At 38.1% G+C, this 57671-nt stretch carries 62 protein-coding genes (1 of these 62 running past the window's edge); 16 read left to right on the top strand and 46 right to left on the bottom strand.

The window, feature by feature from the left end:
- The 15 genes from murD to ACVWXS_RS14235 all read right to left on the bottom strand — a co-directional run.
- Positions 1–960: the 5' portion of a UDP-N-acetylmuramoyl-L-alanine--D-glutamate ligase gene (murD, locus tag ACVWXS_RS14305; RefSeq protein WP_402984096.1), read on the bottom strand. It extends 390 nt beyond the left edge of the window; 960 of the gene's 1350 nt are visible here — the first part of the coding sequence; the start codon lies at positions 958–960; its stop codon lies beyond the left edge, outside the window.
- Complete coding sequence (gene mraY, locus ACVWXS_RS14300; protein ID WP_368635544.1) at positions 960–1931, bottom strand: phospho-N-acetylmuramoyl-pentapeptide-transferase; 972 nt, start codon at positions 1929–1931, stop codon at positions 960–962. Before mraY ends, murD begins: the two co-directional genes overlap by 1 nt.
- Positions 1932–2056: 125 nt before the next feature.
- Positions 2057–3973 carry a stage V sporulation protein D gene (locus ACVWXS_RS14295; RefSeq protein WP_456958700.1) on the bottom strand — a complete coding sequence of 639 codons (1917 nt, stop codon included), beginning with the start codon at positions 3971–3973 and terminating at the stop codon, positions 2057–2059.
- Positions 3974–4031: 58 nt separating this feature from the next.
- A complete protein-coding gene (locus ACVWXS_RS14290; RefSeq protein WP_456958698.1) occupies positions 4032–6251 on the bottom strand; it encodes a penicillin-binding protein in 2220 nt (739 codons plus the stop codon).
- The gene (ftsL, locus tag ACVWXS_RS14285) at positions 6248–6613 is read right to left on the bottom strand and encodes a cell division protein FtsL (protein ID WP_368635547.1); all 366 of its coding nucleotides are present in this window, start codon (positions 6611–6613) and stop codon (positions 6248–6250) included. Before ftsL ends, ACVWXS_RS14290 begins: the two co-directional genes overlap by 4 nt.
- Positions 6614–7564, bottom strand: a complete 951-nt coding sequence (rsmH, locus tag ACVWXS_RS14280; protein ID WP_368635548.1) for a 16S rRNA (cytosine(1402)-N(4))-methyltransferase RsmH — start codon at positions 7562–7564, stop codon at positions 6614–6616.
- Positions 7565–7625: 61 nt separating this feature from the next.
- Positions 7626–8057: a division/cell wall cluster transcriptional repressor MraZ gene (mraZ, locus tag ACVWXS_RS14275; RefSeq protein WP_402984085.1), complete on the bottom strand. Its 432-nt coding sequence runs from the start codon at positions 8055–8057 to the stop codon at positions 7626–7628.
- Between the two features lie 255 nt (positions 8058–8312).
- On the bottom strand, positions 8313–9929 hold the full coding sequence (bshC, locus tag ACVWXS_RS14270) for a bacillithiol biosynthesis cysteine-adding enzyme BshC (protein WP_456958696.1): 1617 nt from the start codon (positions 9927–9929) through the stop codon (positions 8313–8315).
- Between the two features lie 125 nt (positions 9930–10054).
- A complete protein-coding gene (locus tag ACVWXS_RS14265) occupies positions 10055–10201 on the bottom strand; it encodes a hypothetical protein (protein ID WP_456958694.1) in 147 nt (48 codons plus the stop codon).
- A 211-nt stretch (positions 10202–10412) separates the two neighbouring features.
- Complete coding sequence (locus tag ACVWXS_RS14260) at positions 10413–10808, bottom strand: DUF3397 domain-containing protein (RefSeq protein WP_368635551.1); 396 nt, start codon at positions 10806–10808, stop codon at positions 10413–10415.
- Positions 10805–11707 carry a ketopantoate reductase family protein gene (locus tag ACVWXS_RS14255; protein ID WP_456958692.1) on the bottom strand — a complete coding sequence of 301 codons (903 nt, stop codon included), beginning with the start codon at positions 11705–11707 and terminating at the stop codon, positions 10805–10807. The genes ACVWXS_RS14260 and ACVWXS_RS14255 overlap by 4 nt, the downstream gene beginning before the upstream one ends.
- Before the next feature lie 315 nt (positions 11708–12022).
- A complete protein-coding gene (locus tag ACVWXS_RS14250) occupies positions 12023–12400 on the bottom strand; it encodes a transcriptional regulator (RefSeq protein ID WP_368635553.1) in 378 nt (125 codons plus the stop codon).
- A gap of 128 nt (positions 12401–12528) precedes the next feature.
- Positions 12529–13296 carry an enoyl-CoA hydratase/isomerase family protein gene (locus tag ACVWXS_RS14245; RefSeq protein ID WP_402984075.1) on the bottom strand — a complete coding sequence of 256 codons (768 nt, stop codon included), beginning with the start codon at positions 13294–13296 and terminating at the stop codon, positions 12529–12531.
- Positions 13297–13459: 163 nt separating this feature from the next.
- Positions 13460–13633, bottom strand: coding sequence for a 50S ribosomal protein L32 (gene rpmF, locus ACVWXS_RS14240; protein ID WP_010858320.1), 174 nt, complete (start codon positions 13631–13633; stop codon positions 13460–13462).
- A gap of 24 nt (positions 13634–13657) precedes the next feature.
- Positions 13658–14191, bottom strand: a complete 534-nt coding sequence (locus ACVWXS_RS14235; RefSeq protein ID WP_456958690.1) for a YceD family protein — start codon at positions 14189–14191, stop codon at positions 13658–13660.
- Between the two features lie 204 nt (positions 14192–14395).
- Between ACVWXS_RS14235 and ACVWXS_RS14230 the strand changes: the two genes are divergently transcribed.
- Both ACVWXS_RS14230 and ACVWXS_RS14225 read left to right on the top strand, forming a co-directional pair.
- Positions 14396–15607 carry a nucleotidyltransferase gene (locus ACVWXS_RS14230; protein ID WP_456958689.1) on the top strand — a complete coding sequence of 404 codons (1212 nt, stop codon included), beginning with the start codon at positions 14396–14398 and terminating at the stop codon, positions 15605–15607.
- Between the two features lie 326 nt (positions 15608–15933).
- Complete coding sequence (locus tag ACVWXS_RS14225) at positions 15934–16065, top strand: hypothetical protein (RefSeq protein ID WP_456958688.1); 132 nt, start codon at positions 15934–15936, stop codon at positions 16063–16065.
- Here ACVWXS_RS14225 and ACVWXS_RS14220 read toward each other — a convergent pair.
- Positions 16051–17097: a SepM family pheromone-processing serine protease gene (locus tag ACVWXS_RS14220; protein WP_456958686.1), complete on the bottom strand. Its 1047-nt coding sequence runs from the start codon at positions 17095–17097 to the stop codon at positions 16051–16053. The genes ACVWXS_RS14225 and ACVWXS_RS14220 overlap by 15 nt on opposite strands.
- A gap of 120 nt (positions 17098–17217) precedes the next feature.
- Between ACVWXS_RS14220 and ACVWXS_RS14215 the strand changes: the two genes are divergently transcribed.
- Positions 17218–18117, top strand: coding sequence for a hypothetical protein (locus ACVWXS_RS14215; protein ID WP_368635560.1), 900 nt, complete (start codon positions 17218–17220; stop codon positions 18115–18117).
- Positions 18118–18386: 269 nt separating this feature from the next.
- Here the strand turns inward: ACVWXS_RS14215 and coaD are convergent, their stop codons facing one another.
- The 3 genes from coaD to ACVWXS_RS14200 all read right to left on the bottom strand — a co-directional run bounded on the left by coaD (position 18387) and on the right by ACVWXS_RS14200 (position 21138).
- Positions 18387–18911, bottom strand: coding sequence for a pantetheine-phosphate adenylyltransferase (gene coaD, locus ACVWXS_RS14210; RefSeq protein ID WP_402984062.1), 525 nt, complete (start codon positions 18909–18911; stop codon positions 18387–18389).
- A gap of 61 nt (positions 18912–18972) precedes the next feature.
- The gene (gene rsmD / locus ACVWXS_RS14205) at positions 18973–19548 is read right to left on the bottom strand and encodes a 16S rRNA (guanine(966)-N(2))-methyltransferase RsmD (RefSeq protein ID WP_368635562.1); all 576 of its coding nucleotides are present in this window, start codon (positions 19546–19548) and stop codon (positions 18973–18975) included.
- Positions 19549–19713: 165 nt separating this feature from the next.
- Complete coding sequence (locus ACVWXS_RS14200) at positions 19714–21138, bottom strand: RNA polymerase II (protein ID WP_456958685.1); 1425 nt, start codon at positions 21136–21138, stop codon at positions 19714–19716.
- A 56-nt stretch (positions 21139–21194) separates the two neighbouring features.
- Here ACVWXS_RS14200 and ACVWXS_RS14195 point away from each other — a divergent pair, with 56 nt between their 5' ends.
- Positions 21195–21584 (top strand): DUF7147 family protein, encoded by a 390-nt coding sequence (locus ACVWXS_RS14195; protein ID WP_368635564.1) that lies wholly within the window; start codon positions 21195–21197, stop codon positions 21582–21584.
- Between the two features lie 2 nt (positions 21585–21586).
- Here ACVWXS_RS14195 and ACVWXS_RS14190 read toward each other — a convergent pair whose 3' ends face one another.
- A complete protein-coding gene (locus ACVWXS_RS14190; protein WP_068983270.1) occupies positions 21587–21859 on the bottom strand; it encodes a YlbG family protein in 273 nt (90 codons plus the stop codon).
- 255 nt (positions 21860–22114) lie between these two features.
- Here ACVWXS_RS14190 and ACVWXS_RS14185 point away from each other — a divergent pair, with 255 nt between their 5' ends.
- Positions 22115–23023, top strand: coding sequence for a glycerophosphodiester phosphodiesterase (locus tag ACVWXS_RS14185; protein WP_368635565.1), 909 nt, complete (start codon positions 22115–22117; stop codon positions 23021–23023).
- 195 nt (positions 23024–23218) lie between these two features.
- On the opposite strand, the gene ACVWXS_RS14180 is transcribed toward ACVWXS_RS14185, so the two are convergent.
- Positions 23219–24271, bottom strand: coding sequence for a tartrate dehydrogenase (locus ACVWXS_RS14180; RefSeq protein ID WP_368635566.1), 1053 nt, complete (start codon positions 24269–24271; stop codon positions 23219–23221).
- 165 nt (positions 24272–24436) lie between these two features.
- Complete coding sequence (locus ACVWXS_RS14175) at positions 24437–24883, bottom strand: YlbF family regulator (RefSeq protein ID WP_368635567.1); 447 nt, start codon at positions 24881–24883, stop codon at positions 24437–24439.
- An 87-nt stretch (positions 24884–24970) separates the two neighbouring features.
- Here ACVWXS_RS14175 and ACVWXS_RS14170 point away from each other — a divergent pair, with 87 nt between their 5' ends.
- On the top strand, positions 24971–25471 hold the full coding sequence (locus tag ACVWXS_RS14170) for a PaaI family thioesterase (protein WP_402984051.1): 501 nt from the start codon (positions 24971–24973) through the stop codon (positions 25469–25471).
- Here the strand turns inward: ACVWXS_RS14170 and ACVWXS_RS14165 are convergent.
- Together ACVWXS_RS14165 and ACVWXS_RS14160 are read right to left on the bottom strand one after the other, a co-directional pair.
- Positions 25452–26927 carry a UDP-N-acetylmuramoyl-L-alanyl-D-glutamate--2,6-diaminopimelate ligase gene (locus ACVWXS_RS14165; RefSeq protein WP_427418545.1) on the bottom strand — a complete coding sequence of 492 codons (1476 nt, stop codon included), beginning with the start codon at positions 26925–26927 and terminating at the stop codon, positions 25452–25454. The genes ACVWXS_RS14170 and ACVWXS_RS14165 overlap by 20 nt on opposite strands.
- Positions 26928–27282: 355 nt before the next feature.
- Positions 27283–28404 (bottom strand): CAP domain-containing protein, encoded by a 1122-nt coding sequence (locus ACVWXS_RS14160; RefSeq protein WP_456958682.1) that lies wholly within the window; start codon positions 28402–28404, stop codon positions 27283–27285.
- Between the two features lie 149 nt (positions 28405–28553).
- Between ACVWXS_RS14160 and ACVWXS_RS14155 the strand changes: the two genes are divergently transcribed.
- Positions 28554–28919: a YugN family protein gene (locus tag ACVWXS_RS14155; protein ID WP_285396036.1), complete on the top strand. Its 366-nt coding sequence runs from the start codon at positions 28554–28556 to the stop codon at positions 28917–28919.
- Between the two features lie 213 nt (positions 28920–29132).
- A complete protein-coding gene (ytvI, locus tag ACVWXS_RS14150) occupies positions 29133–30197 on the top strand; it encodes a sporulation integral membrane protein YtvI (protein WP_456958680.1) in 1065 nt (354 codons plus the stop codon).
- Positions 30198–30273: 76 nt separating this feature from the next.
- Here the strand turns inward: ytvI and ACVWXS_RS14145 are convergent, their stop codons facing one another.
- From ACVWXS_RS14145 to ACVWXS_RS14135, 3 genes are all read right to left on the bottom strand, one after another.
- Positions 30274–30735, bottom strand: a complete 462-nt coding sequence (locus ACVWXS_RS14145; RefSeq protein ID WP_068983278.1) for a DUF420 domain-containing protein — start codon at positions 30733–30735, stop codon at positions 30274–30276.
- Between the two features lie 34 nt (positions 30736–30769).
- Positions 30770–31699 (bottom strand): cytochrome c oxidase assembly factor CtaG, encoded by a 930-nt coding sequence (gene ctaG, locus ACVWXS_RS14140; protein WP_456958678.1) that lies wholly within the window; start codon positions 31697–31699, stop codon positions 30770–30772.
- Between the two features lie 156 nt (positions 31700–31855).
- Positions 31856–32053, bottom strand: a complete 198-nt coding sequence (locus tag ACVWXS_RS14135; protein WP_456958677.1) for a hypothetical protein — start codon at positions 32051–32053, stop codon at positions 31856–31858.
- 316 nt (positions 32054–32369) lie between these two features.
- On the opposite strand from ACVWXS_RS14135, the gene ACVWXS_RS14130 reads away from it, so the two are divergent.
- Complete coding sequence (locus ACVWXS_RS14130; protein ID WP_456958675.1) at positions 32370–32612, top strand: hypothetical protein; 243 nt, start codon at positions 32370–32372, stop codon at positions 32610–32612.
- Positions 32613–32672: 60 nt separating this feature from the next.
- Here the strand turns inward: ACVWXS_RS14130 and ACVWXS_RS14125 are convergent, their stop codons facing one another.
- From ACVWXS_RS14125 to cyoE, 5 genes are all read right to left on the bottom strand, one after another.
- Positions 32673–33017 (bottom strand): cytochrome C oxidase subunit IV family protein, encoded by a 345-nt coding sequence (locus ACVWXS_RS14125; RefSeq protein WP_368636850.1) that lies wholly within the window; start codon positions 33015–33017, stop codon positions 32673–32675.
- Position 33018: 1 nt separating this feature from the next.
- On the bottom strand, positions 33019–33645 hold the full coding sequence (locus ACVWXS_RS14120) for a cytochrome c oxidase subunit 3 (RefSeq protein WP_068983281.1): 627 nt from the start codon (positions 33643–33645) through the stop codon (positions 33019–33021).
- Positions 33645–35528, bottom strand: coding sequence for a cytochrome c oxidase subunit I (gene ctaD / locus ACVWXS_RS14115; protein WP_068983282.1), 1884 nt, complete (start codon positions 35526–35528; stop codon positions 33645–33647). Before ctaD ends, ACVWXS_RS14120 begins: the two co-directional genes overlap by 1 nt.
- Positions 35529–35568: 40 nt before the next feature.
- Positions 35569–36657 (bottom strand): cytochrome c oxidase subunit II, encoded by a 1089-nt coding sequence (gene coxB / locus ACVWXS_RS14110; protein ID WP_368636852.1) that lies wholly within the window; start codon positions 36655–36657, stop codon positions 35569–35571.
- Between the two features lie 100 nt (positions 36658–36757).
- Positions 36758–37675 (bottom strand): heme o synthase, encoded by a 918-nt coding sequence (gene cyoE / locus ACVWXS_RS14105; RefSeq protein WP_456958673.1) that lies wholly within the window; start codon positions 37673–37675, stop codon positions 36758–36760.
- 336 nt (positions 37676–38011) lie between these two features.
- On the opposite strand from cyoE, the gene ACVWXS_RS14100 reads away from it, so the two are divergent.
- Both ACVWXS_RS14100 and ACVWXS_RS14095 read left to right on the top strand, forming a co-directional pair.
- Complete coding sequence (locus ACVWXS_RS14100; protein ID WP_423474829.1) at positions 38012–38938, top strand: COX15/CtaA family protein; 927 nt, start codon at positions 38012–38014, stop codon at positions 38936–38938.
- A gap of 187 nt (positions 38939–39125) precedes the next feature.
- On the top strand, positions 39126–39305 hold the full coding sequence (locus ACVWXS_RS14095; protein WP_456958672.1) for a hypothetical protein: 180 nt from the start codon (positions 39126–39128) through the stop codon (positions 39303–39305).
- A 61-nt stretch (positions 39306–39366) separates the two neighbouring features.
- Here the strand turns inward: ACVWXS_RS14095 and pyc are convergent, their stop codons facing one another.
- Genes pyc through ACVWXS_RS14080 form a run of 3 tightly spaced genes read right to left on the bottom strand, consistent with a single transcriptional unit; the run spans position 39367 to position 44337 of the window.
- Entirely contained in the window at positions 39367–42801 is a 3435-nt protein-coding gene (gene pyc, locus ACVWXS_RS14090; protein ID WP_456958671.1) for a pyruvate carboxylase, read from the bottom strand.
- Between the two features lie 12 nt (positions 42802–42813).
- On the bottom strand, positions 42814–43995 hold the full coding sequence (locus tag ACVWXS_RS14085; protein ID WP_068983287.1) for an FtsW/RodA/SpoVE family cell cycle protein: 1182 nt from the start codon (positions 43993–43995) through the stop codon (positions 42814–42816).
- Between the two features lie 60 nt (positions 43996–44055).
- Positions 44056–44337: a YlaN family protein gene (locus ACVWXS_RS14080; RefSeq protein ID WP_004224778.1), complete on the bottom strand. Its 282-nt coding sequence runs from the start codon at positions 44335–44337 to the stop codon at positions 44056–44058.
- Positions 44338–44519: 182 nt separating this feature from the next.
- Between ACVWXS_RS14080 and ACVWXS_RS14075 the strand changes: the two genes are divergently transcribed.
- The gene (locus ACVWXS_RS14075) at positions 44520–45020 is read left to right on the top strand and encodes a peptidyl-prolyl cis-trans isomerase (protein WP_368636856.1); all 501 of its coding nucleotides are present in this window, start codon (positions 44520–44522) and stop codon (positions 45018–45020) included.
- Positions 45021–45031: 11 nt separating this feature from the next.
- A complete protein-coding gene (locus tag ACVWXS_RS14070; RefSeq protein ID WP_368636857.1) occupies positions 45032–45235 on the top strand; it encodes a YlaI family protein in 204 nt (67 codons plus the stop codon).
- A 295-nt stretch (positions 45236–45530) separates the two neighbouring features.
- Here the strand turns inward: ACVWXS_RS14070 and ACVWXS_RS14065 are convergent, their stop codons facing one another.
- The 5 genes from ACVWXS_RS14065 to typA form a co-directional block, all read right to left on the bottom strand.
- Positions 45531–46319, bottom strand: a complete 789-nt coding sequence (locus tag ACVWXS_RS14065; RefSeq protein WP_456958669.1) for an ABC transporter permease — start codon at positions 46317–46319, stop codon at positions 45531–45533.
- Positions 46312–47079 (bottom strand): ABC transporter ATP-binding protein, encoded by a 768-nt coding sequence (locus ACVWXS_RS14060; protein ID WP_423474837.1) that lies wholly within the window; start codon positions 47077–47079, stop codon positions 46312–46314. Before ACVWXS_RS14060 ends, ACVWXS_RS14065 begins: the two co-directional genes overlap by 8 nt.
- A gap of 1 nt (position 47080) precedes the next feature.
- On the bottom strand, positions 47081–48073 hold the full coding sequence (locus ACVWXS_RS14055) for an ABC transporter substrate-binding protein (RefSeq protein ID WP_368636860.1): 993 nt from the start codon (positions 48071–48073) through the stop codon (positions 47081–47083).
- 261 nt (positions 48074–48334) lie between these two features.
- The gene (locus ACVWXS_RS14050) at positions 48335–48733 is read right to left on the bottom strand and encodes a YlaH-like family protein (RefSeq protein ID WP_368636861.1); all 399 of its coding nucleotides are present in this window, start codon (positions 48731–48733) and stop codon (positions 48335–48337) included.
- Between the two features lie 30 nt (positions 48734–48763).
- On the bottom strand, positions 48764–50608 hold the full coding sequence (gene typA / locus ACVWXS_RS14045; protein ID WP_402984013.1) for a translational GTPase TypA: 1845 nt from the start codon (positions 50606–50608) through the stop codon (positions 48764–48766).
- Between the two features lie 139 nt (positions 50609–50747).
- Here typA and ACVWXS_RS14040 point away from each other — a divergent pair, with 139 nt between their 5' ends.
- The gene (locus ACVWXS_RS14040) at positions 50748–50933 is read left to right on the top strand and encodes a DUF5325 family protein (RefSeq protein WP_368636863.1); all 186 of its coding nucleotides are present in this window, start codon (positions 50748–50750) and stop codon (positions 50931–50933) included.
- Between the two features lie 40 nt (positions 50934–50973).
- On the opposite strand, the gene ACVWXS_RS14035 is transcribed toward ACVWXS_RS14040, so the two are convergent.
- Complete coding sequence (locus ACVWXS_RS14035) at positions 50974–51768, bottom strand: inositol monophosphatase family protein (RefSeq protein WP_068983296.1); 795 nt, start codon at positions 51766–51768, stop codon at positions 50974–50976.
- A gap of 236 nt (positions 51769–52004) precedes the next feature.
- The gene (locus ACVWXS_RS14030; RefSeq protein WP_368636864.1) at positions 52005–52202 is read right to left on the bottom strand and encodes a hypothetical protein; all 198 of its coding nucleotides are present in this window, start codon (positions 52200–52202) and stop codon (positions 52005–52007) included.
- A 128-nt stretch (positions 52203–52330) separates the two neighbouring features.
- Here ACVWXS_RS14030 and ACVWXS_RS14025 point away from each other — a divergent pair, with 128 nt between their 5' ends.
- Positions 52331–52957 (top strand): YktB family protein, encoded by a 627-nt coding sequence (locus ACVWXS_RS14025; RefSeq protein WP_423474840.1) that lies wholly within the window; start codon positions 52331–52333, stop codon positions 52955–52957.
- Between the two features lie 122 nt (positions 52958–53079).
- Here the strand turns inward: ACVWXS_RS14025 and ACVWXS_RS14020 are convergent, their stop codons facing one another.
- Both ACVWXS_RS14020 and ACVWXS_RS14015 read right to left on the bottom strand, forming a co-directional pair.
- Positions 53080–53367 carry a UPF0223 family protein gene (locus tag ACVWXS_RS14020; RefSeq protein WP_368636866.1) on the bottom strand — a complete coding sequence of 96 codons (288 nt, stop codon included), beginning with the start codon at positions 53365–53367 and terminating at the stop codon, positions 53080–53082.
- Between the two features lie 20 nt (positions 53368–53387).
- On the bottom strand, positions 53388–54347 hold the full coding sequence (locus ACVWXS_RS14015; protein WP_456958666.1) for an NAD(P)H-dependent flavin oxidoreductase: 960 nt from the start codon (positions 54345–54347) through the stop codon (positions 53388–53390).
- 145 nt (positions 54348–54492) lie between these two features.
- Here ACVWXS_RS14015 and ACVWXS_RS14010 point away from each other — a divergent pair, with 145 nt between their 5' ends.
- Entirely contained in the window at positions 54493–55962 is a 1470-nt protein-coding gene (locus ACVWXS_RS14010; protein ID WP_456958664.1) for an aminotransferase class I/II-fold pyridoxal phosphate-dependent enzyme, read from the top strand.
- A gap of 275 nt (positions 55963–56237) precedes the next feature.
- Here the strand turns inward: ACVWXS_RS14010 and ACVWXS_RS14005 are convergent, their stop codons facing one another.
- Positions 56238–56906 carry an LrgB family protein gene (locus ACVWXS_RS14005; protein WP_456958711.1) on the bottom strand — a complete coding sequence of 223 codons (669 nt, stop codon included), beginning with the start codon at positions 56904–56906 and terminating at the stop codon, positions 56238–56240.
- 1 nt (position 56907) lies between these two features.
- Positions 56908–57351 (bottom strand): CidA/LrgA family protein, encoded by a 444-nt coding sequence (locus ACVWXS_RS14000; RefSeq protein ID WP_423474846.1) that lies wholly within the window; start codon positions 57349–57351, stop codon positions 56908–56910.
- Between the last annotated feature and the right edge of the window lie 320 nt (positions 57352–57671).

Raw genomic sequence — 57671 nt, 5'->3', positions numbered from 1 at the left:
TTCGCGCACAAACTGAGTACGGTGACGAACTCCTCCAAACTTAGCTAAAACTTCTTCCATTTTAGCTTTGTCACAGCCGACTAAAATACAAGCGGCTACAGCTGCTAAAATATTTTCTAAGTTATGCTTACCAGGCAAAGCGATATTTGCTCGATCTAGATATGGTTCACCTTGCCAGTAAATTGTTGTTTCATCTGCACTAATACCCTCTTCTGTACGCCCATTAGAACTAAATGGTACCTTTTTAGCATTGGATTTTGTTGCATAACCAACAACAATTGGCTGATCGGCATTGTAGATAAAATAATCGCTTTCATCTTGATTACGTGTGACACCAAATTTTGCTTCTGCATAGTTGTCAAATGTCCCATGATAATCAAGATGAGCATCATAAAGATTAGTTAAAATAGCGATTTTCGGCTTGAACGTCTCTATCCCCATTAATTGGAAAGAAGATAACTCCGTAACAATCACATGATCCTTCTGTGCTTCTCTTGCAACACCACATGCTACTGTCCCAATATTCCCTGCAATTAGCGGTGTTGGACCACCATTATTCAGCATATCAAAAATTAATGTTGTCGTTGTTGTTTTACCATTAGACCCTGTAATACCAATAAATGGCGCTTCACTAATTAAATAAGCAAGCTCAATTTCTGTCCATACGGGAATTTCACGGCTAATAGCATCTGCTACTATCTTGTTGCTATAAGGAATCCCTGGATTTTTCACAACTAATTCAAAGCCTTCATCCAGTAAATCCTCTGGGTGACGCCCACAAATAACTGTAATCCCCTTTTGCAATAAGCCTTGTGCATCTGGGCTTTCGTCAAATGGTTTTGAATCATTGACCGTCACAAAAGCGCCAAGCTCATGTAAAATCTCAGCTGCAGCCACACCACTTTTAGCTAGACCTAAAACAAGGACTTTTTTATGTTGTAAATCTGTATAGTTTCTCATTAGAACGCCTCCGATAAGACTGCAATCAATGCTACTGCTAATGCAGTTGACCAAAATACAAGTACTACCTTCCATTCTGACCAACCTGATAATTCAAAATGATGATGAATAGGACTCATTTTAAAGATTCGTTTTTTACGAAGTTTGAAGCTACCTACCTGTAAAATTACAGATAATGTTTCAATAACAAACACCAATCCAATTAGTAACAGTAAGAATTCTTCTTTTACTAAAACAGATACCATTGCTAAAGCTCCACCTAATGCCAACGAACCTGTATCTCCCATAAATACCTTTGCTGGATTCGCATTAAAAAGTAAAAATCCTAATAATGCACCTGTCACCGCAAATGCAAATAAGGCGATATCAGCTTGATCTTGGAATAGAGCAATAACTCCAAATGCCGCAAAGGCAATGGATGCAGTACCTGCCACAAGTCCATCTAATCCATCTGTTAAATTCACTGCATTCGAGAAGCCAACTAACCAGAAAATTAAAAAGGCTACATAGAAATTACCAAGATCAACCGTCCACTCAGTAAATGGTATAGCAAGTGTTGTATCAAACGATCCTACATGTAGTAAAAAATATGCTAGGACCGCAATGACAATTTGACCAACCAGCTTTTGAAGTGATGTTAGTCCTAAATTACGTTTAAAAACAACCTTTAAGCTATCATCTAACAAGCCGATTAATCCAAACCCTGCTAATACTAATAACAATACGACGGTTTGTGTTGTAAATAAATCTAAAAAGCTTCCTACACCAACAGTAGTAAGGATAATGGCAAGTAAGAAAATAATGCCGCCCATTGTTGGTGTACCAGCTTTTTTCATATGTGATTTTGGTCCTTCTTCACGAATGCTTTGACCGAACTTTAATCGGCGAAGAAGTGGAATACTAATTGGTGCCAGGATAACTGTTACTATAAAAGCAAGAGCTAAAATGGTAAGCGTTGTTGCGAGTTTCATTGATAAATCTCCTTTAAATCTTGTTTCACTTTCTTCTTCAAGAAAAAAGCACAAACTTTCATTTATTTATTACTACCCTTCATAATAATAGTGGTTCTTTCCCATTTTTTAAAGGTAAAGTTATATTAGTTCTCTAAATATAGATGAATGGTGCCATCTTGTTTAATAACACTATCCACTTCAGGCAGTTGATTGCCAATTTTAGTCCCTTCTCCATGCCATTCAATACGGAATGGATAATGTTGCTTGGCAATATCATCCTTCGTTTGACCAATAAAACTTGGTACCTTCACAGTGATTGGGTCACCCCAACGATAATCCTTTTCAAGCTGTTCCTTCGATTTTTCAATGCCAACAAAAGGTGCAACATCTTCAATAATTTGACCAACGATTGGAGCAGCTACAACACCACCAAACTGCGTTGTCTTTTTCGGGTTATCTACTGCTACATAAACGACGATTTGCGGATTATCCGCAGGAGCGAAGCCAATAAACGATACGATATATTCGCCATTTATATAACGGCTGTTCTCTACCTTTTGCGCTGTACCCGTTTTGCCGCCAATACGTAAACCGTCTCGATAGGCTTGACGTCCCGAGCCCTTTGCTACAACGGATTCCAAAGCACCTCGAACCTTCGCAGACGTCTCCTCTCGAATAACCTGTTTTTTAACTACCGGCTCAGTCTCTTGTATAACTTCTCCAGTATTCGGGTTAAAAACCTTCTTCACAACATATGGCGTATAAAGCTTACCCCCATTTACTGCTGCGGCTACGGCTTGCACTTGTTGTATGGGGGTAACAGCTACCCCTTGACCGAATGAAGTGGTTGCCTGCTCAACTGGTCCAAAGGCTTCTTTTGAAAATAAAATCCCAGAAGCTTCGCCTGCAATATTAGATCCAGTTTTTTGACCAAAACCAAAATCTTTAATATATTGCAGTAGTCTTTCATTACCAATTCGCTGCCCTAATTCAACGAAACCTGGGTTACAAGAGTTTTCTACAACTTCTAGGAAAGTTTCATGTCCATGACCACTACGCTTCCAGCAACGTAGTTTAGCTCCAGCAACCATTGTATAGCCCGGATCATAAAAAGTATCCTTCTCTAAATCTACTAAATTTTCTTCTAGTGCTGCACTGAGCGTTATAATTTTGAACGTCGATCCCGGCTCATATGTCATCCAAACTGGTAAATTCCGATTGTAGATAGCAGGCTCCACCAGTTGATATTCTGCCGGATGGAAGGTAGGATATGAGGCTAATGCTAAAATCTCGCCATTGTTTGGATTCATAGCAATCGCCAATGCTTGATCAGCTTCATAACGCTCCATCGCCTGTGACAATTCACGCTCGACAACCTGTTGTACATCTACATCTATCGTAAGCTCGATTGTCGCGCCATCTTCACCAGCTTTCCAAGCGCTTGCTACGTTCTGTAAATTATTCCCTTTCGCATCTGTAAAGAGCCGTATTGCCGAAGAATTAGCCTGTAACAGCTTATTGTATTCATATTCAATTCCTGCTAAACCTTGTGCATCATAGCCTGTGAAACCTAAAAAACGGGATAGTAAGGTACCATATGGATAATCCCTTGAATAATCAACACCACTATATAATCCGTCAATCTGCATCCCTTGTAACTGCACTGCTTTCTCATAGGAAATGTTTTTCCCTTCAGGTGCCAGCTTTACTAAGTATTCTTTTTTCTTCATTTTTGCCAATAACTTTTGTTCATCTACCCCTAAAACTTGTGCAATTTTTGCTGCTGCCCCTTCAATATCCTTACTTTGAGAAGGCATAAAATATAAAGTTGGCGCAAGCTTATTGGTAACAATATTTTTCCCATCACGGTCTGTAATATGCCCTCGCTCATTGGCAAATGGAATTTCTCGGTCCCAGTTCTCTTCAGCTTTCTTGGTCAGTTCTTTTTGATCTAATACTTGCAAGAATAAAAGCCTAATGACAATCGCAGCTGCTACAAACATAAACAATACGTATAAAATACGCAATCGCTTTTTGGAATGGATAGAAATCCACTTCATTCGACATCACACCTTGTTTTTTACAACGTATGAAATAAAGTGGACTTCTATTCAGTATCTATTCATCATCTATTTGTTCAATATCGCCCTCAGATGGGGTCTCTACATCTTTTTTAAAGCTTTCGGCTGGTGTTTTCAGCTTCACGACAATCGGTGATTTATCTGAAATTACGGTACCTGCCGATACGCTCTGACTAGCTACAAAGCCCTCTCCAACGACTTCAATTTCTAAATTTGCCATTGATTTAAAGACAAGTACATTTCGCAATGACCAATCGGTGAAGTCTGGCAGTGTCACATCACCTTCTGTCTTTAAAAACACAAGGTTCCCTTTAACAAGTTTTTGAGGACCTTTTGGATACTGGTCAATTATTTTGCCGCCACCACCAACAATAACTGGCTGTAGACCATCATTTGCAAGCTCTACTTGAGTAGCCTCAGCACTTTGACCTGTGTAATCCTGTATTGTTGCATTGTTAACATGCTGTACATCTTCAGGATTAATGTTTAAGTACTTTAAACTATTTAACATAACTGGGTTAAATACTTTTGAAACTGGTACAGAACCAAGTTCACCCTTTAATTTTGGTCTTTTTACTGAGACATACATAATGAGCTGTGGATCATCTACAGGAGCCATTCCTAGGAATGAATACAGGAATTCGTCTGAACCCCACGAATATCTACCATTTCCTAATGGAATTTGGGCAGTACCTGTTTTCCCTGCAACTTGATAATCTTCAAGTATAAAATCCTTCGCTGTCCCATATTTTGCTGTTAATGTAGACGCAAGAATTTCACGTACTTGTTTTGCTGTATCCGCTTTAATCGGCTTTCCCTTTTCAATAGGCTCATGATTTTGAATGGTTTTTCCTGTTGATGAGTCTACAATACGATCAATCACATATGGCTGCATCATCTTTCCGTCATTCGCAATTGCCGTCATTGCTTGAATAAGCTGTATAGGTGTTACGGTAGAACCTTGACCATAAGTCGTTGTAACACGTTGAATAGGATATTGCGATAAAATCGTACCTGTCGCTTCATTTGGCAAATCAATGCCTGTTTTGTGACCAAAACCAAAGCGATCTAAATATTCAATAAAGACATCATCACCAATAAGTTTTAACAAATTTGCCATCGCTGTATTTGATGAACGCTGGAAACCTTCTAGATAAGTAATTGGCCCCCAACCGACTCCGTTATGATCTCGAATTGTACGATCAAGCACTTTATAACTACCTGACATATACGTTGCATTTGGTTGCCATACTCCAGTATCAATAGCTGAGGCGAGCGTAAATGTTTTCATCGTTGAACCCGGCTCAATGGTTTCCTCAATAACTTCATTTAACCACTTCACATTTGTGCCTTCACGTGTATCAGGATTAAATGTGGGGCGTTGAGACATTGCTAGGATTTTTCCTGTTTTCGGATCTGCCACAACAGCCGTCATGGATTCAGGGTTGTATTCCTTTTCCACCTGCGTCATCGCTTCCTCTAAAAAGCTTTGAATGGTTTTATCAAGAGTTAAATAAATATCGTCGCCATTCTTCGCAGGTGTGATCATTTTCTCGCTATTCGGCAATAGATAACTGAAGGCATCTGTTTCGTATTCAACCTTACCGTCTTTTCCAGTTAGCTCTTTATTGTAGGTGTATTCAAGACCCATCTTACCTTTTGTCGTGAACGTTCCATCTTTATTTCCCTCTTTTACTGCAAAGCCAATTAAGTGCGAGGCAAAAATACCATTTGGATAATAACGTTTTAAATCTTTCACAAATAAAATCCCTGGTAATTCTTCTTCTTTGATTTTACTCATTACCTCATGACTAATTCCACGACCTACACTACCAAATTCAACTTGATAAGGCTTTTCGCCATTAGCATTTTCCTTAGTAAGCTGTTTATATATTTTTTCTTCGTCTGAATTAGGAAGATTCTCTGCTAATATTTTTGCAGTTTTTTCAGGATCTACTACATGCCGAGGGTTTTTTGGATCCGTCGTGGCTTTGTCACTTACAATTGCAATCAATCGATAGCTAAGTGTGTCCTCAGCAATGACTTGACCGTTGTGATCGTAAATTTTCCCACGACTTGCTGTAATGGCACTTTCTTTGCTATATTTTGCAGCTGCCCTAGCCGCAAGCTCCTGACCTTCCGCTTCACCAGTTGCCTGTAACGTAACCATTCTCGTGAACAATAGAAAAAAGAGCCCTCCATAAAAAATTAATAATAGAAAGGCTCCCCATTGGAATCGAAATCTCTTTTTTTTCATTCTCCCGGCACTACCTTTACATTTTTCTCATTTTGAGTTAAACCGAGTTCTTTAGCTTTTTTCCATATGTTTTCGTACGTAGAAAGTTCACTTACACGAACTGTCAAGTCAACATTCTGTTTCGCAATCTCATCTGCTTCAGCTTCGATTTTTTGAATGTCCATGCTTGTCGTTTGAATTGCTGCTTGCTTATTTAAAACCAGTACTGATAATACAGCAATCATACCAATTAAAATAATTAGCATTGTCTTTTCAAACTTCTGGTTCGTTTTTTTACGACGTATGATAGTGGGTTGTGGACTAGGTGGTGTTATCGGTTGTTGCACATGTTGTTGGTGCTGCCTTACACGAACTGCTGCCATTTACTCACGCCCTTTGTCGTTAATTTTCTCTACCACTCTAAGCTTTGCTGAACGAGCACGATTGTTTACTGCCAATTCTTCATCAGAAGGAACAATCGGCTTTCTCGTGATAAGCTTTAAAGTTGGCTTCATGTCATCAGGAATTACTGGTAAATTCGGTGGTAATTCCGGTAATGATGACGCTTCCTTAAAAATAGTCTTGCATAGGCGGTCCTCCAATGAATGGAACGTAATGACACTAATGCGTCCACCTACGTTTATCATATCAATCGCATCGACTAATGAATCCTCTGCTGCGCCTAGCTCATCGTTAACAGCAATTCGTATTGCTTGGAATATGCGCTTCGCTGGATGTCCACCTTTTCGGCGAGCCGCTGCTGGGATACCCTCTTTAATAAGTTCTACAAGTTGTCCAGTTGTTTCAATCGGCGCCATCTTTCGCGCCTCTTCAATTTTACGAGCAACTTGCTTTGAAAATTTTTCTTCTCCATAACGGAAAAATATACGCACTAAATCTTCATATGCCCATTCATTTACGACATGAAATGCTGTAAGTGATGCCGTTTGATCCATGCGCATATCTAGAGGTGCATCATGATGATAACTAAAACCTCGTTCTGGTGTATCTAACTGTGGTGATGAAACACCTAAATCATATAAAATGCCATCAACTTGCTCGATACCAAGAGCTAATAACTCTTCTTTTAAATAACGGAAATTCGAGTGGACAAATGTCACGCGCTCAATATATGGCGCCAATCGAACTTTAGCATTGTTAATAGCTATCGTATCTTGATCAAAGCAAATTAAACGACCTTTTTCAGATAATTGTTGTACTAAATATTCACTGTGTCCTGCCCCACCTAACGTACAGTCCACATATACACCATCAGGATCGATGTTCAACCCATCAACTGTTTCTTTTAATAACACGGTTGTATGATCGAACATACCACTCGCTCCCCTCAGGCCTTAACTTCATATTACAGCAGACACTTAAGCGTCTAATAAGTTAAAAATCAAAGCCAATCATATTTTCTGCAATTTCATTAAAGGATTGTTCAGACTCACTAAAGTAAGCCTCCCAAGCATCTTTTGCCCATATTTCAATTCGATTCGAAACCCCTAACACTACACATTCTTTCACAAGATGTGCATGCTGCATAAGAGTTGAAGGAATATTAATGCGCCCCTGCTTGTCTATCTCTACTTCCGTTGCTCCAGAAAAGAAAAACCTTGCAAATGCACGTGTGTCCTTTTTGGTCATCGGTAAGCCCTTTAATTTTTCTTCGAGTTTTCGCCATTCATCCATAGGATAGCCAAATAAACAATTATCAAGTCCGCGTGTTACAACAAACGTTTCACCTAAGGCTTCACGAAATTTTGCGGGTACGATTAATCGTCCTTTCGCATCAACAGAGTGTTGATATTCTCCCATGAACATGCTATTCACCCCACTTTATTAAATAATGTACCACATCCCCCCACTTTCCTCCACTTTTTTTAAAAAAAACTTGACATTTAAATATTTAATATGAAATTAGACCTTAAATTCAATATCCCACCCGTGCTAAATGACATAACAAAAGAGCTACCCTTAGTAGGATAGCTCACCATTTATTATTAATATATGACACTGCTCATCAAATCTATATTGTATTAAATCATTATTTAGGTATAAAGATACACTATTTTGAATTTATAAGTAAAGTATATAGTGATGGTTTCCAATGTTATAATTTTGCTTCAGCATTTCAGTAATTAACATAGGTCCAAACTCATTGAAATATTGATAAGGATTATAAGTTCTTTCCTGCAATCCCTCATTTGGATATAACTCATTGTTTAGCGTCATAAACTTTCGAATTGTCGTTTCATGCTTGTTAAGTACTGTTTGTTCAACCTTTTGCTGTAAATACTCAAATTGCTTAAGATGATTCTCTTTATTTTTCCCAAGTATTTTATCTAACGGAAGATGTTGCTCTTCTAAATAAGATCGAAGCTCATCATATTTTTCTAAAAGCATCTGTTGCATCATTTGAATTTGACGCTTCGCTTCAGTATCTTGTACTTCAGCAACAAACTGTTCTTTAAGTTGCAATGCTTTCCCATCCCACACATCAGCAACATTCAAATGATGTTCACGCAATAGTTGTTCTACATGACGTGTGACAATCGTGATATGAAGACGCGGAGCAAAAATAGGCATTTGTAATCCTAATACCGAAAACGCATCCTTCAATGTTGCCCAGTACGCAAGTTCTCCTGGCCCACCCACAAATGCAAGCACAGGTAAAGTCATCTCCTGCATTAATGGTCTTGTTACAACATTATTACTTAATTGCTCAGGATGCTTGTTAGCAATTTCTAAAAGTTCTTCACGCGACATCTTAATATTTGCAGCTAAATTAACAAATAGCTGATTCTTTCTCTCCAATAGATGCCGTTCCCCATCTTCTACAAAAAATAGATTGGCCGCTTCATCTGTTGCCAATATAGGATTACCATAACCCGCACTTGCTAGCTGAGCTTCCTTCTCCGTTACTACCCTAGCAATTTCTTCATTATTACGAATGATGTGGGTAAAATTTTCACTCTCAGATCGACGGAATTTAAAGTCTGCCGCATCAATCATTAGTAAACCTTCATCTTCAAACAGTTGGTTCATGAGTCGCGCAAAGAAGTCCGTAAATGTTTCACTCTTATTCAGAGTATCCACTAATTGTTTAATAAGTATTTCAGTGAATTCTGTTTCACCAATATCTTTCACAATTGTATTTAACAATTGTGTCATAGATTCTTTGTTTATACTTGTTACAGAAGCCATTGTTTTACGTCTTGAACGTTCACTGTACGCTCTTTTTTTAATGTCAGCGCCATGGACTGTATACGTATGGTTAATTTCCTCTAAATCATGATCCTCTCCAGCTATCCAAAAAACAGGAACAACTGGTCGCTGAAGCTTCACACTTTGCTCTTTCGCTAATGTAATGACCGAAATCGCCTTATGCACCGAGTAAAGAGGGCCAGTTAATATACCCGCTTGTTGTCCACCGACAACCGCAACAGCTCCTTGCTCTAGCTGCTGTAAATGTTCATTCGCTTTCTTTGAAATACCAAGCGGCTCCATAAATTGACGGATGATGGCCGTTAATTCTTTTTGATCACGCGCATGCTCATCTAAGTATTGCGCTCGTTTTTCAAAAGATTTATCGTTATATTCATATTCAAAAAACTCATGGATAGCAGTATTTGGCGACCAATAATCTGCTAGCAAACGATTTTTTATGGGTACTCGGATTGACTCCAGTTTCATTTAACACAAACTCCTCTACTCACTAAATCATCTTCTTACTCTAAATAGGCTCATTATCATAACGCGTGGTTGATTTCCGTTCCGACTAGGCGCTTTCCTAGGGGCGTCCAATGAGCCGCTCAGGCCTACACGATGGAGGACACGAAGGCGTTATCACAGGACGTGATGCTCTTAGCCTTCGTTCCTCTACCGCTGATCCCCAAGGAGTCGCACAGTCTCCACACTCCAACCAACCAACTTATATTCCAGGTATACGTATCAACAAATGTCATGCACAACTTTTGGTGATAAGCCTCTTAACAAGCAAATTTGAAATAAATTCTTATAATATTTACTATTATGCGATTTACCCTTAGTATGTTATCAAACGCTAAAGTACATTGGAATTTATTTAATATTTTTTGCACATATAGAGTTATTACTAAAAACAATTTATAATGCTATCATTTTAACGCTTATGGCTTCAACATGAAAAGAAAATGCTTAGACAGCCTGTAAATATTCAATTACCGATTGAATAACACCTATTATACAAACAACAATATAGGCCGTACTTAGTACTAAAAATTGAAAGCGCCAAATTTTCCTAAGTAGCGATTTCACTTCAATCTCTTTTTTTGTTCGCCAATCAATATATGTAAAAACCATTGCCATCATTATCGCTAGCGTTACTAACAGAGCGCTAACATTAATATTCCATAGTACATCAATCGCTAGTGGTACTGAAAAAAACAAACACAATGTCGTCACGTCCGATGCTGCTCCAAAAGCATGAGTGCCTCGAAATTTAACCTTTCGACTAATTAAATAGACAATCATAAACAGGAGGATTGGACAAAAAATAACGACACTAATAACAATATGTAAAAAATCTTTCAACGTCTTTCACCGCTCTCCTCTATTGCAAGTACTTGGTGATATAAAGTACGTAAAGTAGGCAAATTACGACCGCCCGCTAGAGCTTTTTCTAGTATTACTCCAACAATCGTGTCAATTTCACTTTTTCTTCCTTGCATCCGATCCGCTAACATAGAGGATGTATTACTCGCTGTTTTTTCACATAAGTCTATCACTCCCAAAAAAGGTATAGCTTGTTCTAGACCTTCAAAAGCAGCTGTTAACTCTTGATAGATAGTTTGCATTAATAAAAATGCTTGCTTATTCGTTACTAACTCTCCATTCTTCACTTGTAAAACAGCCGTTAATGGATTAATCAAGCAATTGAATACAGCTTTCTCAAATAGCATTTGTTCAGCATTAACAGCCAATTCAACTGGATAAAAAGAATTTCCAAGTTGTAGCAACTCGTTAAATGCATCACTACTCCCTCGCTCTATCGCGATTTTACAAGCCCCTACACCTCTATGTCGTACGGTTGACTGATTTATCATTTGAGCACCAAATGACACAGCACAAAAAGCTATATTTTTTTGCGGTAAATGTAGTGCTTCATCGAAATGCGCTAAACCATTTTGCATAAACAGCAACGGTACTGAACTTGGTAATGAAGACAATTGTTCATAAAGCTTTTGTAATTGACCATATTTAACCGCAATTACTATTAAATCATGCTGTTGCAACTCTTCTATTTTCGTAGTTGAAGCAACCTTTTGAACCGTTTTCGTTCCATCAACATTCACTCGTGTTAAATACTTTGCATTAAGTTCATCCGCTTGTCCTTGCCTTCTTGCCACCAATGTCACAGAGATACCAGATTCAACTAAAAAACTTGCCGTTAACTGTCCTACAGCCCCAGCACCAATAATCGCTACATTCACAACACTCTACACCTCCCACATTTACAAATAGACACACTAAATAAAAGAACACCCTACTAAACAGCCCTATCATAAACGATCGTGACTGTCACTGTCTTTGCCCTCTCTACAGAAGGAGGTGCCTTAGATTTATTTCTAAGGCACCTCCTATGCAGGTTCTTTTATTATACACCAATCAAGCTTTTATGGTCAGTCAATGCGGGATAAATAATTGTCGAAACACTTAGCGTAGGATTATGTTTTCATTCAAGTTTAAACTCTTTCTAAGTAACTTACTCTACAGCACTTTTAACTTTCAATAGTTGCTACCTCATTTTAATCTTTCATTAAAGAATATCCTTGTTGCAACCACTTCACTAGTTTTTCATGCTCATTTTGTAATTCACGGTGCCTCATTTCAAGACTTTGATAGGCCTCTGTTAATTCATCAAAACTTGTCAATGCCAATTTCAAATGGCTACGCATAGATTGTTGCGGTTGATTGCGTACAGCTAGTAGTGACTGACTATATTGACCACGCAACGTTTTATTCCAACGGAAACCACATGCTTGTTTTGTACGACCTAGTTCAACAGCTGCCAATTCAAAAGCTTCTAGCTGCGTTTTGCCATTTTGCACATTATGCAACACAATTTCTGCTAATCTTTCATCGTCTTCCTTTGTCCATTGATCTTTTCTTTTTTTCAATTCCATAATCTATCACCCTCGCATTTTTTACTACTATATGCATGAGCGAGCAAAATAGAATCACTGAAATCAATTTCGCCTTGATGTTAAAAAAGACAGCGATTAGGTTTTGCTATAATCACTGTCGTTATACATTATTTATTGTTCTTCTTTGTTAGGAAATTAGCAACTGCCTCGTGATGAGCTTCACTTTCCCACAATTTTGCACATGTTCGAACTTCCTCCATAACACGCTCATACATATTACGCTCACGCCACTTACGAAGCTCAATTTCTTTATAGGCCTTATGAACAGAAGGATGAATTTTACGCATATGTTCAATAAAATCATTCAACGCCTCTTCTTTTGAACCTTCAAAAACACGCATTGCCCAACCAATTTCATATAGTAATTGCGCTGGATAAGGCTTCGCATCGACCAGCATCTTCATCGCACGATCATGGCGTAACCCTCGTTCGAATAAGTACGTGCCGCCACCCCAGCCGCTCGTTATTGCTAATGTCCCTTGTATAAAACCACACTTCGCATGACTTGCCACTAGACGAAAATCGCAAGCTGTCGCAATCTCACAGCCTCCACCAACTGCTGTTCCATTTATCAATGCAATCGTCGGCACAGGCAATGTTGCAAGGTCATATAGTATTTCGCCCATCTTACCTAACATCCCAAACGCCTCATCCTCAGTTTCAAGCGAATGGAATTCAGATAAATCTCCACCCGAGCAAAATGATTTATCCCCCGTACCCGTCACGACTAAAAAACGCACATCATCATGATTCCGAATATATGTAATGACTTCTTGAAGACCATCCATCACCTCATCGTTGACAGCATTTCTCTTTTCCTCTCGATTAATCGTAAAAGTCATGATACCTTCTTTGTTATCAATTATATAAGCCATACTATTTCCCCCTTTGTCCCATTGGATAGATTGTATCATACAATTATTATAGTACTATATATCTTTTCGTCATTGACGAAAGATTCCGTCTTTTTGAACTAACAAAAAGACTAGTAAAGAGCCATGGTCTCTCTACTAGCCTTTTAAGTGAGCAAACACTGTATTATTTGCTTACTACTTCTTTACCTTTGTATTGTCCGCAAGCTTTGCAAACACGGTGTGATAATTTTGCTTCACCACAGTTTGGGCAAGCTACCATACCAGGTACAGATAGTTTGAAATGCGTACGACGCTTTCTTTTTGCAGTTTTAGAAGTTCTTCTAAATGGTACAGCCATTGATGGCACCTCCTTACAGATCGTCTATTCGTCTGTTTGATCAAAATACTTAGCTAAATTAGCAAGTCTTGGATCCACTTTTTGTTCATCAGCTTTTTTGTGTAGTTTAACGTCTTCATCTGTTGCGTAAGACCAGTTTTTACCACCCTGCATTTGCCCTTCAGTATTATCCTTGAACACTTGCATAGGTACCTCAAGAAGCACTAACTCCTCAAGAACTGGCTTCATGTCGATTACTTCACCATCAAGATAGTGAATATCTCCGCCATCTTCCCCTCGTTTTTCTTCGTCAATCCAGCTGAAAACTTCAACTGTCTCAACTTCGATAGGAAACTCAACATCTTCCCACGTGCGTGCACATGGTAATGTTAACGTCGCCGCCACAGTTAGCTGACATGTCATTTGCGATGCACCGAAAGTACATAGCCCTTTTACATGAACGGGCGAAATTGCTCGAATATCCTGGTTTCGCTCCATCACCTCGTCCAACTGGACACAGGCATCGATTGGCATCCCGTTTTGGCGGTATTTAGATAATTGATGAATTGACCATTTCATTCGTTTAATCACCTCGAGACAACACTGTTGATTATATAATGTGTAAAAATAGATGTCAAGATAATTTCTTGTCACCACAATAAAACCCACCTATAATTATATATTATGAAAAGCGTATTTGCTCCAAACCGTTCTAAATAAGCAACAGACTCCAAATTTACTGAGAACGAGAAGCAAATAATTTTGATAAAGGGGGCTTAAATAATGCAAGCAGTCGGAATAGTTGTTGAATACAATCCTTTTCACAATGGACATGCCTATCATTTGGAACAGGCAAAAAAAGTAGCACAAGCGGATATAGTCATCGCTATCATGAGTGGGAATTTCTTACAGCGCGGTGAACCAGCCATGGTCGATAAATGGACACGCACACAAATGGCTCTAGCAGGTGGTGTTGATATCGTCATCGAGCTACCTTATGTCTATAGTACCGCACCTGCAACTGATTTCGCAAAAGGAGCCATTTCCTTACTATCTGCAATTGGTTGCGATTCTTTTGCCTTCGGAAGCGAAGATGGTTCCATTCAACCCTTTATGAATACGTTTCAGCTCATTAAGAATCATCGCACTGAATATGACGCTTTTATTAAAGAAAGCCTTAAAACGGGTGCAAGCTATCCTAAAAGTCTACATTATGCCTATGAACAGCTTTCTCAAAAGTTTCCTGCTACATACATTGATTTGGCACAACCAAACAATATACTCGGTTTTCATTATATTGAGGCAGCCATGGCATTAGATAGTAAGATTAAACCTTTAACGATCCCTCGTATTGCTGCAGGTTACCACGACGCTTTACAAGAAGGTTCATCCATTGCTAGTGCCACAGGAATACGTAAGGCTCTATCAACAACCAGTGCTCTACAAAGTGTCCAAGACGTTCTCCCTAAAGCATCGTTTGATTATTTAACTGATTGGCATGGAAAATACGGTAAATTTGCAAGTTGGGATACTTTTTGGCCTTTCTTACAGTTTACACTTATTCGGCACACACCTAAGGAACTTACTCGCTACGCTGAAGTAACAGAAGGAATTGAACATGCTCTAATTAAAGCAGCGAAAACAAGTCATTCATTCAGCAGCTTTATGGAGAAGATTAAATCAAAACGCTATACTTGGACACGACTTCAGCGTATGCTCACACACATTTATACTGGATTTACAAAGGAACAACTGCAAAGCTTTAAGGCACCATCTAACATTCGTTTACTTGGTATGAGTAGAGAGGGACAAGCCTATTTAGGAATGCATAAAAAAGACATACCTTTACCTTTGATCAGTCGTGTTGCAGCTATGGACAATGCTATGCTTGCTGTGGATATTCATGCAGCAGAGGTATACAATTTAAGTATGGAACACGGAACAAAAGAACAAAGTCTTCCTAAAGATTATCAAACACCACCGATTCGTTTTTAAGTAATTAATTTTAAAAAAAATACTTCTAATTCACACCAAAAGGATGCCAGAAATTCTTCTAGCATCCTTTTTTAACTGGTTAATATTGCGAAATAAAGGAATCAACTTTGGTTCATCACCATAAGGTAATGGATGACATTTGTTGACATATCATATGCCTATATAAGTTGATTGGAGTGGAGACTGGGCGACTCCTTGGGGATTAGCAATAGAGGAACGAAGGCTAAGAGCATCACGTCCTGTGATAACGCCTTCGTGACCTACATCGTGTAGGCCCGAGACCCTGCAGCGAAGCGAAGCGGCTCATCGGACGCCCCCAGGAAGCTTTGCACTGTGCGAAAGCGAAGCGACAGCATTGTTTTATCTGTGCGAAAGTGAAACGACAGCAACAACAAAGCGCCCAGTCGGAACGGAAATCAACCCCACGTTATGGTAATAAGCCTTTATTTCGGTGGTAACTGTTTTAAATATTCGATTGCATCATCAACTGTTTTAACTGGAACTATTTTCATTTTTGTACCAATTTCTTTAGCAGTCTTTACTGCTGTAGCATAATTAGATTCAAGCTCGGGATATTTAGCTTTCATTTCTGGAGAAATTTCATCATCTGGCGCAAAAAAGATTTCCATACCATCTCGATCCGCAGCAATGACTTTATAGTCTATTCCACCAATTCTTCCAACAGAGCCATCAACCAACATTTCCCCCGTACCTGCAACAGCATAGCCTTTTGTTAAATCTTCTTCGAGAAGTTGATCTAAAATTTCTAATGTAAACATTAGCCCAGCAGACGGACCTCCAATATCCTCTGTTTTCATAGACACCTTTGGATCCGTTTCAATAGACTTACTTTCCGCATACGTAATACCTAGACCAGCTCTTTTCTCTTCTGATTTAGGGATTTCCTTTAATGTAAGCGTTACTTCTTGTTCTTGTTGATTACGTATAAATTTAATAGTCACCTTATCTCCAAGTTGCTTTGGCTTCAAAAGATCTACAAGCATTTGTTGGTTCCTAATTTTTTGCCCATCAACTTCAATAATTTCATCACCAGCTTTTAATAGATTATCCGAAGCACCGCCCTCTAGGACATTTAATACAAAAACACCGTTGAAGATAACTTTTGTTTGAATACCAGCCTTTTGAAAAGCTACATACTTTGCATTAAATTGTGAGTCTGACATTAATTTAAGCTGTCGAACATTATATTCCTCTTCATCCTCCAATGGATTTCGAACTTGACTAATATCCATTATTTTTTGATGTTTTTGTGTTTTCGCCCACAAATATGAAAAAGGCGTTGCTTGCTGCATAGCCACTGTCATTAAACTCATAGATCCTTTGTTTTCCGTGTGGTCATTTTCAACGGCAACAAATTTACTGACATCATAAGCACTTCCAGGTTTCATAATATAAGCGTCTAGACGGTATAACATAAAAAAACAAATCAAGACGAGTAACAATGCATAAATACTAATTTTTTTCTTCATTTAGAAGAACACCTCCTAGGACGCTCGCAAATCCATACGTTCATGTTTTTGCCTTTTTTACATATATTGATTTTAGCATTTGCCTATGTGAATGACAAAAAGTTGAAACGAGATGATAACATGTATGCGACAATTCAAATAGCGATTTGCATAGTTCTTATTCTATTACTCTTGTTATTCCCACAAACAGCTCATAATGGTACTGATTTAGGTTTAACCCTTTTTATGGATGCGCTATTCCCTTATTTATTACCCTATCTTATTTTAACACAATGGCTTCTCCGTTTAACGGCTCCTATGCGAACGAGAACAAAAAGAGCTTCGTTATACGTACAAGCCTATATTATTAGCGCACTCGGGGGATATCCATCTGGAGCAACAACAATCGTTTACTTAAAAAACAGTGGGCAACTACATCCAAAAGAAGCAAATTTTTTATTAGCTGTATGTCATGCGCCAAGTCCACTTTTCGTGTTGGGTTTTGTAAGCCTCGATTTATTACAAAGTAATACGTTCGGATGGTTGTTTTTATGTTTACTACATAGTTTTAATATTTGTTGTTTAATAACGGGTTACTTCTTATTTCGTAAAACGGATCCTCCTAGCATCTCCATACACAATACACCTTTGCATACAGCACCATTCTCTGAAAGCATAAAAGAAACAGCACCAACAATACTATTAGTTGGAACGACAATAATTTTTTTCACTACCATCCAGACGATCGTTCAGCAAGGCTTAGATTCACTGATACCCAAACTTCCCTATATAGCCGAACTTTCCATTGCCGCAATTCTCGAAGTTACAAATGGTCTTAAAATGACCGTCTCGGCTTTTCCCAATCTTTCATATTTACCATTACTAGTTGTTATCTTGTTAACGATGCAAAGTATAAGCATCCACTTACAAATTTTTGTTATTGCGAAATCAGCCAAGCTTTCCGTTCGACCATATATAAAATTCCGCCTACTTAGCATAATCATTGTACCCACTATTTATGCTCTTTTTTTCTTAAAATAACTAAGGCTCATCAACATAACGTGTGGTTGTTTTCCGTTTCGACTAAGGGCTTTCTCAAGGTGCCGACTGAGTCACTGTGGCATAAGGGCATTGGCGAATGATGTTTTTACCCTTCGTTCCTCTACAGGCTCGCTATAGGGCACGAAAAGGAGAAATCCGGTCGACATTCACCCTTAGAAAACGAGTAGCTCATAGCGTAAATTAGCGTCCCCTAATTAACATGACACATCAAAAAAGGATGCCTTAAAATAAGACATCCTCTTTGTATTTTATTTGGTAAAATCATACTTTTCTTTTAAGGCTGCCACAACACAAACAGGAACCAGTTCCCTGACATCACCACCATATTTCGCAACCTCTTTGACGATGCTTGAGCTTAAGAATGAATATTGATTTTTTGTCATAATGAAAAATGTTTCGATGGTTTCATCAAGAAAACGGTTCATCGACGTAATCTGCATTTCGTATTCAAAATCCGAAACAGCACGTAAACCACGGACAATCGCCTTTGCTTTTTTTTCCTTAGCATAGTCTATTAACAGTCCAGATGAACTCTCAATGCGTACATTGGGCAATGTTTTAGTCACCTCAGCCATTAAAGCCATGCGCTCTTCTACTGAAAATAATGGTCGCTTTGATGAATTATTTAAAACAGCAACATAAACTGTGTCAAATACATCTGCCGCACGTTTAATAATATCTAAGTGGCCAAATGTCACCGGATCAAAACTTCCAGGAACTACAGCAATTTTCTCTGACAACTTATTCTCCCTCTTCCTCTGCACAACAATCATTTCGTCTTGGCGTAATTGTAGCTGTCACTTCGTTAATGTGAAGCTCTTAGCCTAAGTACCTCTATTCAGTAGGTGTTTGGACATCCACTGAATGAAGATAAACAGAAATAATCGTTCCGCCATAAGTTTCTTGTCTCTTTAATACAAAATCCCCAAAACTTTGTGGTAATTCTACTTCTTTTGCATGCTCACATAAAATAATGCCATCATGCTGAATCTTATTATTGTCAACAAGTACCTGCACTAAGTCATAATACTCTTGATGATGGTATGGTGGATCTAAAAATACTAATTTAAACGTAATATCACGTTTTAATAACGCTTTCACAGCACGCTTCGCATCTATACGAAAGAGCTCAGAATAATCCTCGTAACGACATTTTTTTATGTTTTCCTGTAACACTTGGAACGCCTTTGCATCCTTTTCAATAAAAACGGCGTGCTCAGCTCCTCTACTTAAAGATTCGATGCCTAAGCCACCGCTTCCTGCAAATAAATCGAGCGCAATGCCTCCATCAAAGAATGGACCAATAATATTAAAAATGGATTCCTTCACTTTATCTGTTGTAGGTCTCGTCGTGTTTCCTGCAATGGCCTTTAACGGCATCCCTTTACGTTCTCCTGCTACAACTCTCATGTAGTCAAATCACCATACTTTCTTTATTCCATATATCAATTTCACCTTGGCGTAATTGCGTCCAGATTTTGAATTGTGCCTGTACAATCCAAAATCTGAGACATCCGCCAGAAGCTTTAGATAAAAACATTTTTGCAGCGAAAGTCAAACCTCCGCTGCAAAAATTTATTCTTGTTGTTCTTGAGTTATAATTTGGATACGATCATCACTTTTTTGTAATTCTACTAAAAATAATCGTTGTAGCCAAGCTTCTTCAACATAATAATGATTGGCAATTTTAATAATTGGTTCTGAAATAGTAGAATATCTACGTTGATTGAATACATAAAATCCAGGCTCGTTCGGGAATCGGAAAATGCGATTATCACTATTTACATAATACCCATTTTTGCCTTCACCAGCAGTATAGCCTAGATACGGCAACAATGTATCAGCAGTATATAATACTTGTCCTTCATGGAGAATAACATGAACATCTTCTTTTAAAACGTCATTAACGTAAACACTTCGCTCATCCTCAAATAACAGTGGGTATGTGCCATTTTCTTGTGCCGCATTTAACTTAAAATAAGACGTTTTTGCTTCTAACACCTCTGATAAAAGCTTGTCCATTGTATCAGGAGAAATCGGCTCTTCTCCAAGCTCATTCAGAGCCTCCTGCCATGCCGCCTCTTGATCAGCTGTCATATATTCTTTTAACGTCTTCACGATATCCTTTGTTTTTTCTGAACCAATCGTATCCTTCACTAGATAGGATGCCAAAACTTCCGGCAACCATGTTGGCGAATCTTTAAACTTATATTGTGACTTTATTTGAGACATTATAACTTCTTGCTCAACAGCTTGTTCAGTTAGTTCTGGCAAAAATAAAAGTCGATCATCATGTTCTTTCGCTGGACTCTTCTCTTGAATAATAGCAACGTGTTCGTCATTCAAAAACTGTAAATTTTCTAATGACGTTAAGAAATCCTTTGAAATAGCTTCCGGTGCATAAATAGATAACACAGGGGTTTGCTCTTGTACCTTTAGATTACCCGCTTGCCAATAAATATCACGAACTGTACCACTTCCACTAAACATTGTATAGTTAACAAGTGATAGTTGTTGCTGACCTACTAAAGGCAAGCCAGTTATCCACTGACCAACAATTTTACTATCAGTTGAAATATGTACAACAGAATAAGACGCTTCACCATTCGTTAATGTAGCGAAAGCATTTTGGATGAGCATTTTATCTTTTAAGCCACCCTCAATTGGAATTATGTATGAAACAGATTGCGATTTAGTCTCTCCTTTTTTAAAGTATGAGACTTCTTCTGATAAACGACCACAACTTTTTTCATTTTCGATAAAGCAACTAGGATTTACCGCATTTTCTGGCCATTTTATATTCACCTTTTGGTTTGGTAAATTTTTAAAATGTTGGCGAATATCCAAGCTATTTTCCCGATAGACAATTTCGATCTCTTGCGAATAATGGAATTCGCCATTTCCTGTTTCTAAATCAGATGAATAAGCATGGTACTGGAAAAATAACGTTCCGGTAATGATTAGTGCTAGTATGGAAAAAAAACTCATTGCAAATTTCATGTGCTTGACCTCCCGCAGCATGATACTATGTGTATTGGAAAGGATGTGCAATTATTATGCCACAACAATTTATAGAATTAGGTGAGGGCTATGGTGATGTTTATGAGCTACTTGAAATAGTAAGAACCAATCAAGATCGCTTCCACCAAGCCTTTATACTAACCTCCACAAAAGAAGAAAAAAAGTTTGCTTCTTTAGCAGTCGCTTTAAAACCAGTCGGTGACAGTAAATTCATGCCGATTTATATTTGTCGAGAAGGCATCCCTTTTAATGAGGAGCAGCCTTCAAAGCGACAAAAAATGTTCGAAGAAAGTATTAAACAACTAGATCGAAAAGCGGTTGTTGTAGAAATAAAGCACTCATCTATATTTTCGGAATCAAAACTATTTTATCAATACTTAATCGGGATAATGAGACTTCATCACTATATTCCAGCATTAGTGTAATATTATAGTCCTACTTTATAGTCATATTCCTTCGCTTTATCTGGTTTTGCATTTTCAAACTCAGTTTTAACGAATGGTCGATAAGACTTCACAACGTCTTTCACAAATGGAAGGCGTTGTAATTTTGTTGTCATTGTTTCAATTTCCTCTCGCTCGCAATAAAGCACTACATATTTTTGCCTCCGAGAAATATAAAGAACATGCCCATATTTTCGAAGAGACTTCGCATGTTTTAATTGATGGACGTAAACGATTAGCCCTTGTCGTTCGTTCATATATTATTCCCTCATTTCTTACATAAAAGAATACCATAGACCGGAAAATGATAGCAACAGAGTTTAGCTGACAGAACGCTCATTTTTCCGTTATAATAAAAAAGCATACAACGTTGATTCAGAGTTTTACTTTCACTTATACAAGTTAATAAGGAACTAGAGTTTGAACTTCACTGATTTTATTTGTTCACAAAAAATTCTGTAAGTGAATTTGCCAGTACTTTTTATATCATTTTATTGTTAAGGAGGACGAATATGGGTAAGAAAACAAAGATTGCGCTCGCAATTGCAGCGGCAAGTGCAGCTGCTTGGGCAGGTAGTAAAGCTATTTCTAAACCTCAACAACGAGAAAGTAAACAAGCATTACAATTCGATCATCCAGTTATTCTTGCACATCGTGGCGGTGCCGATTTAGCACCTGAGCATACAATGCCTGCTTTTGAGAAAGCCGCACAGTTAGGTGTTGACGGCTTTGAAATAGACATTCGCTTAACTAAAGATGAGGAAATCATCGTATTCCACGATGATACTGTTGAGCGTACGACAGATGGCTATGGTCTTGTTGCAGACATGACTTTAGCAGAAATAAATGCATTAAACCACGGTTATCAATTTGAAGATTTGGATGGGGAATTTCCTTATCGAAATGAAAAAATAGACGTCGTAACGTTACGTGATCTACTAGAAAATTATCCAAATATGTTGATAAATATTGATATTAAAGATGCACCAGATACGTATGAAGGAAGTTTAATGCCCTCTAAACTATGGCGTTTAATTGAAGAGCTTGGTGCAGAGAATCGAGTAGTTGTCACAAGTACTTACGGTGAACAGATAGATCGCTTTAATCTATATGCACAAAATCAAGTAGCACTCGGTGCAGGTGAATCAGATGTTCGTAAAGCATTCGCCTCTTTCTCAAGCCAATTTGGACATTTATATCACCCAAAAGTAGATGTATTCCAAATACCGCCAAAATCAGGAGTTATTGCACTGGATTCACCGAAGTTTATTCAGTTTTTAAACAACTTAAACATCCCTGTTCACTATTGGACAATCAATGACGCGGCAACAATGAACAAGTTAATTCACAACGGCGCAAAAGGTATTGTTACTGATCGACCTGATATTGCTGTAGAACTATTACAAAAAAATGAATACTAGAATGGAGCTTACTCTCTATTTCTAAGCTAGTACTAGATAGATACTAGATTACTACATGAATTGGTAAGGGCCACTTTTAACAGCCCTTACCTTTTATTCAATATTCGGTCTTTTTCACCCATTATGCCACGAATCCCGCTATATTCAAGGAATTTGATTGTGGCTCTCACCCCATGCATTTTTTAAACAAAGCTTTTATTTCAGATAATATAATACTGTATCTGTCACATCTCGTAATGTTGCTGTTCCGCCCAAATCGGCTGTTTTAACACCTTGTGCTAGTGTCGCTTCTATTGCATTTAGTACGCTTGTGCCAAGCTCATGATAGCCTAAAAAATCAAGCATCATTTTACCCGTCCAAATTTGTCCAAGTGGATTGGCTATCCCTTGACCTGCAATATCAGGTGCAGAGCCATGGACTGGTTCGAACATAGATGGATATTGTCGCTCAATATTTAAATTTGCTGCAGGAGCAATTCCGATACTCCCCATAATTGCACCACCTAAATCTGTTAAAATATCGCCAAATAAATTTGATGCAACGATAACATCAAAGTTATCTGGCTTCATTACTAAAAAGGCAGCTAAAGCATCAATATGATTAGATACTTGTCCTATGTTCTCATAATCTTTACCTACTTGCGCAAATACTTCATCCCAAAAAGGCATACTGTATGTAATTCCATTCGATTTTGTGGCACTTGTAACATGCTGACGTCGAGTTTTCGCCATTTCAAATGCATACCGCATCGCACGTTCTGTACCCTTCCTTGTAAAAATGGCATTTTGGATAGCAATCTCATCTTGTCCACTATGTATTCTGCCACCACTTTCAGCGTACTCTCCCTCTGAGTTTTCACGTACAACGACAAAATCGAAGCCGTTTGGGTTACGTAACGGCGAAGGCAAACCTTGAAGTAGCTTTGCTGGACGTACATTAATAGATTGTTTCATCTCACGGCGAATTTTAATAAGTAGTCCCCATAATGAAATGTGATCTGGTACTAAATCTGGCATGCCAACCGCACCTAAGAAAATTTGATCATAATCTTTCAATATTTCAATACCATTATCCGGCATCATTTTACCTGTCTCTAAATAATAGTCACAGCCCCATGGGAATGTTGTCCATTCAAATTCAAAGCTTCCATCTAATTGAGCAGCTTTATTAAGAACTTCTATCGCCGCTGGTACAACCTCTTTACCTATGCCATCTCCTGGTATAACGGCAATTCGATAAGTTTTCATTTCTTTATCCTCCTTTTATTTCTATATTGCTTATTCAATTACTATACAATTTTCCCGCAACTATTACACCCCGCAGTCGCAGTAGTATTGTATATAGAAAAAAGACTGTATACAAACTCATAATTCATCGAGTTTGTTACAGTCTAAAAAGAAGTATTACTTAGTTTATGCAGAGCAAGAGCAAGAACCGCCTGAGCCACATCCTCCGCCGCAGGAAGAACCTGATGCAAAGAACGGATTACTTACAGGAACTTTCACTGCTTCTGATACAGTTTTCCCCATAAGTAGACTTATCTCGTCAAGCAAATCTTGAAAATCATTTTCAGCAATCTTTAAGGCCGAAACTTTTTCATTTAAATCGAGCGCGCGCTTTTGCTGACGAATCGATTTCATAATTGTATGATAGTCCGGATGATATTTTCCGAAACGTTGTACATCTTCGTACTGCTCTTTTATGCGATTAAATGAGTAAATAGCTTGAACTAATTGGGCATCGCTATAAACAGCATCATACGCTTGTTGCAGCGTTTTCGCAGGCTCAGAGGAAAGAATCATCTCACAAAGCGCATCGGCCTCATCCAAAATGATTACCCAGTCAGAGGTGATCATCATATTTAATTCCCCCAATCTCTTTCCCATCATAACAGATTTTGTGGTAATTTTACATTATTGATATTTTTAAATAAGGGAGTTTTCTAATTGGTCACATCGTCTAAAGGACAAATAGAAGAATTACTAGCAGATATTTTACAAAACAGTACAGCTGAAGATGAGGAAGTTTTACTGCATTTATTGTCAGGACTTCGTGATAAACAACAAGGTATCCATCGCCGTTATATTAATGCTGCCTTACATATGGTTGGCAAATTTGAAGCTGAGATTAGCGAGGTTCGTATCCCCATTACACCCGTTATCCATAATACCATTAAGGTTCCACATGGAGGAATTATTGCAACAATTGCAGATGCAGCAATGGGAGGGCTTGCTTCGCGTTCTGTACCAGAAGGCTTTAATGTGGTCACAACTAATATCAATGTCTCTTACATTGCCACAACAACGAACAAAGAACTAATCGCTCGTGGACGTTTCGTACATAAAGGACGTCAAACACTTGTGATGGAATGTGATATTGAAGATGAGACTGGGCGAAAACTTGCGATTGCGACCGCTACTTTCTTTGTCATTCAACGCCGTCCTTAGTCATAAGATTTAAAAAGTAATCTCGAATACATTGTTGATCGGAAAAAGGGAATTTTTGATTTTTTATTTGTTGAGTCTGTTCATGCCCTTTTCCGGCAACTAATACAATATCGCCTTTTTCTGCCTTTGCTAATGCCTTATGAATAGCAATGTTTCGATCTAGATAGATTTCATAGTATTGCTGTTCAGTAAAACCAGCAATAATACTTTCATTAATTAGGATAGGATCTTCATCACGTGGATTATCGGTTGTTAAATAAATGATATCAGCATACTTACTAGCTACCGCTCCCATCGCAAATCGTTTGGCCTTATCTCGATTCCCCCCGCAGCTAAATACGAGGTAAAGCGTTTTCGAACTATCAAAAGTTTGTAAAACAGCCTGTAATGCTTCTGCAGTATGCGCATAATCTACATACACATCAATTCCAAATGCATTGTCTATTTTTTCAAGCCTTCCTTCTGGTAGCCTCAACAACCACATATGCGCTGCTATTTCATCAATGGAAAAACCTAGACGCCACAAAGTCATTAACGCAGCTACAGCATTTTGTACATGATACTTACCAACAAAAGGAATTTCTACAATATGCTCACTTGATGAAGTTTGTAAACAAAGTACTGTTTTTCCAGTGGATTCACTGACAATTTGGATATGTAAATCATTGTGATTATCAAAGCCAAATGAGCAGGATTTTTTCTTATCATAAATACCGACAGAACGGCAAAAATTATCATCTCCATTTAATACTAGCTTTTTTGATAAATCTGCCAATCTTTTTTTCGCACGTTTATATGCCTCAAGTCCTCCATGATCTTCTAAATGGTCCTCCGATAAATTTAAAAATACGCCACAATCGATATCACAATGATCAAGTCTATGTTGCTGTAACCCCATCGATGAAGCTTCTAAAACAACATGTGTAACACCATTTCGTACACATTGCTTTAAAATCGGATGTAACTCTTTTGCTTGCAATGTTGTTAATTGCTCATACTTTGTTTGTTGTTTCTGTTCATTAATGAAAAATCCTACCGTTCCAATAACTGCTACATTTTTATGTAAGGCTCTTAACAACTGGCTCACAAAATGACTGACTGTTGTTTTACCATTTGTACCTGTAATCGCAATTACTGTTAATGCTTCTGCTGGAAAGGCTGAAAGTTTTGCACTCGCATACGATAAAAATAACGATGTATTCGGAACCCACACAAAAGGTATGTTTTGATCGGTACTAGGTAGTGAGATACTTTCCTCTGATACTATGGCGGCAGCACCCCGAGCTATTGCTTCATTTACAAAGCGGCTTCCCGATGTTTTCTTCCCCTTACGAACAATAAAAATATTTCCAGGCTTGATTGCCTGTGCATAATCCTCAACGCCCGTAATAATTGTGCGAATCGATCCTCCAGTCACGCTACATGGCCAGTCTTTCAATAGTTCAGCTAATTGCAAGCTTCATTCCCCCTTTCAGTTCTCTATCATATGACGGCGTATGTATCAGTGTGACGGAAAATCTAAGCGGTCATTGTGCTTATCTTTTTCGTATAAAATGAAAAGACTGAAGATAAACTTGATTGTGCCAAGTTTATCTTCAGTCTTAGATTTATATGTATCCCGCGTTAACATCTGATTGGTGAAGACTAATAATCAGCGAGGATGAAGAAAACCCCACTGATTAAAGTTTCACTTTATCCCGCGTTAACGGGCAGTAATTTATCTGTACCATATAAACTGCCTGTAAACGCCCGATTGGTGAAGACTAATAATCAGTGGGGTTGAAGAAAATCCCCACGATTAAAATTTCACTTTATGGTGATGATTCATCAATATTTTCTACTGGTTCCTCAGTGTCTTTATTCTCACTATCCAGCTCCTGAGAAGAAGGTTCTAAAAATATTTGTGTATAATAGTTTAAAAATACGCCAGATCCTACTGTAGTATATTTATCATTTAATATAACCTTTCGATGCTCAGGAGAATTAAGCCAACCATGCATTGCTTCGATCGCATCAAAATAATCAGTTGCAAGATTTTCATTGGCCTCACTATAGATGATTTCCTGTGTTTCTAATCTCTTTTTTAAATCTCCATTTGTTGGTGATTCATGTCCAAGAAAATTTTGAACCTTCATATCTTCACTATGCATTTTTGCTACTTCTTCTAATGACTCATCAATTTCTACTACAGGTAAATCATGATGAACCCTTGTTACATTTATTAAATCGTCTAACTGTCTAGCATTCGCTTCATTAATTTCCTGCTGTAAAAACGAGGAAGGTGGCGTTGATGTAACAAGCTCGCCTTGATAAGTCATTTCATAAGGCTGATGAAGAGCAAGCGTTTTACTATTAGTAAAGCGTATTCCTTGTAGCTCACTTGTTTCTCTATCTATATAGAGTTGCGCAAAAAGCCCATCGAATTTTACAAGCAATCGTGTCTGCATATCTTCTTCACTCATTGAGAAAACGAAAATATTTTCACCCACACTCGCAGATACTTCATAATCAATGAGTGTCATTCGGTAAATATCATCGCGCTTCTGTCCAATTTTAAACGGATAAGCATCTAGATCTTCACCAGCTATGTAAACTTGTGTCACAACATTATTTTGAACGCCTACCATAAAAAATGTAGAAGCACTTGCATTATAAACCCACCATTCATAGCCAAAGGATGATGGTTCTTTCCGAGCCGGTTTACCGTATTTATCCAAAACTTTCTTTGCTTCTTGACCGATTAATGTCGACATCCCACTTTTTGGGCGTGTCACCGCACCTACTTCAGGCTGCTTTAACTCGGTTTTAGGAATAACATTTGAATTGGCATTCGGACCTTTTAATGGCTCGTTTTCCCGTGGTGTATTAAAAAACATAAAGCCAATCAACGCAATTGCAGCACATGCCATAAAAATGCGAAATAAAGCTTTCATATTTGACTCCTTTTCATCGCCATTATTCTGTAAATTATTATATCAATTGTAATTGGGTTGACACAATGTTGTCATTGCAACAATGTTAAATATGCTCTATTATAAAAATGAGCGTATACTTTGTACGAGAACCTAAAGGAGGATTATAGATGTATTTTGAAAATACTAACCTTGAAAATTTAACAGCTGATCAAGAACTTATTGTAAGCATCATGAAACAAAATGGTTTAGAATGTGATGGCGGCTGGGACTACGAACGTATGACATTTGATAAGCGTTTCGATACTCGCGAGGGACGTTACTACCTACGTGTATTTGCATATGCAAAATCTGGTGATGTTGGTGCACACGATGCAATCCTAACATTAATGAAACCAGTACTTGGTAAGTACTACTATCCACACGGCGTTGAGTATGGAGATGACGAAGTTTTCCCAGCTCATCTTGTAAAAAAATGTGAAGAAATCTTAAAAAAGGTTAAATTAGACCTAGAAGCTTTTAAAATTCAAGCGTAATTTTAGATAGTTATTTCACGGTGCATGTCGATTAAATATTCGGAATCATTTTATCATTTATCTGTCAGACGGTGACAGTACATCAAGTTGGCAACAGCATACAGTGCAATAGCTATATCTGAAAAGACTGGTGGTCCAGTCTTTTTTATTTTGAGTAAAAATATTATTTCTTCTCATACTACCTATATCTTTAACATGATGTAGGTGAGATAAATGTTACAATACTTTAAAAGTCCTTTTTTTCGTCATCCAATAATCGTTATAGCTATCACGATTGCAATTCTTTGGGTTATATCCTTGTCATTACCAATACTACTTGCCTACGTAACAGCTTTACTATTAGAACCTGTAATCATACGAATCAGTAAACGATTCCGAAAAAAACGCAAAGTAGTCGCCTCCGTTTTTTTTATGTTCTTTTTATGTATGACATTACTATTATGTATTCTCGTTATATTTATAAGTTGGAAACAATTTTCAACATTTATCATTCAAATTCCAGAGTATCTTAATCAGCTATCAGCCATATGGATTCAAATACAATCCAAACTTTCCAATTATACTTATCAATTGCCCTTAGATCTAGTTATACAAATTCAACTTATGATAGCACAGGGCCTATCCGCAATCGAAAAATTCGCACTTTCTTTAACAAGTGTGAATGTTTGGTCATCTTTACTTACGTATATAGCTTCACGTTTGTTTGATATTTTTGTTTATTGGATTGTGTTATACATGTTCCTTTTAGAATTACCAACTATTAATCGTAAAATGTTAATGCCCATTCCCTTCCACTACCATCAAAAAATACTATTTATTGGACAACGTGTAAAACTTGCATTATTTGGTTTTATAAAAGCACAATTTTTAGTTAGTATTTGCATTTTTGCTATAGCTTTTGGAACCTTTTATTTTCTTAAAACACCTTTCCCACTTATTTTAACACTCTTACTAGTCATTTTAGATTTCATTCCTTTTTTAGACTCATTTATGTTGCTGATTCCTTGGGCAATTTACAAAGCCTTTACAGGTGATTATGTCTTTGTTGCTGTTTTAGTCATACTCACAATCGTACTATTTTTAGTTAGACGTATGATTGAGCCTAAAGTAATCGGAAATAAAATCGGACTGTCTTCACTGACAACTTTTATTGCAATGTTTATCGGTTATGAAATATTTGGGTTTTTCGGTATTTTAATTGGTCCTTTACTCGTTGTTGTGTTTCTTTCTCTATTTAATCAAACATCTATAAAAAATCTCCCACCTTCTCAAGAATAAGGAGGGAGATCTTTTTTTATCAATTATACCTCGGCATAATTGTGTCCGGAAGCTTAAGCCTATCCGCTGAAAGAAGTTAGAAGCCAAAAATAGCTTTAATGGCAGATGTTGTTTCACCTGGTTCGAATAAAACATATAGTAAAAAGTATACTAAAACTCCAGTAATCGCTACGAAGAACCAAATAATACTTGTAATCGGTCCAATACGACGGTGAAGCTTGATATTAGTTTTTAAACCAGAAATAATGCTAACAATACCAAATACTGCTCCTACTGTCGCTAGGGTAATATGGAAAATCAAGAAGAAAGTATAATATGGTTTTAAATCTTCTCCTCCACCAAACGCTGTATTACCAATAAAGACTGTACGTGAAACATAAATGATAAAGAAGGTAAGTGCAGCAACCCCTGCAGCTAACATTACTTTTTTATGTGCTTCTACCTTTCTTTTTATTATTAAGCCCCAACCAATAGCCACAAGTACAGCACTGATAACGATGAATGATGTACTTATAGTAGGCAAAATTTGCAATTCCATTCACAAAACTCCTTATACAAAGTAAATTTCTATTTTACAATTGATGTTGCTGCTGACTTTCCCATTTCTTTTGATGTTCTTTTAACGCATCAGCTGTAATTTTATCAGGATCCTTTTGTTCTGACCGATACCATCTTGTAAAGATAGTGCCAATTAAAACGCCAAAAATAAGCTCTTGTAAAATCTTCATTAGAACGCCGCCTAGTTGCTGATCCGCAACAGGTGTCATATCTGTAAAGAGCTCTGGTCCTGATAGGGATAAACCAGATAATGTTGAAGCTGGTACACAAAGCTCCATTGCCTTAAGCCATGCTTCACCATTTGTATATGTTTCATACATAGCGTTTGGTGCGAAAATAATTAGCCCACAAGCAGGTGTAATTAAGACCGCATTAGCAATGATATAGGCTAACTTATACAAAGGCTTCATTTGCGGACCATTTGGCACCGTGTGGATTAATGGCCAATACATTAAAACAGCAGAAACAAATAATACAAACGTATATGTACCATGTAATGTTTCATTCAACTTAATGTAATCTAATACATCTGGTAAATGATAGAAAGAAAATAGACCGATAAACACAATTACCGCAACGACAGGTAATGTTAGCACTCTAAATACAGATCTAACAACTGGTGCTTCAATCGCAACTTTCCATACCCACCAAGGAATCCCTTTAATTAAGAAAATCGGTACAAGTAACAATAGTATAGCCATTTGCACCATATGCATCGTAAACATAATGTGCGCCATTAAATCTATTGGAGATCCTTTAATAATATAAATCGTTACCATTGCCAGTACAAAATAAATTGCCTCTCCCTTTTTCAGAGGCTCACTTACTTTAAAATCCTTGCGCCACTTTGTTGTGACTAAAAAATAGATGACTGTTATGAAAACAAGAACCCCTATTAAGTATGGGCTCCATAAAGCTTGGAAACCAAATATACTAAGTGGCATATAGAACGCACTCCTTTAACTTCAGTACTCCTATTATAGAACGCTTACACTTATTCTGCAATGAACGAAAGGTGAACAAATAACTATCCACAGTTTACTGTTGTTCACATTGTGAAAAATAATACGGTCAAGGAAATCTGTGAATGCTGTTGGGCTTTAATGAGGGCGATTTCCGTTCCAGGCTACTCGCTTTGTTGCTGACGCTTCGCTTTCGCACAGATAAAACATTTGTCGCTGACGCTTCGCTTTCGCGCAGAGCAAAGCTTCCTGTGGGCGAGCGTCGAGCCGCTTCTTCGCTAAAGGAACGAAGGCTAAGTGCGTCACGTCCTGTGACAATGCCTTCGTGACCAACATCGTGTTGGCCTCAGGGTCTCGACTGTCTCGCTTTCCCACGGGAGTCTAGTAGCCTTCCACTCCAATCAACAATAGCGTAGAATTTTTATAAATTTTATGCATTTCAAAATTGGAAGCTAGGACAACGAACTATTGAACAGAATATATTTATAACAGAGAGGTAATTGACATTGTTGCCGCTGACACTTTGTTTTCGCGCAGAAAACATTTGTTGCTGTTGCTGCTTTCGCACAAATAAAACTCTTTTGCTAAACTGCGTTTTATCACTTAAATTAAACCGACATGTCAGAGAATACATGCTATGTAAATTAGTTGATTGGAGTGGAGACTGGGCGACTCCTCGGGGATCAGCAATAGAGGAACGAAGGCTAAGAGCATCACGTCCTGTGATAACGCCTTCGTGACCAACATCGTGTTGGCCCGAGACCCTGCAGCGAAGCGAAGCGGCTCATCGGACGCCCCCAGGAAAGCGCCCAGTCGGAACGGAAATCAACCACTCGTTTTGCTCAAGAACCATAATGTATGCCTTGGTTCTTACCTGCCCATCACTATATCGTGAATAGAACCCAAAAAGAAAAGCACGTTCCTACGCTAGGTAGAGAACGTGCTTTTTTGGTGATTACCACCAAATAATTGTTAAAAATGCTAAGAAGAATGTAAATGCGATTAATATACCCATCCACATGAAGAAGCCAATTACACCACCGAAGTGTGTTTTTTTGTCTTCTAAGTGCATGAAAGCGTAAAGTTGAAGAACAACTTGAACACCAGCAAGCAATAAAATGAGCGGGAATATTAAGTATTTAGAAAAATCAGCTGCAACTACTGCGAATGCGATAAACGTAAAGAATATCATAATCGCAAAATTCATTACTTGTTTACGCATATGAACGGCATTATGATGACGATCATACTCGTATTGTGCCTGAGACTTAGCAACTATCGGTGTATCGTGTGATGACATATTATCCGATCACTCCCATCAAGTATACTACTGTAAAGATAAATACCCAAACTACGTCGATAAAGTGCCAGTATAAAGCAGCCACGAAGAATTTAGGTGCATTGTATAAGTTAAGACCACGTTTAGCGTTACGAATCATTAACGTTGAAATCCACACAAGACCTAAAGTTACGTGGAAACCATGTGTACCAACTAATGAATAAAACGCAGTTGAGAACGCAGATTGGTCAAATGTGAAGCCTTTGTGTACATAGTGATAAAACTCATAGATTTCAAGACCTAAGAATCCAAGACCTAAAAGTAATGTAATACCAAACCAAGTTTGCATAGCTTTAAAGTTAAAGTTACGCATATGGTAAATTGCATAAACAGATGTTAGTGAAGATGTTAATAATAACATCGTCATAGCAAAAGCTAAAGGTAATTCAAATAAACTTTGTGTTGTGAACTCCATGCCAGCTGGCCCTTTGTTCTTAAGCGCTAGGTAAGTAGCGAATAAACTTGCGAAAAGTACAACTTCACAGGCAAGGAAAATCCAGAAACCAACAACTTTATTTTTACCTTCCATCGTAGCTTGTTCAGGATGATCTGGCCAAGTATGAGGAGTAAATTTAGTATTGAAATCCATTATTTATTTCCCCCTTTGCCGTAAAGATGTTCTTCAATTTCAAGAATTTCTTCTTTGTGTAAGTGGAAACCGTGATCATCCTTAACAGAACGGAAAATCATAGCACCAAATGTAATTGCAAGACCACCAATTAAAATATAAATAGACCAAGGTTTATCTGCATCTGGATGATAAAGTGCACCGAATGCTGCAATAAACATACCTAGAGAAATAACAAATGGGATAGCTGAGTTATTAGGCATATGAATATCACCGACTGGCTCAGCAAAAGTCATTTCTTTATTTCCTTCTTGTTTTTCAATCCACCATGGATCTAAACCACGAACAAGTGGTGTTTGACGGAAGTTATAGAATGGGATTGGTTGTGGAATAGACCATTCTAAAGTACGTCCATCGCCCCATGGGTCTCGACCTGCTGGTTCGCCTTTGATAGACAATAAGCAGTTAATTACCATTATGATAACCCCTACACCCATCATTAATGCACCGATTGTAGAGATAAAGTTGAACTGATCCCAACCTTGACCTTCCATGTAAGTGAATACGCGACGTGGCATACCCATTAAACCTAAGAAGTGTTGAACGAAGAACGTTAAATGGAATCCGATGAAGAAAATCCAGAAAGTAAGTTTACCAAGCGTTTCGTTTAACATACGGTTGAAGAAAATTGGCCAGTAGAAGTGTGCTGAACCAAATATCGCTGTTACGATACCACCAACGATTACGTAGTGGAAGTGAGCAACGATAAAGTAAGAATCGTGTAATTGGTAGTCAAGAGGTGCAGATGCTTGCATAACCCCTGTAACACCACCCGCAACGAATGACGGGATGAAACCAAGTGCATAAAGCATTGGTGTTGTAACTTTAATAGATCCGCCCCAAAGAGTTAAGATCCAGTTGAATACTTTCATACCTGTTGGTACGGCAATTGCCATTGTTGCAACAGCAAAAATTGCGTTGGCTGTTGGCCCAAGACCAACTGTAAACATGTGGTGAGCCCAAACCATGAACCCTAAGAAACCGATTAAAATTGTTGCGAATACCATTGAAGAGTATCCAAATAAACGTTTACGAGAGAACGCTGGAATAATCTCAGAGAATAAACCAAACGCTGGTAATATTAAGATATAAACCTCTGGGTGTCCGAAGATCCAGAATAAGTGTTCCCAAATAATTGTGTTACCACCCATTGTATGGTCGAAGAAGTTACCACCGAACATACGGTCAAATAACATCATTAATAAACCAATAGTTAATGGAGGGAATGCGAATAGAATTAATGCACTTGATACAAGAGCAGTCCAAGTGAATAATGGCATACGCATGAATGTCATACCTGGAGCACGCATTGTAATAATCGTAACGATAAAGTTAAGACCTGAAATTAATGTACCTGCTCCTGAAATTTGTAAACCAAGAACATAGAAGTCAATACCATGTCCTGGAGAATATAAAGATAATGATGCATAAGACGTCCAACCCGCATCAGGAGCGCCACCCATAAAGAATGACAGGTGAAGGAATACTGCACCTAGGAAGAATAACCAGAACCCTAAAGAGTTAAGGAATGGGAATGCAACGTCACGCGCACCAATTTGTAATGGTACAAGCATGTTCATAAATGCGAATAGTAATGGAGTCGCAGCTAGGAATAACATTGTCGTTCCGTGCATTGTTAATAATTCATTGAAAAAACCAGCTGATATGAAATCGTTATTTGGTTTCATTAACTGAATACGCATTAATAACGCTTCAAAACCAGCGATAGCAAAGAACAATGTACCGGCTAATAAATACATTACTGCTAACTTTTTATGGTCGACAGTTGTAATGTAGTCCCAGACATTTGCTCCAAAGCCCTTTTTCTGTGTATATGAGCTCACAACTTTTACCTCCTTCAAAGTTTGTTACAATAACTAAAAATTATTTCTCAACAGATAAGCCCATGATATACGTTGCTAGAGCTTCAATTTCTTCGTCGGATAAGTCGCCATAAACAGGCGCAGTGCCCTCTGGATTCATCATTAAGTTACCTGGTTTGAATTCTCCAGGGTTCTCAATCCAAGCTTTTAAGTTTTCTTCATTATGTTCTAAGAAACCAGCAACACGGTTACGGTCACCAAATGTAGTTAAGTTAGGACCTGGTGTACCTCCTGCTCCTGATCCAGAAACAGCATGACAACCTAAACAACTTTTAGCAAATGTTGCTTCACCAAGATCTGTTGAAGCTTTATCAGCCACTTTTCCTTCTGTTGCTTTCATTGAAGCTACCCATGCATCGAATGCTTCTGGGCTTAATGCTTTAACTTTGAAGTCCATTAATGCGTGTGAAGGACCACATAATTCAGCACATTTACCATAGAATACGCCGTCTTTAAGGTCTTTCGATTCTTTATCGAATACTAGATAGAATTTGTTTAAGTTATCTACGTTCGTATCCATTTTACCGCCTATAGCAGGAATCCAGAATGAGTGCTTTACATCGGCAGCCTTTAAGTTAAAGTAAACTTTTTGGCCTGTTGGTACAACTAGTTCTTGAGAAGTTACAATACCTTGGTTAGGGTATTCAAACTCCCACCAGTATAATTTTGCAGTTACATTTACTGTAAGTGCTGTTTTGTTACCATTTTCATCTACTTCGTCCATAGCAGCAACATCTGCAAATTTGTAAGTAGCGGTAACAACTGGTACAGCTAAGATTAATAATAAAATAATTGGAATAACTGTCCAAATTACTTCAAGAGTGTGACTTCCTTCTACTTGCTTAGGAATAACATTTTCGCCAACTTTTGAACGGCGGAATTTTACGAATGCAAGTAAATAGATAACGGATACTATTACTACTACTAACGTCATAATTCCCGTAGCTAACAGTAATAGATTGAATTGTTCTTTACCTACTTGACCAGATGGTTTCAGTGCAGAAATATAATCTTCACCACAACCAGAAAGGAAAACCATCATCACTGTTAGAAGTGAAAAAAGACGCCATTTTTTAAGCCCTTTCATCATAGCTTAATTAAACCCCTCTTTCTTTGTTGTATTTTCATGTGTACCTAGGACATTAGTTCTGTCTATATGAATTCTTTAGGATAAGAAAGAATTCCTGAATTTAGCTAAACAACGCAAATATGATAATGGATACAAATAGTATTGTCATATGGTTCAATGAATAGATAAACATTATATTTGCCCATTTTAAATCATCTTTTGTGGTAAAGCCTTTAAAAGCTAGAATCACCCAGCCCAAGTTCAATGCAGTCGCAAGAATTAAGAAGCCTACCCCAAGCTCTGGTAAAAGGAATGGTAACGGAAATAATAAAATAATCCAAAATAACATCGAGTACTTCGTTCGTTTAAATCCTTTTACTACAGGTAGCATCGGTATATTAGCTGCACGATATTCTTCAGTACGTTTCATAGCAAGCGCGTAAAAATGCGGAGGTTGCCATGCAAACATAATAAGGAATAAGGCAAGTGCTCCTGGACCTAATGCAGGCTCAACAGCTGCAAAGCCAATAACTGGTGGAATCGCTCCTGAAATACTTCCTACAATCGTGTTACTAACATGCTTCCTCTTTGACCACATTGAGTACAGAACGACATACGCAAATATTCCTACTAGTCCCCACATGCCGGCTGCAAACGATGCCGCAAATAACAAAATTTCACCTACAATTAAAAATGAGAGGGCAATGGTCAATACAAAATTCGGCTTAAATCTACCTGTTACTGTCGGTCTTGCCTTCGTTCTTTTCATGATTGGGTCAATATCCTGATCAATAAAGTTATTCATTGCGCCTGAGCCACCTATTATTAATGCCGCACCCAGCATGGTGAACAATATGACATCAAGCTCTTGCAAGAAGTGTCTACTAGTAAATTGAAATGCCAGCCACATCCCTGTAAACGTTGTGACAAGATTCGAGTTTACGATTCCAATTTTTATTAGTGCTAAGAAATCTTTTACAACAGATGTTGATTCTGGTCCACCATTTCTAGTAGCCGTCAGTGCACGACCGTTTGACATGATACCTCTCCTTTCATTTTTGTAAGCATATTCCGCTAATGTTTACTATAGCGAAATTTGCGATTGATTTCTAGACATTAAGTGAAATTTAGATGAAGTTGTAAAAATTAGCTTTGTCTAGAAATATAATTAAAAACAACATATCTATAGTAAAACATTTTCTAAAATGAATTGTGAAGGTTAAAGTACGAAATTATGAACAATTTGTGAAATGGAATCGACATCTAATACTCCCTACTCTTTACAAGTTGTTTTTTTCCTGTATTTTCGATATTATCTAGTAGCAGAAACATTACTTTCATGTAATGTTTATAGATAAAGTAGGTGACTCATTTTATGCAACACAACAGGTATATGAAGTGGTTTGCTGTTGCCGCTACAATTGGAATGCTTCTTATTTTATTAGGTGGAGCACTTGTTACCAAAACAGATAGTGGCTTAGGCTGTGGTCGAAACTGGCCTGATTGTAATGGTTCTCTTATTCCAAAAGAAATTACACCAGAAGTCTTAATTGAATTTTCACATCGTGCTGTAACTGGAATTGTATCTATTTCTATTCTTGTGTTAACAATTTGGACATGGCGTAAACTCGGTCATATTCGCGAAGTAAAGTTATTAGGTTTTTTAGCGATGTTTTTCTTAATCGCACAGGCTCTTATTGGAGCTGCTCAAGTATTGTGGGGGCAAGGCGATTTTATACTAGCACTCCACTTTGGGATTTCTCTTATTTCCTTTGCTGCCGTTCTCCTTCTCTCTATGATTGTATTTGAAGTGGATCGGAAATTTGATGCCGATAACGTTTTCATTGGTAAAAAGTTACGTTGGCATACGATTGCTGTCACAATTTATTCTTATTTAGTCGTTTATACAGGGGCGCTTGTTCGCCATACAGAATCCAGCTTAATATGTCCTGACTGGCCATTTTGCAACAATGAAACACCATTCGCACCACTAAATAATATGTATGAATGGGTGCAAATGGGGCATCGTTTTGCTGTTCTGATCTTTTCTATTTGGATTGCATACATAACTTGGCACGCTATAAAAGAATATAAAAATCAACGTGTTATTTACTATGGCTGGATTATTGCCTTTATTATAGTAATTTTACAGGTGATTGCTGGTATGTTAGTAGTCCTAACTAAATTGAATTTAACAGTCGCATTACTGCATTCATTATTTATTTCAATATTATTTGGTCTACTTTGCTACATGGTCTTACTAGTTGCACGTAGCGATTATAAAGGAAAAAATAAAGAATAGTAGAAAAGATTCGCTACATCAGTGGCGAATCTTTTTTATTTATTTAAACGACTTCAATTACAAAGCAACTAATGACATGTCAAAAAATCGACAAGTTTACAATATAACAAAATCAATATTATAGAGAAAATGCTAGAAGATACACGCTATGTGAAGTGGTTGATCTTCGTTCCGACTGAGCAACTCCTTGGGTTTCAACGATAGAGGAACGAAGGCTAAAAGCATCACGTCCTGTGACACCTGCATGACCAACATCGTGTTAGCCCGAGACCCTGGAGCGCAATCAAAGCGGCTCATCGGACGCCCCCATGACAGCGCTCAGTCGCAACGGAAATCAGCCCTGCATTATGGTGGTGAGCAAAAATAGCAAAATAAAAAAGGTTATTAGTATGCTATAAAAGCCATCTAATAACCTTCTTTCGATTCAATTATTCAATTTCAATTAACAAATCACCTGTTGAAATGGCGTCGCCTGCACTTGCGTATACTTCTTTTACGACTCCATCTTTCGGTGCTTGAACAGTTGTCTCCATTTTCATCGCTTCAGTAATTAACAAATGGTCTCCACGTTTAACAGTACTTCCTTTCGATACAACTACCTTTAAGACCGTACCTGGCATTGTAGCTCCAATTTGGTTTGGATTGCTTGGATCTGCCTTTAATGCTAAACTGCCATCTACTTCAACAGTCATATCTTGAATCACCAACTCACGGGATTGACCATTCAACTCAAAGTACATCACACGTGTTCCGTCATGCTGTGACTCTCCGATCGAAACGAGTTTAATAATCAGTGTTTTTCCTTTTTCGATTTCAACTTCGATTTCTTCACCTAGCTTTAATCCGCAAAGGAATGTTGGTGTGTCTAATACCGAAATATTGCCGAAAGAGTCCACTGTTTTCGCATACTCTTCAAACACTTTCGGGTACAAAGCATACGCCAGTACATCCTTTTTTGTCACCGGTCTGTTTAATTTTTCCTCCAGTACTGCCTCTAGCTGCTCAAAATTCACAGGTTCTAGTAGCTCACCTGGACGTACTGTAATGGCTTCGCGATCCTTTAACACAACCTGTTGAAGTGCCTCAGGGAAACCGCCATGTGGTTGTCCTAAATAACCCTGGAAGAACTCGATCACAGAATCTGGGAAATCAATAGTTTGTCCTCTTGTCAGTACAGAGCTTTCATCTAAATCGTTCTGTACCATAAATAACGCCATATCACCGACTACTTTCGAAGATGGGGTTACTTTGACAATATCGCCAAATAGAAGGTTCACGCGGGAATACATGCGCTTCACTTCCTCCCATCTATCCCCAAGACCAACTGCTTTGGCTTGCTGCTGTAAGTTACTGTATTGGCCGCCAGGCATCTCATGGACATAAATTTCAGAATGTGGGCTAATCATGCCGCTTTCAAAATCCTTATAATATTTACGCACATCTTCCCAGTAGTACGATAGTTTTTCTAGTGCTTCAATATCGGCACGAACCTCACGCTTACTGCCCTTCATTGCATAATACAAAGAGTTTGCACTTGGCTGTGACGTTAAGCCCGCCATCGAACCGAGCGCCGTATCAATGATATCCACCCCTGCCTCAATCGCCTTGGCATATAAATAAATACCATTGCCACTTGTATCATGTGTATGCAGATGGATTGGCAGACTTGTCGTCTCTTTTAACTCGGAAATTAAACGATACGCTGCTTCTGGTTTCAATAACCCAGCCATATCTTTTATCGCTAAAATATGGGCACCTGCTGCCTCCAGCTCCTTCGCCATTTCCTTGTAGTATTGGACTGAATATTTTGCCCTCGTATCATCAAAAATATCGCCTGTATAACAGATTGCTGCCTCGGCAATTTTACCAGACTGACGGGCGGCATCAATCGCTACTTCCATGCCTTTCATCCAGTTCAAACTATCGAAAATACGGAACACATCAATGCCTGATGCCGCTGATTCAGCGATAAACTCACGAATTAAATTGTCAGGGTAGTTCGTGTAACCGACAGCATTCGCTCCACGCAGTAACATTTGAAATAACACATTCGGTACTTGTTCACGCAACTTAGCAAGACGCTCCCATGGGTCTTCCTTTAAGAAACGGTACGCCACATCAAACGTCGCGCCACCCCACATTTCGAGTGAGAAGAAATCATGCATCATGTGTGCTGTTGCGTCTGCAATTTCGAACATATCCCGTGAACGAACACGTGTCGCAAGAAGTGATTGATGCGCATCTCGGAAGGTTGTATCCGTTAACAACACTTCCTCCTGCTCCAAAATCCATTTTACGAGCCCCTCTGCTCCTTGGGTATCTAAAATTTGCTTAGTACCTGTTGGTGGGACAATCAATTTATCGACTTTCGGAATGCTAGGTTGTACAAAAATCGGTTTTGCTTTCTTTTCTACTCCCGGGAAACCATTGAGCGTCACATTACCGATATAGCTTAATAGCTTTGTCCCACGGTCCTTACGCACAGGGAAATTAAATAATTCAGGTGTTGCATCAATAAAGCTAGTATCAAATGCACCCGTTAAAAATTTCTCGTGCGTCACGACATTATTTAAAAATGGAATATTCGTTTTGACCCCACGAATACGGAACTCTTTTAAGTTACGGTCCATCTTTGCTGCGGCTTCTTTAAATGTCATTCCTGATGTTGAAATTTTCACCAATAGTGAGTCATAGTACGGTGTCACCACAGCCCCCTGGAAGCCATTGCCGGCATCTAGGCGAACACCAAAGCCACCACTTGAGCGATACACCATCAGCTTTCCTGTATCCGGCATAAAGTCATTAGCTGGGTCTTCCGTTGTAACACGTGCTTGAATTGCATAGCCAATCATTGGAATATCCGCCTGTTGTGGAATATGGATCTCCTCGCTATGAAGACCGTAACCCGCAGCTACTTTTATTTGAGCATGCACGATATCGACACCTGTAATCATTTCAGTAATTGTATGCTCAACTTGAATACGAGGGTTGACCTCGATGAAATAAAAATCCTCTCCTGCGACTAAAAATTCTACTGTCCCTGCATTTATGTACGAGACATTTTTCATTAGTTGAACCGCTGCATCACAAATACTATTTCTTAAATTTTCTGAAATCGAATGAGATGGTGCGATTTCAACAACCTTTTGATGACGACGTTGTATCGAGCAATCGCGCTCATATAGATGGACAATATTGCCCTGTTGATCGCCAATAATTTGGACTTCAATATGCTTTGGCTTAATAATTGCCTTTTCTACATACACCTCATCAGAGCCGAATGCTGCCTTCGCCTCTGATTTTGCACGTTCATAGGAGGAAGCTAGCTCCTCATGACTATGAACAAGGCGCATACCACGACCACCGCCGCCTAGTGCTGCCTTAATCATAATTGGATAGTCATATGTGCTAACAAAAGCCTCTATCTCTGCTAAATCAGCTACTGGACCGTCTGTACCAGGAATAACAGGAATACCTGCAACAATTGCCTGTTCACGCGCTTTAACCTTATCTCCGAACATATCTAAGTGCTGGGAAGTTGGTCCAATAAAGACAATGCCCTCTTCTTCACAACGACGTGCAAATTCTACGTTTTCTGATAAAAAACCATACCCTGGATGAATCGCATCAACACCCGCATCCTTTGCGATGGCAATAATACCCTCAATATCTAAATAAGCATCGATTGGTTTCTTGCCAGCCCCTACTAAATAGGCCTCATCTGCTTTAAAGCGATGGAATGCCCCGCTATCCTCCCGCGAATATATGGCTACGGTTTGGATATTTAGCTCCGTACATGCACGGAAAATACGAATTGCAATTTCTCCCCTATTGGCTACGAGAATTTTGTTGATTGATTCCATAGATATCCCCCTTTATGATTGTGATTTTTTTCTTTCTACCTTTTCAAACATAGAAACATTAATTAATATTCCCATAGCTAAAGATAGAATAATTATAGATGTCCCGCCATAGCTAATAAAAGGTAGCGTTACACCGGTTAACGGGATTAACCCAGTTACACCCCCAAGGTTAATAAACGTTTGCCAGCCAATCCAGCTCGCAATACCAGCCGCAATCATACGTGCTAGTGGATCTTTTGTGCGCAACGCAATCGAAAATCCTTTATATACAATAAATCCTAGACCACCTAAGACGATTATCACACCCCAAATACCTAGTTCTTCCATTATAATCGCCATAATAAAATCTGTTTGTGGTTCAGGTAAATACCCCAATTTTTGAACGGATTGACCGAGGCCTCTTCCATCTAAACCACCTCCACCAATTGCATAATAACTATTTACAACTTGGTGACCCATATCATTTTCATAATCAAATGGATTAAAATAAGATAGAATTCGGCCTTTACGGTTACCCGTTAATAGCTCCCCTTTAAATAACCAAAGCATACCAAGGATAGCTGTACCAAATGCTCCTAATACCCCAAAAAACTTCCAAAATGTTTTAAATGGAATACCACTCGCCGCTACAACAGATACAGCAATGCCACAAAGTATAATGACAGCTCCTAAATCGGTTTCAAAAGCCACGCAAGCAACAACAAGTATCCAGAGAAATATTGGATAAAAAATTTCTGTCGGTTGTAGCTTTTCAAACGTATATTTTTGTCCTTTCCGATAAAAAGCAGCGGAAAAATATAAAATTATAAATAGTTTCGCATATTCAGAAGGCTGAAAATTCCCTAGACCCGGAATATGTATCCAACTCTGAGAACCTACTTGATCCGCACCATGACCGGCCACTTTTAACCAAGTAAATAGCACGGCAAGAACGACAGTAAGAAACAACATAACATTCTTATTGGCATAATGCTTGTACGGGAAAAATGCGGTCACTAAAAAACCCATAAAAGCTACAGTTAAATTTGTCACTTGCTTTTGATAAAAATAGTCTGGAGCCTGTCCTTCCTTTATAATTGCTACCATCATACTTGAGCTATAAATCATTACTAATCCAAATAAACTTAATAATAGAAAAGTAAAAAATAATGGGTAATCAAAATTTCGTGCATAACGTTTTAAGTATTGTTTCATCGGAAAACCTCATTCTAGAAAAAAAACTCAAATCGCAAATAGCGTTTGAGTTTTTTCTTTTTATTTGTCTGTATACGCGTCGTGTAGTACAGACAGTTCTTTCTCGAGTGAATCGAGAATCTCTTTGCCTTTTTCGCGTTCAATGAGTCCAAGCTTCACAGCAAAGTCAATTTCACGTGAAAGGCCGAACATTTGTGTATCTAATACTTCTTCATATAAAGGGCATTGTGGCATTGTTAAATGATCCATTTGTACTCGAATGAGGCGAGCGATTTTATCTGCATCAGCAACTAAAAGCTCCAAAGCCTTCTCCTGAAAAGAAGTTTGTGATTTCGTATCCATGAGGACGCCCCCATTATCTGATATTTCTTCGATTCTATCTTAATAAAGTTTATCTTTTAGTCGTTAAAATTGCAAGTGTCTTCGTTGGAAAATAGAGAAATCAAATTATATTTCTTTATTATACCTAGCCATTAGCGTTATACTATTTCATGGATATACAAGATTTGAGGAGGATTTCTATAATGGAAACAATAATTCCTATCAAGGGCGCAGTTTCATTTCAACTAACGTTAGATCCCACTGTTTGGATTTTCGATGATCGTAAATTAGATTTAAAAACGTACTTCACCTCACAAAAAGTGGAAGAAGATATGGATATCAAATATATGCGTGAAGTCGGTGCGCACTGGTCACGCGAAATTATGGAAGGGGCAACTTTCCCACCAACATTAAAATCCGAACGAAAATTTGACCGTAAAGGGATGGAAACAGGTACTTTCGGTATCGAATTAAGTCCCTTCTTGAAAAATGCTGAAATTAAACCAGAAGCGACAACAATTGTCATTGAATGCGAAGGTGGCAAAGAGTGTCCATTTACAATCGAAGAAGCTCATACATTAATTTTGCAATACAGCCAAGATGGTAAGCCTTTACTAGAAGATGGCCCTGTCCATGTATTATTTAGAGACGGTTCAAATGTAGACAACCCTATCAAAAATGTATTAGCTATTCGTGCCGAGTAGGAGGGAATGCAATGCGCGTAAAGTGTGTCATTTGCGATACAATTAACAATTTAGATGATAGTTTACCGTTAGCAAAAAAATTACGCAATCGACCAATTCATACGTATATGTGTGAGACGTGTCACGATCGTATTAAAGAAAATACCATCGCACGCGTTGAAACCGGGAATTTCCGTTTTTATCGTACTTCACCACAAATGGATAAAGAGTTTTAACAGCTACTAAAGGAGGTGACCCATTAATTGAGCCACCTCCTTTTTGTTGTTGAAAAGCTATTGTGTCAATGAAATTAAGATGTCCTATAAAATAAGATATGCTCTTCGGCGAAACGAGGAGTTGATTGAAGTCATTGTTCATATTATGCAGTAACAAATTGTACGACATTTTATTCTATCATTAGATACTGTACGCATTTCATTGAAAAGAAAGACTGCCTAAAATGTCTTTATATCATAAAAAATAGTATGCCAGATTGCTTCTAGCATACTATTTTATTTCGATTATTAACCATTATTTTTTTATAATCGCCTTCTCAATCAATTCGACAACCTGATACATAATCGTCGCAAAAAAGGCGATGATGAGCAGCGACATAAGCACGAGATTAAAGTTAAATACTTGAAAACCATAAATAATTAAATAACCAAGACCTTTTGAGGACACTAAAAATTCACCAACAATAACCCCTACCCAAGACAATCCTACGTTTACTTTTAAAGTAGAAATAATCGTTGGGAAGGAGGCAGGCAAAATCACTTCTCTAAATATTTGCCATCTAGTTGCTCCAAAAGTTTGTAATACTTTACTATAGTTTGGATCTACCCCTTTAAAGGCCGTGTAAACAACAATCGTCGTAATAATAATTGAAATCAAAGCACCCATTGCGATAATCGAAAAATAGCCTGGGCCAAGTGCAACAATTAATATTGGTCCTAGCGCAACTTTCGGCATCGCATTTAAAATAACTAAATATGGATCGAGTACCTTTGACAGCAAAGGTGACCACCACAAAACGCTGGCTATTAATGTCCCTAGTAAGGTACCAGCAATAAAACCGATAACTGTTTCCATTAGCGTGACACCAACATGCAACGTTATCGAACCATCACTTACTTTTTCTATAAACGTTTGCCATACATATGTTGGTGAACTAAAAATTAAACGATCAATCCATCCAAATCTAGAAAGAAGCTCCCACCCTCCAAAAAATACGAGTAAGATGATCAATTGATATAATCGAACAAAGCGTTTTTCCTTTTTTAACATTTGCTGATACTGTTTAAATAATGTATTATCCAAGGCTCTCCAGCTCCTTCCAAATAGTTTGGAATACATCTGAATATGCCGGATGCTGTCTTACATCAAACGGAGATAGCTTGCGTAATGTTTCAGGTATTTCAAAAACTCTATGCAATGAACCTGGATTAGCTGAAAAAAGAAAAACTCGTTCACTCATGGCGATTGCTTCACCAATATCATGTGTCACAAGAATCGCTGTTTTTTGATAGGCCTTTAAGGTTTCAACAACTAAGTCCTCAAGCTTTAATTTCGACTGATAATCAAGTGCCGAAAACGGTTCATCTAGCAGTAAGATTTTAGGATTTACTGCCAATGTCCTCGCAAGTGCTACACGCTGACGCATACCTCCTGATAACTCTCGAGGAAAATTGCTCCCTACATGTGGTAAACCTACTTCTCGCAACAGTGCATTGGCGGTCACTTTATGTGTTTTATTGCTCCGCTCCATAATTTTCAAGCCAATTGTGACATTTTCCTCGATAGTTTTCCAAGGAAACAAATAATCTTGTTGAAGCATATAGCCAATGAGAGACTTATTTTGTGCTGAAATTTCCTCTCCATCAATGTATACATTGCCATCAGTAGACGGAAATAAACCCGCAATAATTGATAATAAAGTTGTTTTCCCACATCCACTCGGCCCTATGAAAGATACAAATTCACCTTCACGAATTTCTAAATTGATATTACGTAAAACTTCCTTTGCCTGAGTATTGGAAAAATAGCTATGGTGAATATGTTCTAGTTTTAAAAAACCCATATTACTCAGCAGCCTTTTTAGCAAAGGTTGTATTCACAAGCTTTTCATAATCTACCCGTTGAGGAAGTTCACCCGCTTCCTCCATAATCGTTTGCAAGTTATCCCATTCCTCCTCATCTAAAATAGGATCTGTTGCATAAGAGCCTTGAGACTTATAACGCTCCACTACTGTTTCAATTAAAGCAACATCCACATTTTCAAAATATGGCTGAATGATTTTCGCTACTTCTGCAGCACTCTCTTTTTGTACAAAATCCTGCGCTCGTTTCAATGCGTTTGTAAAACCTTGCACTTTTTTCGCTTCATCCTTCAAATAACTACTTTTGGACATAAACGATGTGTAAGGTATATGACCGGATTCAGTTCCAAATGAAGCAACAATATAGCCTTTACCCTCTTTCTCAAAGATACTCGCTGTTGGTTCAAATAGTTGCACAAAGTCCCCTGTTCCAGAAGCAAAGGCCGTAGAAATATTAGCAAAATCGATGTTTTGAATGAGTGTTAAATCGTTTGTAGGATTGATGCCATGTTTTTTCAGTACAAACTCACCCGCCATTTGGGGCATTCCACCCTTACGTTGCCCTAAAAATGTAGTGCCTTTTAATTGATCCCATGAAAAATTATCCATTTTTTCACGCGCAACTAAAAATGTACCATCTGTTTGAGTTAGCTGTGCAAAATTTTGTATTGGATCGTTGGCGCCCTGAAGTGTCACATAAATAGAAGTTTCCGATCCAACTAAGGCAATATCAATGCCATCAGACAGCAACGCCGTCATTGTCTTATCGCCACCTGCAATCGTTTGTAACTCAACAGAAAGCCCCTCATCCTCGAAGAATCCTTTTTCAAGTGCTACATACTGCGGCGCGTAGAAAATCGAGCGCGTCACTTCTCCAACTTTGACCTTTTCAAGCTCCGCTTTATTACACGCTGTCAAAGAAAGGAGTAACAAAGCAATAACACTAAATAATAAACCTTTTTTAAGCCAACGCATTCCATTTCCTCCTCGATTGATGAAAATAAGCCTATCGTCATTAACTTATTCATATCGGAAGATTTCGGTGCCTATCAATTTAGGTTTGTGAGACACAATCGATTGAAAATGGGTTCCGTAGCCAATCGTTAATATGTAGATGGCTTAAAACGATAAAATTTTTACGATACCAAATAAAACAGCCTTAGCAAATTAATGCTAAGGCTGTTTTATTACTTAAAAACTCAATACAAGTTTCACGGTATAGGAGCCAAGCTACTCTCATTGATTGGCAGCTTGTTGCTCTTCTCTTTTTTCACGCCATAAACGTGTTTTATAGACGATTAAAATTAACGCTGCTACAATGAGCCCTTCTACCATTGGAAGATATAATGCAAAAAATGTTAACATAATACACCCTAAAAACAGGAAAATATAAATAACTATATTTTGTGATAGTTTTAATTTCTTTGCAAAGCCTAGTTTATAAACAAGTGCAGAGAGCAAAAACACTAGAGCAAACAGAACATAACCTGCCATTTCATAGCTAGGTAAGTTTTCATATAAAAAACGCGTAATCCCTGCCATTTTTTCATAGGCAATTGCAGTTTCCTCTGAATTTGTCTGTGCAGCACCTTGAATAAAATTCAGTTCACCCAATAAAGCGGACTTTATATCCAAGACTCCTCTTCCTTTCATGTCAGCGGAAAATTATTGTTCTGCGTTACGTAATTTTTTCGCTGCTTTCTCACGTTCGTTTTTATCTAGAATTTGTTTACGAAGGCGAATAGATTCTGGTGTGATTTCTAAGTACTCGTCATCACCTAAGTATTCAAGCGCTTCTTCTAGTGATAAAATACGTGGCTTTTTAATAACATTCGTTTGATCTTTGTTTGCTGAACGGATGTTTGTTTTTTGTTTCATTTTTGTGATGTTTACAGTGATATCAGCGTCACGAGTATTTTCTCCAACGATCATACCTTCGTAAATATCTGTACCTGGCTCCAAGAACAGTGTACCACGGTCTTCAATTTGCATCATACCATAAGTTGTTGATTTACCAGTTTCCATTGAAACTAGTACACCTTGGTGACGGCCACCAATTTTTCCTGGTAATAATGGTTGATAGCAATCGAACGTATGGTTGATAATACCGAAACCTTTTGTCATCGACATGAATTCAGTTGTATAACCGATTAATCCACGAGCTGGTACTAAGAACGTTAAACGAACTTGACCACTGCCGTTGTTCACCATATCAAGCATTTCACCTTTACGTGTACCAATTGATTCAATAATTGAACCAACATTTTCTTCAGGCACATCGATTTGAACGCGTTCGAAAGGTTCACATTTCACGCCGTCGATTTCACGCACGATTACTTGTGGTTTTGACACTTGTAATTCGAAGCCTTCACGACGCATGTTTTCGATAAGGATAGATAAGTGAAGCTCCCCACGACCTGAAACTGTCCAAGCATCTGGAGAATCAGTATCTTCAACACGTAAAGATACGTCTGTTTGTAATTGAGCACGTAAACGCTCTTCTACTTTACGAGAAGTAACCCATTTCCCTTCACGACCTGCGAATGGAGAATTGTTTACTAAGAAAGTCATTTGTAAAGTTGGCTCATCAATACGTAATGGCGTTAGCGCATCTGGGTGTTCAATAGGGCAAACTGTTTCACCAACGTTGATGTCTTCCATACCTGAAACGGCGATTAAGTCACCAGCTTTTGCTGTCTGAACTTCTTCACGTTTTAAGCCGAAGAAACCAAAGATTTTCGTTACACGGAAGTTTTTCACTGTTCCGTCTAACTTCATAAGAGATACTTGTTGACCTACAGAAATTGTTCCGCGGAATACGCGACCAATACCGATACGTCCAACGAAGTCATTATAGTCAAGTAAAGCTACTTGGAATTGTAATGGCTCTTCTGAGTTATCAATTGGTGCTGGAATAGCTTCGATAATTTTCTTAAATAGACATTCCATATCCGCTTCTTGCTTAGATGGATCAGCGTCTAAAGAAGCTGTACCATTTACACCTGAAGCATAGACAACAGGGAAGTCTAATTGATCTTCATCTGCACCTAGTTCAATGAATAATTCAAGTACTTCATCTACTACTTCTAGTGGACGAGCTGAATCTTTGTCTACTTTATTAACAACAACGATTGGTGTTAAACGTTGTTCTAATGCTTTTTTCAACACAAAACGTGTTTGTGGCATACAACCCTCATACGCATCGACAACTAGTACAACGCCATCTACCATTTTTAAAATACGTTCTACCTCACCACCGAAGTCAGCGTGTCCAGGCGTATCAAGGATGTTGATACGAGTTCCTTCATAGTTTACTGCTGTATTTTTAGCTAAAATCGTAATACCACGTTCGCGTTCAATATCATTAGAGTCCATTGCACGTTCTTCAACACGTTCGTTTGAACGGAATGTACCCGATTGTTTTAATAATTGGTCGACTAAAGTAGTTTTACCATGGTCAACGTGTGCGATAATTGCGATATTGCGAAGATCTTGACGTAAGTTTGTCATTATTCCACTCCATATTCTTTTTTCGAATGTTTAACTGTGATATTATAGCACAAGAAGGATAGAAATGTCCTTATTAGAATTTACATCATTCTAAAAAAATATAATTGCATTATAAATTTTTAATATAGGAGGCTCGGCTATGAATCGTGCAAAATTCGTAATGGGCATTTTCGCATTAGCAGCTGTTTTAGCAATGTGTTCTATTGGCTATTCTGTAGCAGCTGGTAGTGTTTTTGGTATAATAGCAGGCATTGTGGCTACTTGTGTCATTTTTATGACAGCCTTTAAATTGAAACGTAAACTGCGTGAGCAAGGATTACTTTAATAAGTAAGTAGGAGCCTGTCTAAAAATAGACGGCTCCTTTTTATTCATAGGGCACAATATATTTTTCTAATAGCTCCTTGTGAATAGAAGGATTGGCAATGATGAAAGTATCCTGATGTAGGAAATCAAAGCTCTCCCCATGTAAATTAGTGGCGATAGCCCCAACTTCCTTAGCAATAATGGTACCTCCAGCAATATCCCACGGCGACAGTCGCATAGATACATAAGCATCTAGTTTACCACTAACAACAAACGCTATTTCCATCGCAGCTGAACCATACGACCGTGTACCACGTACTTTCCGAACCATTTCAATGACTTTTTCATTGTGAATATGTCGGTTTGGTGCTACCCAGTGTGCGTTTATACCAATGACCGATTCCTCCATTTTGACTGATTGCAATTTACGTAATGGTGAGTCATTGTACCATGCCCCTTCGCCTGCAATTGCATAAAATAAGTCTTCACGCATTACATCAAATATGTAACCTAGCTTGCCCACCCCATTAATAAAAATACCGATAGAAATCATAAAATGCCGATGTTGTTTAACAAAATTCATCGTGCCATCTATTGGATCAATAATCCATACAACACCTTCTAACGACTCTACTTTTTCTCCCATACCTTCTTCCCCTAAAATTTTATGGGTTGGATCAAAAGCGCGTATCTTTTCGATAAAAAATAATTCTGTTTCACGGTCAATATTTGTGACAAGGTCATTTGCGCTTGATTTTGTCTCGATCACTAAATTGTATGAAAAGGCATCTCGAATACGGCTCCCTGCTTCAAATATAATACTTTTCGCAAATTGATCAATTTGTTGTAAATCCATAAAAACCCACCCTTCGAATAGGCACTATGCTTCTAGCCCTTCTTAAAAATACTTGCAACTTATCTTCATTTAAAGATATGCTAAAAGGTTCTCATTCCTCATGATGATGTTAAACACAGCACATAATCTTTTCTTTCTATTATGATATATTGTCTATTTTAACCTTTATAACAATAAAAATCACCTGCTGTCGGAATATTCAGCAAGTGATTTTTCAAATTGGTATGAAAGTTTTATTACGCATAGGCGTGCAAACTTTCAAGTTCCAGTTGAATTTCAGCTAGACGTTTTTTACTTTTTTTAATTTCAATCTCATTTTTTTCATTCATTGCAGAGAATAAAGAGGCCAATTCATAATCTAATTCTAATTGTAGAATGTATTCATATTGCTTTTCAATGTCAACTTTACGTATAATTTTTACGATTGGTTTCATAAAAATCACATCCTTTTTTAAAATTTTTTTTACAAAAACTTATCAAACTTGATAAAGTTCTTGTTATAAGATTTTTTCCCAATTTTCTAATAAAATAAACCTTATAAATCGAAAGGAGTTAAATAAAATTGCCGAAAACTAAATGGACTAACAATGACTTCAATGTTTTTCAAATAGATGGATTAGACCAGAGAATGGATGCGTTAATTTCATCTGTACGACCAAAATTCCAACTGCTTGGAGAGGATTTTTCTTCCTTCTTTTCAAGTCATCTTGGAGAAGAATTTTATCCTCATGTTGCGAAGCATGCACGAAGAACAGTAAATCCCCCAAACGACAGCTGGGTTGCCTTTGCTCCTTACAAAAGAGGTTATAAATCATTACCTCACTTTCAGATTGGTCTTTGGAGCACGCATTTATTCATCGTCTTAGCTATTATTTATGAAGCTCCTCAAAAAAATGTGATGGCAGAACGTTTAATTGCCAATAAAGCATTGCTTCAGCAGCTTCCTAATGATTTTATTGTTTCTGGGGATCATATGTCTCCTACAGCAATCTCCATGCAAGCCGCAAAGGAAGATAAGCTAGATGAATTGCTTATTCGTTTGCGTGATGTTAAAAAAGGTGAGTTTTTAGTCGGCCGACATATTCCAAGAGAACAAGCCATCCAACTGTCAGCTAGTGAACTTCATCAAATTACGGAAGAAACTTTCAGTAGCTTACTCCCTATTTATAACATCATTGTTGGAAAATAAAATTGTTGTGCTTCATCACCATAACGTTAATTGTATGTAGTGTATGCACAGTACTTATTTTTAACACGTTAAACCATAAGATAAAAAAATGTGGACGTGAGAAATACTCACGTCCACATTTTTTAACGGCGTTGCTTTGGTACAACTTTAATAATCGTACCATCAGCTGCTTCTTTTGTTTGTTTAACAACAGGGTAACTGACATAACCACTTGCCTCTTCAAACTCACGAAAAATTGATTTTTCCCCAGCTTGTGAAGGAACAATTTCTTTAAAACGACGATATTTCGCCATCATTACTTCACGCTTAATGCCTTTATCATAAGCTTGTTCAATCCCTTCAAAAAATTGAACAACATCGACAATTTCCTCAGTCGACCAATCGATTGAAAACGGATAAGAATATTCCATTAGACATAACCACCTTTATGTTACTGCATCCATTTTACCCGGATACTTTCTGCTTCTGCAACCATTCGAGTGATTAGCTCCTCAACTGTTGGAATATCATGAATCATCCCTGTAACTTGTCCGGCCCAACCAAACCCTTCATCTTTCTCACCATTATAAATAAATCGTTTATTGGCAGTGCCACTAATATAATTTTTCAACGCCTCATACGTTGGTGTCATTTGTTCAATTTCTAAAATCTTTTCGGTAAAACCATTGCGTAACGCTCTTGCTGGAGCTCCAATAGAACGCTTAATAATTGTGGTATCTGCTTCCGAACTTGCAAGTAATGCCTCTTTATAAGCCTCTGATGCATCGACACATTCCTTCGTTGCAATAAAACGTGTACCCATTTCAATTCCCTCGGCTCCTAGTGCATGCGCTGCCATCCATCCTCGACCATCACCTATCCCACCAGAAGCAATAACAGGAATTTTCACACTATCTACAACTTGTGGCACAAGCACCATCGTTCCTACATCATCACGACCAAGATGGCCACCACCCTCTTGGCCAACTACCATCACAGCATCTGCCCCAAGTTCTTCAGCCTTCTGAGCTTGCCTACGTGCAGCTACAAGTACTAATTTCTTAATATCCGTTCCGGCCAATATATCAAAAATAGGCGCAGGATTACCTCCAGTCATCGTAACAACCGGTACCTTTTCTTCCACTGCAACACGCACCATATCCTCATAACCAGTGCCATACATACCAATTGCAAAGTTTACACCAAAAGGCTTATCTGTTAATGTACGTACTTTATGAATCTCTGCGCGCAATAAGTCAGGATCTCGTAAACTCATTGCTGTTATTTGTCCCAGCCCTCCAGCATTCGACACCGCTGCTGCTAAATCAGCATATGCTAAATAGGCTAATCCCCCTTGAATAATTGGGTATTTAACATTTAAAAGTTCCGTTACACGTGTATTCCAATTCATAGTACCTCCCCTTTCGTACAATACTAACTTCTCGAAATCATCAAAAAATCCTTTTATTTTTTTATGTAAAGTCTATTCTTTCGTGTCATTAGGTGCTATAATTCATTTGTTTTCTTAGATATTATAAAGTGAGGTGGTACCTGCGTTGTCACAATTAGAGACTCCATTGTTCGACGTATTACTAAAACATCGGAACAGACATCCAATTCAGTTCCATATTCCAGGCCATAAGAAAGGGCAAGGTATGGATCCTGCTTTCCGCGAATTCGTCGGCGACAACGTTTTATCAATTGATTTAATTAATATTGCTCCACTAGACGATTTACATTCACCAAAAGGCGCGATTAAGGAAGCGCAAGCACTTGCTGCCGAAGCCTTTGGTGCTGATCATACATTCTTTTCCGTTCAAGGTACTAGTGGCGCCATTATGACGATGATTCTGACCGTCGTCGGTCCAGGTGATAAGATTTTAGTGCCACGGAATGTTCATAAATCAATTATGTCGGCGATTGTTTTCGCTGGTGCAATCCCGATTTTTATTCATCCTGAAGTAGATAGCGAGTATGGTATTTCTCATGGAATAACGCCTGAAGCTGTCGAAAAGGCTTTAATTGCTTATCCGGATACAAAAGCAGTCCTTGTCATCAACCCAACGTATTACGGCTTCACAGCTGATTTAAAGCGTATTGTCGAAATAGTTCATAGCCGTAATATCCCAGTAGTTGTTGATGAAGCCCATGGTGTACACATTAAATTCCATGATGATCTTCCTTATTCAGCGATGGAAGCAGGTGCCGATATGGCAGCTACAAGCGTACATAAGCTTGGTGGCTCCATGACACAAACATCGATTCTAAATGTTCGTGAAGGCCTTGTCTCTGCAAAACGCGTACAAGCTGTTTTTTCAATGTTAACAACAACATCGACATCTTATCCATTACTCGCTTCGCTTGACACAGCTCGACGTCAGCTAGCAATTCATGGCTATGATTTAATCGATGATGCACTTCGTTTGGCTAAGGATGCTCGTAAACGTATTAACCAAATTCCGCATTTAAAATGTGCTGGTAAAGAAAAATTACACTCCTCTGCAACTTATGATATGGATCCGTTAAAACTCTTGATTAGTGTTAAGGATTTGGGCATTTCTGGCCATCAAGCCGAAGAATGGCTTCGTCATAATGCTAATATCGAAGTAGAATTATCTGATCTATATAATATTTTATGTTTAGTGACATTAGCTGATACGAAAAAGGAAATTAATCTTCTAGTTAATGCCCTTAGTCGTATGTCTAAAACATTTGATTCAGAGGCTGCTATTACAGAAGCAGTTGTTAATGTTCCGGATATCCCAGCACTTGCCATGTCACCACGTGATGCATTTTATGCGGATACTGAGGTTGTTCCTCTTGCAGAAGCGGATAATTGCATTTGTGCAGAATTTATAATGGTATATCCTCCTGGTATTCCGATTTTTATTCCCGGGGAAATAATTACCCAAGAAAATATTCGTTATATTCAAATGAATATTGAAGCTGGTTTACCTGTTCAAGGACCAGAAGATACAACATTAAAAACGATTCGCGTCATAAAAGAACGCAAACCGATCTTTTAATTGCTAAGCTACCTCTATAAAATGGGGTAGCTTTTCTTAACAAAAACTACCACAAACTATAGAACATGGCTAATACAGGAAAGATAAGCCACCAATAATGCCACAAAAAATCCCCGATTGTTTTATGATAATTGCATCCGGAATCCGCTTTGTGCTTGCAAATCGGTTATTAAACATTACTCTAGAAGCTATTATTTGCAGATTCGCAACGATTAGTTCCTTTCAACGAAAAAGAACGATTAATAGTTTGTACACAATCGATTTTTGTCATTTTTTTACATGAATAAATATACAAATAGCGGGCATAGAAATGCGCCAATAATTGCTGATAAGCCCATAGATAACGAGCCTACTGATAATTCTTGCTCTCCGTATTCTCTTAATTTAACAAGTCCAACGCCATGCGAAGCACTACCTACCGCAACCCCTCTGCTAACAGCTGAGTCAATGTTGCCGTATTTAATGACTAACGGTCCGATAATAGCGCCTACAAATCCTGCTAGCATTACAAACACAGCTGTTAATGGTGGAATGCCGCCAATTGTTTCACTCACCTGCATACCAACAGGTGTCGTTAATGATTTCGGTAAGGCTGTCAGCATCCAGCTATCGTTGACACCGATCCATTTCAACATAACAAATATTGTCACTAAGCCCGTAATCATGGCGATAAAAATACCTGACAAAATAGAATACTTATACTTTATAATAATCGCACGCTGATTATAAAGAGGATACGCAAGTGCTACAACTGCTGGACCTAGCATTTTTTGAAGCCACTCGCCTCCCTCCATATAAGTAGAATATGGAACATTAAAGACTAATAAAATGATGACACTGACGATCGTTGTCGTCACTAGTGGAATCATTAAAGGATGTGGAAAACGCTGATAAAGTTTTGTAAATAATAGGAACAACACAATTGTGCCGATTACAACAATCATTTCAATCAATAGTTAATTCCCCCTCTCCATCCTCTACAATAGCCTCTGTTTCTTTTTTAGCCTGCTCCTTTTTCTCAATCATTTGGGTAAGTAATCCTGTAATATAAATAGAGATTAACGTGCTGGCTATAACAGCTAAAATGATTAACAGACCAGTCGTTGACAAAAGTTCAGGATAGTCAATCACTCCCACTGTTGCAGGAATGAAAAACAATGTTAATACGCCAATTAAAAAGCCTGCTCCATCTTGAATGTATTCTACTTTAATTATTTTAAAGATGAGTGAAAGTGCTAATAATAATAATCCAATTATACTTCCAGGCAGAGGTACATGTACTAAAGACACAATACCTTCGCCAATGTAATAATAAATATTGAGTATGCCAATCTGAACAATAATACGAACAACTCTCTGTAACATCGCAGCAAAATTTTCGTTCAACATTTCGCCACATTTCACCCCCTATTACGTTCATTCTACATCTGCAGGAATTTTCTGTCTATTATAATTTTAAGATAAAATAGAAAAAGAAGATAGCTCAAAAACACTTTAAGCGACCTTCTTTTTATTCAAACGATCAATAGGTTGTCTATAGAAACACACTAAATATGGCTCATCATCATAACGTGTAGTTGATTTCCGTTCCGACTGGGCGCTTTGTTGCTGACGCTTCGCTTTCGCACAGATAAAACATTGTTGCTGACGCTTCGCTTTCGCACAGATAAAACATTGTTGCTGACGCTTCGCTTTCGCACAGATAAAAC

The sequence above is a fragment of the Lysinibacillus sp. TE18511 genome, from assembly GCF_054062295.1.
This window is presented reverse-complemented; position numbering and strand designations above follow the sequence as displayed.

Bases quoted from the DNA above. Each gene is read 5' to 3' on its own strand.
- mraY (WP_368635544.1), bottom strand. From the start codon at position 1,931: ATGAAACTCGCAACAACGCTTACCATTTTAGCTCTTGCTTTTATAGTA.
- ACVWXS_RS14295 (WP_456958700.1), bottom strand. From the start codon at position 3,973: ATGAAGTGGATTTCTATCCATTCCAAAAAGCGATTGCGTATTTTATAC.
- ACVWXS_RS14290 (WP_456958698.1), bottom strand. From the start codon at position 6,251: ATGAAAAAAAAGAGATTTCGATTCCAATGGGGAGCCTTTCTATTATTA.
- ftsL (WP_368635547.1), bottom strand. From the start codon at position 6,613: ATGGCAGCAGTTCGTGTAAGGCAGCACCAACAACATGTGCAACAACCG.
- rsmH (WP_368635548.1), bottom strand. From the start codon at position 7,564: ATGTTCGATCATACAACCGTGTTATTAAAAGAAACAGTTGATGGGTTG.
- mraZ (WP_402984085.1), bottom strand. From the start codon at position 8,057: ATGTTCATGGGAGAATATCAACACTCTGTTGATGCGAAAGGACGATTA.
- bshC (WP_456958696.1), bottom strand. From the start codon at position 9,929: ATGAAACTGGAGTCAATCCGAGTACCCATAAAAAATCGTTTGCTAGCA.
- ACVWXS_RS14265 (WP_456958694.1), bottom strand. From the start codon at position 10,201: ATGACATTTGTTGATACGTATACCTGGAATATAAGTTGGTTGGTTGGA.
- ACVWXS_RS14250 (WP_368635553.1), bottom strand. From the start codon at position 12,400: ATGGAATTGAAAAAAAGAAAAGATCAATGGACAAAGGAAGACGATGAA.
- ACVWXS_RS14245 (WP_402984075.1), bottom strand. From the start codon at position 13,296: ATGGCTTATATAATTGATAACAAAGAAGGTATCATGACTTTTACGATT.
- rpmF (WP_010858320.1), bottom strand. From the start codon at position 13,633: ATGGCTGTACCATTTAGAAGAACTTCTAAAACTGCAAAAAGAAAGCGT.
- ACVWXS_RS14235 (WP_456958690.1), bottom strand. From the start codon at position 14,191: ATGAAATGGTCAATTCATCAATTATCTAAATACCGCCAAAACGGGATG.
- ACVWXS_RS14230 (WP_456958689.1), top strand. From the start codon at position 14,396: ATGCAAGCAGTCGGAATAGTTGTTGAATACAATCCTTTTCACAATGGA.
- ACVWXS_RS14220 (WP_456958686.1), bottom strand. From the start codon at position 17,097: ATGAAGAAAAAAATTAGTATTTATGCATTGTTACTCGTCTTGATTTGT.
- ACVWXS_RS14215 (WP_368635560.1), top strand. From the start codon at position 17,218: ATGTATGCGACAATTCAAATAGCGATTTGCATAGTTCTTATTCTATTA.
- coaD (WP_402984062.1), bottom strand. From the start codon at position 18,911: ATGATTGTTGTGCAGAGGAAGAGGGAGAATAAGTTGTCAGAGAAAATT.
- rsmD (WP_368635562.1), bottom strand. From the start codon at position 19,548: ATGAGAGTTGTAGCAGGAGAACGTAAAGGGATGCCGTTAAAGGCCATT.
- ACVWXS_RS14200 (WP_456958685.1), bottom strand. From the start codon at position 21,138: ATGAAATTTGCAATGAGTTTTTTTTCCATACTAGCACTAATCATTACC.
- ACVWXS_RS14195 (WP_368635564.1), top strand. From the start codon at position 21,195: ATGCCACAACAATTTATAGAATTAGGTGAGGGCTATGGTGATGTTTAT.
- ACVWXS_RS14190 (WP_068983270.1), bottom strand. From the start codon at position 21,859: ATGAACGAACGACAAGGGCTAATCGTTTACGTCCATCAATTAAAACAT.
- ACVWXS_RS14185 (WP_368635565.1), top strand. From the start codon at position 22,115: ATGGGTAAGAAAACAAAGATTGCGCTCGCAATTGCAGCGGCAAGTGCA.
- ACVWXS_RS14180 (WP_368635566.1), bottom strand. From the start codon at position 24,271: ATGAAAACTTATCGAATTGCCGTTATACCAGGAGATGGCATAGGTAAA.
- ACVWXS_RS14175 (WP_368635567.1), bottom strand. From the start codon at position 24,883: ATGATGATCACCTCTGACTGGGTAATCATTTTGGATGAGGCCGATGCG.
- ACVWXS_RS14160 (WP_456958682.1), bottom strand. From the start codon at position 28,404: ATGAAAGCTTTATTTCGCATTTTTATGGCATGTGCTGCAATTGCGTTG.
- ACVWXS_RS14155 (WP_285396036.1), top strand. From the start codon at position 28,554: ATGTATTTTGAAAATACTAACCTTGAAAATTTAACAGCTGATCAAGAA.
- ytvI (WP_456958680.1), top strand. From the start codon at position 29,133: ATGTTACAATACTTTAAAAGTCCTTTTTTTCGTCATCCAATAATCGTT.
- ACVWXS_RS14145 (WP_068983278.1), bottom strand. From the start codon at position 30,735: ATGGAATTGCAAATTTTGCCTACTATAAGTACATCATTCATCGTTATC.
- ctaG (WP_456958678.1), bottom strand. From the start codon at position 31,699: ATGCCACTTAGTATATTTGGTTTCCAAGCTTTATGGAGCCCATACTTA.
- ACVWXS_RS14135 (WP_456958677.1), bottom strand. From the start codon at position 32,053: ATGTTGGTCACGAAGGCATTGTCACAGGACGTGACGCACTTAGCCTTC.
- ACVWXS_RS14125 (WP_368636850.1), bottom strand. From the start codon at position 33,017: ATGTCATCACACGATACACCGATAGTTGCTAAGTCTCAGGCACAATAC.
- ACVWXS_RS14120 (WP_068983281.1), bottom strand. From the start codon at position 33,645: ATGGATTTCAATACTAAATTTACTCCTCATACTTGGCCAGATCATCCT.
- coxB (WP_368636852.1), bottom strand. From the start codon at position 36,657: ATGATGAAAGGGCTTAAAAAATGGCGTCTTTTTTCACTTCTAACAGTG.
- cyoE (WP_456958673.1), bottom strand. From the start codon at position 37,675: ATGTCAAACGGTCGTGCACTGACGGCTACTAGAAATGGTGGACCAGAA.
- ACVWXS_RS14100 (WP_423474829.1), top strand. From the start codon at position 38,012: ATGCAACACAACAGGTATATGAAGTGGTTTGCTGTTGCCGCTACAATT.
- pyc (WP_456958671.1), bottom strand. From the start codon at position 42,801: ATGGAATCAATCAACAAAATTCTCGTAGCCAATAGGGGAGAAATTGCA.
- ACVWXS_RS14085 (WP_068983287.1), bottom strand. From the start codon at position 43,995: ATGAAACAATACTTAAAACGTTATGCACGAAATTTTGATTACCCATTA.
- ACVWXS_RS14080 (WP_004224778.1), bottom strand. From the start codon at position 44,337: ATGGATACGAAATCACAAACTTCTTTTCAGGAGAAGGCTTTGGAGCTT.
- ACVWXS_RS14075 (WP_368636856.1), top strand. From the start codon at position 44,520: ATGGAAACAATAATTCCTATCAAGGGCGCAGTTTCATTTCAACTAACG.
- ACVWXS_RS14070 (WP_368636857.1), top strand. From the start codon at position 45,032: ATGCGCGTAAAGTGTGTCATTTGCGATACAATTAACAATTTAGATGAT.
- ACVWXS_RS14060 (WP_423474837.1), bottom strand. From the start codon at position 47,079: ATGGGTTTTTTAAAACTAGAACATATTCACCATAGCTATTTTTCCAAT.
- ACVWXS_RS14055 (WP_368636860.1), bottom strand. From the start codon at position 48,073: ATGCGTTGGCTTAAAAAAGGTTTATTATTTAGTGTTATTGCTTTGTTA.
- typA (WP_402984013.1), bottom strand. From the start codon at position 50,608: ATGACAAACTTACGTCAAGATCTTCGCAATATCGCAATTATCGCACAC.
- ACVWXS_RS14040 (WP_368636863.1), top strand. From the start codon at position 50,748: ATGAATCGTGCAAAATTCGTAATGGGCATTTTCGCATTAGCAGCTGTT.
- ACVWXS_RS14035 (WP_068983296.1), bottom strand. From the start codon at position 51,768: ATGGATTTACAACAAATTGATCAATTTGCGAAAAGTATTATATTTGAA.
- ACVWXS_RS14030 (WP_368636864.1), bottom strand. From the start codon at position 52,202: ATGAAACCAATCGTAAAAATTATACGTAAAGTTGACATTGAAAAGCAA.
- ACVWXS_RS14020 (WP_368636866.1), bottom strand. From the start codon at position 53,367: ATGGAATATTCTTATCCGTTTTCAATCGATTGGTCGACTGAGGAAATT.
- ACVWXS_RS14015 (WP_456958666.1), bottom strand. From the start codon at position 54,347: ATGAATTGGAATACACGTGTAACGGAACTTTTAAATGTTAAATACCCA.
- ACVWXS_RS14005 (WP_456958711.1), bottom strand. From the start codon at position 56,906: ATGATTGTTGTAATCGGCACAATTGTGTTGTTCCTATTATTTACAAAA.
- ACVWXS_RS14000 (WP_423474846.1), bottom strand. From the start codon at position 57,351: ATGTTGAACGAAAATTTTGCTGCGATGTTACAGAGAGTTGTTCGTATT.